Annotated in this window: 43 protein-coding genes and 5 pseudogenes (1 of these 48 cut by a window edge); 27 read left to right on the top strand and 21 right to left on the bottom strand. The window is 69.2% G+C overall.

Annotation, left to right across the window (positions count from 1 at the left end; translation table 11 throughout):
- Positions 1–1,142: 1,142 nt before the first annotated feature.
- The 6 genes and pseudogenes from F1734_RS25210 (at position 1,143) to F1734_RS25190 (ending at position 5,373) form a co-directional block, all read left to right on the top strand.
- Positions 1,143–1,589: pseudogene (locus tag F1734_RS25210) on the top strand (hypothetical protein).
- Positions 1,586–1,998 (top strand): annotated as a pseudogene (locus F1734_RS25205) (MaoC family dehydratase). The pseudogenes F1734_RS25210 and F1734_RS25205 overlap by 4 nt, the downstream one beginning before the upstream one ends.
- Positions 1,917–2,420: pseudogene (locus tag F1734_RS26605) on the top strand (SDR family NAD(P)-dependent oxidoreductase); the annotation flags it as partial. The pseudogenes F1734_RS25205 and F1734_RS26605, both read left to right, overlap by 82 nt.
- A 65-nt stretch (positions 2,421–2,485) precedes the next feature.
- Positions 2,486–2,857 (top strand): SDR family oxidoreductase, encoded by a 372-nt coding sequence (locus F1734_RS26600; protein WP_420803901.1) that lies wholly within the window; start codon positions 2,486–2,488, stop codon positions 2,855–2,857.
- Between the two features lie 11 nt (positions 2,858–2,868).
- Positions 2,869–3,383, top strand: a pseudogene (locus F1734_RS26505) (pyridoxamine 5'-phosphate oxidase family protein); the annotation flags it as partial.
- Between the two features lie 7 nt (positions 3,384–3,390).
- Positions 3,391–5,373, top strand: coding sequence for an oxidoreductase (locus F1734_RS25190; RefSeq protein WP_203011204.1), 1,983 nt, complete (start codon positions 3,391–3,393; stop codon positions 5,371–5,373).
- A gap of 227 nt (positions 5,374–5,600) precedes the next feature.
- On the opposite strand, the pseudogene F1734_RS25185 reads toward F1734_RS25190, so the two are convergent.
- Positions 5,601–7,225: pseudogene (locus tag F1734_RS25185) on the bottom strand (flavin-containing monooxygenase).
- A 289-nt stretch (positions 7,226–7,514) separates the two neighbouring features.
- Here F1734_RS25185 and F1734_RS25180 point away from each other — a divergent pair.
- The gene (locus F1734_RS25180) at positions 7,515–7,823 is read left to right on the top strand and encodes an EthD family reductase (RefSeq protein ID WP_003938431.1); all 309 of its coding nucleotides are present in this window, start codon (positions 7,515–7,517) and stop codon (positions 7,821–7,823) included.
- Between the two features lie 80 nt (positions 7,824–7,903).
- Here the strand turns inward: F1734_RS25180 and F1734_RS25175 are convergent, their stop codons facing one another.
- From F1734_RS25175 to F1734_RS25145, 7 genes are all read right to left on the bottom strand, one after another.
- The gene (locus F1734_RS25175; RefSeq protein ID WP_010594004.1) at positions 7,904–8,326 is read right to left on the bottom strand and encodes a nuclear transport factor 2 family protein; all 423 of its coding nucleotides are present in this window, start codon (positions 8,324–8,326) and stop codon (positions 7,904–7,906) included.
- A gap of 31 nt (positions 8,327–8,357) precedes the next feature.
- On the bottom strand, positions 8,358–10,154 hold the full coding sequence (locus F1734_RS25170; protein ID WP_059174527.1) for a flavin-containing monooxygenase: 1,797 nt from the start codon (positions 10,152–10,154) through the stop codon (positions 8,358–8,360).
- 25 nt (positions 10,155–10,179) lie between these two features.
- A complete protein-coding gene (locus tag F1734_RS25165) occupies positions 10,180–11,022 on the bottom strand; it encodes a mycofactocin-coupled SDR family oxidoreductase (RefSeq protein ID WP_203011203.1) in 843 nt (280 codons plus the stop codon).
- A 39-nt stretch (positions 11,023–11,061) separates the two neighbouring features.
- Entirely contained in the window at positions 11,062–11,607 is a 546-nt protein-coding gene (locus F1734_RS25160) for a nuclear transport factor 2 family protein (RefSeq protein ID WP_010594002.1), read from the bottom strand.
- A 106-nt stretch (positions 11,608–11,713) separates the two neighbouring features.
- Positions 11,714–12,835 (bottom strand): NDMA-dependent alcohol dehydrogenase, encoded by a 1,122-nt coding sequence (locus F1734_RS25155; protein WP_203011202.1) that lies wholly within the window; start codon positions 12,833–12,835, stop codon positions 11,714–11,716.
- 266 nt (positions 12,836–13,101) lie between these two features.
- On the bottom strand, positions 13,102–13,842 hold the full coding sequence (locus F1734_RS25150; RefSeq protein ID WP_203011971.1) for a FadR/GntR family transcriptional regulator: 741 nt from the start codon (positions 13,840–13,842) through the stop codon (positions 13,102–13,104).
- Between the two features lie 189 nt (positions 13,843–14,031).
- Complete coding sequence (locus tag F1734_RS25145; protein WP_010593999.1) at positions 14,032–14,817, bottom strand: enoyl-CoA hydratase/isomerase family protein; 786 nt, start codon at positions 14,815–14,817, stop codon at positions 14,032–14,034.
- A 231-nt stretch (positions 14,818–15,048) separates the two neighbouring features.
- Between F1734_RS25145 and F1734_RS25140 the strand changes: the two genes are divergently transcribed.
- Complete coding sequence (locus tag F1734_RS25140) at positions 15,049–15,756, top strand: FadR/GntR family transcriptional regulator (protein ID WP_010593998.1); 708 nt, start codon at positions 15,049–15,051, stop codon at positions 15,754–15,756.
- Between the two features lie 133 nt (positions 15,757–15,889).
- Here the strand turns inward: F1734_RS25140 and F1734_RS25135 are convergent, their stop codons facing one another.
- Entirely contained in the window at positions 15,890–16,087 is a 198-nt protein-coding gene (locus F1734_RS25135; protein ID WP_003938422.1) for a ferredoxin, read from the bottom strand.
- 151 nt (positions 16,088–16,238) lie between these two features.
- On the opposite strand from F1734_RS25135, the gene F1734_RS25130 reads away from it, so the two are divergent.
- From F1734_RS25130 to F1734_RS25115, 4 genes are all read left to right on the top strand, one after another.
- Complete coding sequence (locus tag F1734_RS25130; RefSeq protein ID WP_054374580.1) at positions 16,239–17,483, top strand: cytochrome P450; 1,245 nt, start codon at positions 16,239–16,241, stop codon at positions 17,481–17,483.
- A gap of 57 nt (positions 17,484–17,540) precedes the next feature.
- Positions 17,541–18,731 (top strand): NAD(P)/FAD-dependent oxidoreductase, encoded by a 1,191-nt coding sequence (locus tag F1734_RS25125; RefSeq protein ID WP_010593996.1) that lies wholly within the window; start codon positions 17,541–17,543, stop codon positions 18,729–18,731.
- Positions 18,732–18,794: 63 nt separating this feature from the next.
- Positions 18,795–20,249: an aldehyde dehydrogenase gene (locus tag F1734_RS25120; protein ID WP_203011201.1), complete on the top strand. Its 1,455-nt coding sequence runs from the start codon at positions 18,795–18,797 to the stop codon at positions 20,247–20,249.
- Between the two features lie 77 nt (positions 20,250–20,326).
- Positions 20,327–20,764: a nuclear transport factor 2 family protein gene (locus tag F1734_RS25115; protein WP_119700138.1), complete on the top strand. Its 438-nt coding sequence runs from the start codon at positions 20,327–20,329 to the stop codon at positions 20,762–20,764.
- Positions 20,765–20,826: 62 nt separating this feature from the next.
- On the opposite strand, the gene F1734_RS25110 is transcribed toward F1734_RS25115, so the two are convergent.
- On the bottom strand, positions 20,827–21,747 hold the full coding sequence (locus F1734_RS25110; RefSeq protein ID WP_010593993.1) for an SMP-30/gluconolactonase/LRE family protein: 921 nt from the start codon (positions 21,745–21,747) through the stop codon (positions 20,827–20,829).
- A 239-nt stretch (positions 21,748–21,986) separates the two neighbouring features.
- On the opposite strand from F1734_RS25110, the gene F1734_RS25105 reads away from it, so the two are divergent.
- The 6 genes from F1734_RS25105 (at position 21,987) to F1734_RS25080 (ending at position 27,076) form a co-directional block, all read left to right on the top strand.
- Entirely contained in the window at positions 21,987–22,934 is a 948-nt protein-coding gene (locus F1734_RS25105; protein WP_203011200.1) for an alpha/beta hydrolase, read from the top strand.
- Between the two features lie 14 nt (positions 22,935–22,948).
- Positions 22,949–24,559 (top strand): flavin-containing monooxygenase, encoded by a 1,611-nt coding sequence (locus tag F1734_RS25100; protein ID WP_010593991.1) that lies wholly within the window; start codon positions 22,949–22,951, stop codon positions 24,557–24,559.
- A 93-nt stretch (positions 24,560–24,652) separates the two neighbouring features.
- Positions 24,653–25,666, top strand: a complete 1,014-nt coding sequence (gene fgd / locus F1734_RS25095) for a glucose-6-phosphate dehydrogenase (coenzyme-F420) (RefSeq protein ID WP_026137550.1) — start codon at positions 24,653–24,655, stop codon at positions 25,664–25,666.
- A gap of 90 nt (positions 25,667–25,756) precedes the next feature.
- Positions 25,757–26,131 (top strand): WhiB family transcriptional regulator, encoded by a 375-nt coding sequence (locus F1734_RS25090; protein WP_017679785.1) that lies wholly within the window; start codon positions 25,757–25,759, stop codon positions 26,129–26,131.
- Positions 26,062–26,754, top strand: coding sequence for an AzlC family ABC transporter permease (locus tag F1734_RS25085; RefSeq protein ID WP_010596940.1), 693 nt, complete (start codon positions 26,062–26,064; stop codon positions 26,752–26,754). The genes F1734_RS25090 and F1734_RS25085 overlap by 70 nt, the downstream gene beginning before the upstream one ends.
- Positions 26,747–27,076: a branched-chain amino acid transporter permease gene (locus tag F1734_RS25080; protein WP_003934551.1), complete on the top strand. Its 330-nt coding sequence runs from the start codon at positions 26,747–26,749 to the stop codon at positions 27,074–27,076. The genes F1734_RS25085 and F1734_RS25080 overlap by 8 nt, the downstream gene beginning before the upstream one ends.
- Here the strand turns inward: F1734_RS25080 and F1734_RS25075 are convergent.
- Entirely contained in the window at positions 27,046–28,272 is a 1,227-nt protein-coding gene (locus tag F1734_RS25075; protein WP_010596941.1) for a glycosyltransferase 87 family protein, read from the bottom strand. The two genes, F1734_RS25080 and F1734_RS25075, sit on opposite strands and share 31 nt — an antisense overlap.
- Positions 28,273–28,509: 237 nt before the next feature.
- Between F1734_RS25075 and F1734_RS25070 the strand changes: the two genes are divergently transcribed.
- From F1734_RS25070 to F1734_RS25060, 3 genes are all read left to right on the top strand, one after another.
- Positions 28,510–28,917 (top strand): helix-turn-helix transcriptional regulator, encoded by a 408-nt coding sequence (locus F1734_RS25070; protein WP_040271032.1) that lies wholly within the window; start codon positions 28,510–28,512, stop codon positions 28,915–28,917.
- An 83-nt stretch (positions 28,918–29,000) separates the two neighbouring features.
- Positions 29,001–29,429 (top strand): VOC family protein, encoded by a 429-nt coding sequence (locus F1734_RS25065; protein ID WP_017679783.1) that lies wholly within the window; start codon positions 29,001–29,003, stop codon positions 29,427–29,429.
- A 145-nt stretch (positions 29,430–29,574) separates the two neighbouring features.
- Positions 29,575–31,005, top strand: coding sequence for a DUF4185 domain-containing protein (locus tag F1734_RS25060; RefSeq protein ID WP_203011199.1), 1,431 nt, complete (start codon positions 29,575–29,577; stop codon positions 31,003–31,005).
- Between the two features lie 77 nt (positions 31,006–31,082).
- On the opposite strand, the gene F1734_RS25055 is transcribed toward F1734_RS25060, so the two are convergent.
- Positions 31,083–31,526 carry a MarR family winged helix-turn-helix transcriptional regulator gene (locus F1734_RS25055; protein WP_017679781.1) on the bottom strand — a complete coding sequence of 148 codons (444 nt, stop codon included), beginning with the start codon at positions 31,524–31,526 and terminating at the stop codon, positions 31,083–31,085.
- Between the two features lie 154 nt (positions 31,527–31,680).
- On the opposite strand from F1734_RS25055, the gene F1734_RS25050 reads away from it, so the two are divergent.
- From F1734_RS25050 to F1734_RS25035, 4 genes are all read left to right on the top strand, one after another.
- On the top strand, positions 31,681–32,706 hold the full coding sequence (locus tag F1734_RS25050; RefSeq protein ID WP_048771466.1) for a substrate-binding domain-containing protein: 1,026 nt from the start codon (positions 31,681–31,683) through the stop codon (positions 32,704–32,706).
- 80 nt (positions 32,707–32,786) lie between these two features.
- Entirely contained in the window at positions 32,787–33,425 is a 639-nt protein-coding gene (locus tag F1734_RS25045; RefSeq protein WP_040271027.1) for an AmiS/UreI family transporter, read from the top strand.
- A 42-nt stretch (positions 33,426–33,467) separates the two neighbouring features.
- Complete coding sequence (locus F1734_RS25040) at positions 33,468–34,505, top strand: aliphatic amidase (RefSeq protein WP_017679779.1); 1,038 nt, start codon at positions 33,468–33,470, stop codon at positions 34,503–34,505.
- 21 nt (positions 34,506–34,526) lie between these two features.
- Positions 34,527–35,603, top strand: a complete 1,077-nt coding sequence (locus F1734_RS25035; protein ID WP_203011198.1) for an AAA family ATPase — start codon at positions 34,527–34,529, stop codon at positions 35,601–35,603.
- 69 nt (positions 35,604–35,672) lie between these two features.
- Here the strand turns inward: F1734_RS25035 and aztD are convergent, their stop codons facing one another.
- The gene (gene aztD / locus F1734_RS25030; protein ID WP_203011197.1) at positions 35,673–36,911 is read right to left on the bottom strand and encodes a zinc metallochaperone AztD; all 1,239 of its coding nucleotides are present in this window, start codon (positions 36,909–36,911) and stop codon (positions 35,673–35,675) included.
- 119 nt (positions 36,912–37,030) lie between these two features.
- On the opposite strand from aztD, the gene F1734_RS25025 reads away from it, so the two are divergent.
- On the top strand, positions 37,031–38,218 hold the full coding sequence (locus tag F1734_RS25025) for an AAA family ATPase (RefSeq protein ID WP_010596881.1): 1,188 nt from the start codon (positions 37,031–37,033) through the stop codon (positions 38,216–38,218).
- Here the strand turns inward: F1734_RS25025 and F1734_RS25020 are convergent.
- The 4 genes from F1734_RS25020 to F1734_RS25005 form a co-directional block, all read right to left on the bottom strand.
- Complete coding sequence (locus F1734_RS25020) at positions 38,172–38,756, bottom strand: sigma-70 family RNA polymerase sigma factor (RefSeq protein WP_203011196.1); 585 nt, start codon at positions 38,754–38,756, stop codon at positions 38,172–38,174. The two genes, F1734_RS25025 and F1734_RS25020, sit on opposite strands and share 47 nt — an antisense overlap.
- 81 nt (positions 38,757–38,837) lie before the next feature.
- Complete coding sequence (locus F1734_RS25015; protein WP_010596883.1) at positions 38,838–39,518, bottom strand: nitroreductase; 681 nt, start codon at positions 39,516–39,518, stop codon at positions 38,838–38,840.
- A gap of 37 nt (positions 39,519–39,555) precedes the next feature.
- Positions 39,556–40,983 (bottom strand): flavin-containing monooxygenase, encoded by a 1,428-nt coding sequence (locus F1734_RS25010; protein WP_010596884.1) that lies wholly within the window; start codon positions 40,981–40,983, stop codon positions 39,556–39,558.
- A gap of 90 nt (positions 40,984–41,073) precedes the next feature.
- Entirely contained in the window at positions 41,074–42,081 is a 1,008-nt protein-coding gene (locus F1734_RS25005; RefSeq protein WP_010596885.1) for an NAD(P)H-dependent glycerol-3-phosphate dehydrogenase, read from the bottom strand.
- Positions 42,082–42,277: 196 nt separating this feature from the next.
- Here F1734_RS25005 and F1734_RS25000 point away from each other — a divergent pair, with 196 nt between their 5' ends.
- Positions 42,278–42,448: a hypothetical protein gene (locus F1734_RS25000; protein WP_010596886.1), complete on the top strand. Its 171-nt coding sequence runs from the start codon at positions 42,278–42,280 to the stop codon at positions 42,446–42,448.
- Positions 42,449–42,481: 33 nt separating this feature from the next.
- On the opposite strand, the gene F1734_RS24995 is transcribed toward F1734_RS25000, so the two are convergent.
- From F1734_RS24995 to F1734_RS24980, 4 genes are all read right to left on the bottom strand, one after another.
- Positions 42,482–43,738, bottom strand: coding sequence for a benzoate/H(+) symporter BenE family transporter (locus F1734_RS24995; RefSeq protein WP_010596887.1), 1,257 nt, complete (start codon positions 43,736–43,738; stop codon positions 42,482–42,484).
- 8 nt (positions 43,739–43,746) lie between these two features.
- Positions 43,747–46,431, bottom strand: coding sequence for a helix-turn-helix transcriptional regulator (locus tag F1734_RS24990; RefSeq protein ID WP_203011970.1), 2,685 nt, complete (start codon positions 46,429–46,431; stop codon positions 43,747–43,749).
- Between the two features lie 11 nt (positions 46,432–46,442).
- Positions 46,443–47,789: an MFS transporter gene (locus tag F1734_RS24985; protein WP_010596889.1), complete on the bottom strand. Its 1,347-nt coding sequence runs from the start codon at positions 47,787–47,789 to the stop codon at positions 46,443–46,445.
- Positions 47,790–47,898: 109 nt separating this feature from the next.
- On the bottom strand, positions 47,899–48,371 hold the 3' portion of the coding sequence (locus tag F1734_RS24980) for a 1,6-dihydroxycyclohexa-2,4-diene-1-carboxylate dehydrogenase (RefSeq protein ID WP_040271018.1). 337 nt of this gene lie beyond the right edge of the window; only the last 473 of its 810 coding nucleotides appear in the window; the start codon falls outside the window, past its right edge — the gene reads right to left on this strand; the stop codon is at positions 47,899–47,901.

Genomic DNA, 48,371 nt, shown 5'->3' with positions numbered 1-48,371 from the left:
GAGTTCGGTCCGGGGGGTAACGGGACGTACGAGAGCTGCTCGCGAGTTCCAGCCCGGCCGAACCGATCTGGACGCCGAGCGTCGGGGAGACGACCCGTTCTTCATCCTCTACACCGCGGCACCACGGGAGAATCAAGGGTGCGCTGCACTCGCACACCAGCGCGGCCGCCGGCATGCTCAACCAGACCGTCGCCGAGCGGGTCGTGCCGACCGACGTCTACATGCTCACCGGCCAGATGTACCACATCCCGGTGGTCCTCTCGATGAACTACATGAAGCACGGATGTCCGGTCGTGCTGGTCAATTTCGAGGCCAAGCAGGCGCTCGAATCATCGAGTCGGAGCGGGTCTCGGCGTTCCTCGCATCACCACGATGCTGAACTGGATGATGGCCGTGAGAACTTCGACTCCTACGACCTGTCGAGCCTGCGCAACATCCAGTACGGCGGCGGCCCGATGCCGTCCGCGATCGTCCGAGCGCGCTCGAGGCGTTCCCCTGCACCCTCATCCAGGGGTACGGCCAGACCGAGGCACGACCATGTCGTTCCTGTCCCAGGAGGACCACCTCGACCGGTCAACGGCATCAACGAGCACCGGCTCAAGTCTGTGGCGGGAAGGCTTCGGCACCACCATCCGGGTCGTCGACTTCGACGGCAACGAGGTCCCCAAGGACGGCAAGACCCCCGGCGAGATCGGGTCCGCTCCGAAGCCAACATGCCGGCTACTGGAACAAGCCGGAACTGACCGCACAGACCCTGCGGGACGGCTGGATGTGGACCGGCGACGTCGCGGTCTGGGACGAGGACCACTACGTCTACATCGTGGACCGGCCAAGGACATGATCATCTCCGGCGGCGAGAACATCTACAGCATCCAGGTCGAGGACCATCGGCGCCCACCCCGCCGTCCTCGAATGCGCCGTCATCGCATCCCCGACGACGAGTGGCGAGGTCGTCAAGGCCGTCGTGTCCTCAAGCCCGGGCAGACCGCCACCGAACAGGAGATCATCGACACGCCAAGCGGAACCTGGCCTCCTACCAGAAGCCCCGTTCGGTGGACTTCGTCGACGCCCTGCCGAAGGCGCCGACCGGAAAGATCATGAAGCGGACCTGCGGGCCCCGTACCTCGAGACGACGGCGCCCGATGACCGTGGACACCGGACGCCGGGTGCCGACCGAAGCCGAGCTCGCCGACCTCGTCGGCACCCGCTTCCCGGCGGCAGGCCACGCTCGAGCCGTGGTGGGTGCACTCGTCCTCGACAGCATGCTCGCCGACCCCGCCGACGCGGCGCGCACCCGGTGCTGGTGTTCCTCGTCGCCACCGGCGCGATGGCTGGAGCGCGGACGAGTTGTTCGCCGTGTTCGGGCCACCGAGGCCGACGGACCGATGGCCGGCGAGACCGAGACGGTCGTGCACCGGCGCTGCGCCTACCGCGTCTCGGGCGAGATCGTCTCCGCGACGCGCAAGGGCCGGCGCACCGGCGTCTTCGACATCGTCGGCTACCGCCTCGACCTGCACGGTGAGGACGGGGCGCTGTGCGCCTCCACCACCAACTCGATCGTGTTCCCCCGCCGAGGAGAAATCTCATGAAACCGGCTGTCGGGCAGCAGATTCCGAACGTACCGTCGATGCGGTGGATCCGGCCCGGATGAAGACCCTCTCGGCGCTCATGCGCGACCCGAACCCGATCCATTTCGATCGGAACGCCGCGGCTGCGCTGGGCCTCGGGAGCGCACGGTCAATCAGGGCCGAGCAACATCGCCTACGTCGTGTCCATGCTCGGGTCCTGGGCCGGCGGCGTGGACCGGGTCACCGGATACCGGTTCCGATTCCTCGGCAACGTGTTCGAGGGGGACCGGCTGCGGCCGCAGGGGTGGTGACCGACGTCGAGGACACCGCCGACGGCCTCCTGGTGCGCTGCGATCTCACGCTCGACGTCCTGGGCGGCGCGCGCGTTCTCGAAGGCACCGGGACCGTCCTGGTCCCCGCCGATCACTAGACATCGTTTTCCACGAGAGGAGCGTCAACCATGGCAGGACGAGTAGAAGGCAAGTCGCGTTCATCACCGGGGCCGCCCGCGGCCAGGGCCGCAGCCACGCGCTGCGGCTCGCCGAGGAGGGCGCCGACATCATCGCGGTCGACATCTGCGAGAACATCGACACGGTGACCCCGTACTACCCGCTGGCCACCGAGGACGAGCTGAAGGAGACCGTCCGGCTCGTCGAGGCCCTCGACCGCCGGATCGTGGCCCACCGCGCCGACGTCCGGGACCGCGCGGCGCTGCAGCGCGCCTTCGACGACGGGGTGGCGCAGCTCGGCGGCGTCGACATCGTGGTCGCCAACGCCGGCATCGCCACCTACGGCCGTTCGTGGGAGCTCACCGCCGAGCAGTGGCGGGACATGATCGACGTCAACCTCACCGGCGTCTACAACACCGCCGTCGTCGCGATCCCCACGATGATCGAGCAGGGCCGCGGGGTTCGATCATGTTCACCAGTTCGATCGGCGGACTCAAGGGCATCCAGCAGGTCGCCCACTACGTCTCGGCCAAGCACGGCATCGTCGGACTCATGCGCACCATGGCGAACGAGCTGGGCCCCTACAGCATCCGGGTCAACACCATCCACCCGACGAACGTCGACACCATCATGATCCAGAACCCCGGACGTACGGGATGTTCTCGCCCGGGATCCGGAGCCGTCGCAGGAGAAGGCGATGCCGGGTTCATGTCGCTGAACACGCTGCCGGTGCCGTGGGTCGAATCGATCGACATCAGCAACGCGGTGCTGTTCCTCGGCAGCGACGAGGCGCGTACGTCACCGGAGTCACCTTCCCGGTCGACGCCGGCGCATACGTGAAGTGATGTGAGATGGCCGTCGGCATCGACGACAACGAGGACCTGCGCACGCTACGGGTCGACGAGGACGGCATCGCCGAACTCGTAGCGGCGCAGACCGAATGCACCTTCGCCTTCACCACCGCGGCCGGGTGGCCGGCCGGGGGGTGGTGATGAGCTACCTGCACCACGGCGACCGGTTCTGGCTCACCGCCGCGAAGGACCGCGCCCACGTCCGGGCAGCGACGCGCGAACCCCGCGTGACGCTGGTGGTCTCGAATGCCGGCACCGGACTGCCCGGCAGGAGGATGCTCGCGGTCCGCGGCCGTGTCACCGTCCACGCCGACGCGGAGACCAAACGCTGGTTCTACCCGGCGTTCGCGGCGCGCCATGCTCCGAACGATCCCGAAGCCTTCCAGCGCCTGCTGGACAGCCCGAACCGAGTCGTCCTGGAAGTCCGTCCCGTCCGAATCGCGGTCAGTCACGACTCGACCAGGATGCCGGGCGACGGACGCGGCGGCTCGCTCGGGCCCCGACCGAACAAGGGTGAACGAAATGACCGCGGATCCGGACTCCGCCTACGCCCATCTGCTCTCGCCGTTCCAGATCGGCCCGATGAAGCTGCGCAACCGCGTGGTGCTGCCGCCGCACGCGTCGGCGATCGGCAACATCTTCGGGTCCGAGGCCGACGCCGAACGCAACCTCGCCTACTACGTGTCCCGGGCCCGGGGCGGAGCCGCATGGTTCGACAGCCTCAGCGCGTGGGTGCCGAACACGGGGGTGATCCCGGGGTTCGAACCCACCGGCGTGGGTGCCACGGTCGAAGGCCACTACAGCCTGCCATTCTTCGTCGAACGGGTGCAGGCGTACTCCGATGCCCTGCACGCCGAGGGTGCGGTGGCGACGGGGCAGATGGTGCACCAGGGCGGTATGCCGCACGGCGCGTCGTCGGTCCTGAGCGCCCCGGTGATCAACAACGTTCCGCACAAGCTGAACCGGGACGAGATCGCCTACTTCGTCGGTCAGTACAAGTTCTGTGCAGAGCAGGCCCAGAAGGCACGTCTCGACGGCGTCGAACTCCACATGAACCACGACGATCTGCTGGAGTACTTCCTGTCGCCGCTGACCAACAAGCGTGACGACGAGTACGGGGGCTCGATCGAGAACCGTTGCCGGTTCCCGGTCGAGGTGCTGCGGGCCATCCGCGACGTGATCGGATCGTCCATGGTCATCGGCATCCGCCTGAACCTGCGCGAGGAGGTGCCGGGCGGATACGACATCCACGGCGCCGTCGAGATCGCGCAGTACCTCGAGAGCACCGGACTCGTCGACTACTTCCACGGCGTGGTGGGCAGCCCGTGGGGCAACCCGTCCTACATCCAGCCGCACTTCTACGAGGCCGGTCAGTGGAGCGACCTCGCCGGGCAGCTCAAGCGGGCGGTGTCGCTGCCCGTCGTGCACACGGGCCGGATCAATCACCCCGATGTCGCCGAACGGATCCTCGCGGCCGGCGACGCCGACGTCGTCGGCATGGCTCGTGCGCACATCGCCGAGCCGTCGATCGTCGAGAAGGTCCGCACCGGCCGCGTCGACGAGATCCGGCCCTGCGTCGGCGGCAACGAGTGCATCAGCCGCCGCTACGTCGAGGGGCTGCCGTTCGGCTGCGCGGTCAACCCCGTCACCAGCAACGAGGTCGACGGGCCGTGGCCCACCGTGACCGACCCCAGGCGCGTGCTCGTCGTCGGCGGTGGTCCGGCCGGCATGGAGTTCGCGGCCCTGGCCCGGGAGAAGGGCCACGACGTGGAGCTGTGGGAGGCGTCCGACGTGCTCGGCGGCCAACTGCGCACCGCGATCAACGCCCCCACGTACGACATGTTCGAAAAGTACATAGACTGGCAGCAGCGCCGGCTCGAGCGGGCGGGCGTGAAGGTCGCCTACCGGCACGCGGCGACGAAGGCGGAGATCGAGTCCGCGGGATTCGACGTGGTGGCGGTCGCCACCGGCTCCACCCGCCGGATCCCGGACATCCCGGGTGTCTACGGCGACAATGTCGCCGACATCCGCGACGTCCTCAACGGCGACGCCGTGGTCGGCAAGCGGGTCCTGATCGTCGCGCAGGACGACCACATGCCGCCGCTGTCGCTCGCCGACTTCCTCACCGATCGCGGGCACGACGTCACCGTCGTCTACGCGACCCAGGTCGCGGGGCAGCTGCTCGGCCGCTACATCGTGGGCGCGATCCTCGGGCGCCTCGACGAGAAGGGCGTGCAGTACCGGTTCATGGAGGACGTCGTCGAGATCACCCCGACCGGGGTCGTCACCCGCAACGTCTATTCGGGGCGCACCTACCAGGTGGACGGCTTCGACTCGGTGGTGCTCGCCTGCGGTGGCATCGGGGACGCCGACCTGTACGAGAGTCTCGAGGACGGCCCGGCGGCCGAGGGCGAGCGGGAGGTGCACATTCTCGGTGACGCATACGCGCCGCGGCGGCTGGTGTTCGCCACCCGTCAGGCGTACGCGCTCGCGAAGCTGATCTGACGGACACCGAGACGGGGGTGCGGGCTTCGGGCCTGCACCCCCGTTTCGGTGTCCGTCGGCGATGAGCGGGATGTTGCTGCGTCGAGCGGGAGGTTGTCGTCGTCGCGTCTCGCGTTTCGGCGCGAGATCCTCCCGCTCGGTGCGAGATCCACCCGCGCGATACGAGCGACGCAGCGAAAGGCGCCGGGCGATCGCTGGTCGCGATCGCCCGGCGCGAGGCCCCGACATCAGGCCAGGACGAATCCCTTGAAGTCCGCGTCGCGGACCTCGTTCCACGTCTGCTCGTAGAGCACGATGCCGCCGGCGTAGGGCATGAAGATCTGCGGCTTGCCGGGATGTTCTGCCCGCGGTACCAGGATCCGGACTCACCCTGCGGCCACAGGGTCATGTTCGCGATCTCCTCCACGGTCTCGACCCACTGGTTCTGCGCCTCCTCGGTGGCCTCGATCGTGGTCAGTCCGTGCTCGCGCATGTGATCCATGGTCTCGACCGTCCACTCGACGTGCTGCTCGATGGCGGTCACCATGTTCGACAGCACCGACGGGCTGCCGACGTTGGCGATGATGAACATGTTGGGGAAGCCCGCGGTGCCCAGGCCCAGGTGTGTCTTCGGGCCCTCCTGCCACGCCTCCCGCAACGGCAGACCGCCGCGGCCGCGGATGTCGATCTGCGTGAACGCGCCGGTGAAGGCGTCGAACCCGGTGGCGAGCACGACGGCGTCGAACTCGTACTCGGTGCCGTCGGCGAGATGCATGCCGTGCTCGGTGAAGCTGTCGAGGGGCTTCTTCCGCAGGTCGACCAGTTCGACGTTGTCGCGGTTGAACGTCTCGTACCAGTCCGTGCCGATGACGGGCCGCTTCGCGCCCATCGGGTAGCCGAACGGCTTGAGGCTGTCCGCGACGTCCGGATCGTCGACGATCTCGTCGACCTTGGCCCGGACGAAGTCGCACGCCGAGTCGTTGGCCCGTTGATCCACCATCAGGTCCGCGAACGCGCCGAGGAAGGCGATGCCGCCGCCCTGCCAGCGCTTCTCGTACTCGGCCCACCGCTCGTCGTCGCTGACGTCGTACGCGGCCTTCGGGTTGTCGTCGCGGATGCAGCCGGCGGCGGCGGTCCGGCAGGCCTGGCGCCGCGCGCGGTAGTTCGCCTTGACGTTCGCGACGAACTCCGGGTCGAGCTTGTGGTTGCGGGCGGGAATGACGAAGTTGGCGGTGCGCTGGAGGACGGTCAGCGTGCCGGCCTGCTTGGCGATCTCCGGGATGGCCTGCACCCCGGAGGAACCCGTACCGACCGCGGCGACCCGCAGACCGGTGAAGTCCACCCCCTCCTCCGGCCACGCGCTGGTGCGGTAGATCGGTCCCTGGAACTTGTCGAGGCCGGGGACGTCGACGTCCTTCGGTACCGACAGGCAGCCGACGGCCATGAGACAGAACCGAGCGACGTACTCGTCGCCCCGGTCGGTGCGGACGTGCCACTTCTGCTCGCCATCGTCGAATCGGGCTTCGGTGACGGCGGTTTCGAGCCGGATGTCGCGGCGCAGGTCGAACCGGTCGGCGACGTGCGAGAGGTACGCCTGCAGTTCGGGCTGCGACGGGTAACGCTCGCTCCACTCCCACTCCTGCTCGAGATCCTCGTCGAACCCGAAGGAGTAGTCGTGGCTGTCCACGTCGCAGCGGGCGCCGGGGTAGCGGTTCCAGTGCCAGGTGCCGCCGACCTCCTTGCCCTTGTCGAGGGCGACGGCGGTGTAACCGTGGCGGCGCAGCTTCCACAGCAGGTACAGGCCTGCGAAGCCCGCGCCGACGACGACGGCATCGACCTCGGTAGCGGCGGTGGGGGTGGGAGTTGCAGTCATCGGATGGCCTCTCTGACTGGGGATTCGATCGGATGTGCCGATGTTGCCGCCGGACTCGCGGATTCGGTGGGTCCGGCGGGAGCGTGATCCGCCCGGCTGATCGGCCGGCGCGGAAAAAAGTCTGTGACGGGTATCACTCTATCAATGCGAATGGATATAATCAAAGACGGAAAGCGAATATATGTGGCGGGCTTTCCTGCCTTCTTGCTGCGTGCGGGACCACTCCACCATCCCGCGTGCGGGTCCGCCGCCCGGAGAATGTCCGAACCCATCATCGAAAGAGGTCCACATGTACCGACTCGTCGCCGCCTACAACCACCCCGAGGATCCCGAGAAGTTCCTCGACCACTACCGCAACGTGCACTCCAAGCTCGCACTGAAGCAGCAGGGCATCCGGAACTACGAATGGGGTGTGTGCTCCACTCCCGACGGCAGCACCCCGCCGCACTTCCTGGTCGCGGTCTGCGACTGGGACAGCAAGGAAGCCATGCTCGCGGACATGGCGTCGCCGGAAGGACAGCAGGGCGCAGCCGACCTCGAGAACTTCGCGCAGGCCGGCGTCTCGTTCGACTTCTACGAGATCACCAAGGACATCTGATCGGGGAAACCCGACCGGGACACGCGACCGGGGTGGGGACTGCGAAGTCCCCACCCCGGCCGCGTATCTCGCCGTCGTGGTCAGGCGTCGAAGCCGTCCATCTGCGGCGTGGTGAGACCCGTGATGATCCGCTCGGCGATCTTCCAGCCGTCGGCGGTGCGGACGTAGCGGTCCTCGTTGAGTGCGATCGCCTTGATAGCGGCGCCGTTCTTCATCTCCGCTTCGGAGAAGACGTAATTCGTACCGGTGGCGTGGTCGTCGTCCTCGAAGTCGATCACGTGATTGGTGATGATGTGGAACTGCTTGTCCACCGCCTGTGCGTCCCGCTCGAAGAAGTCGAGGATCTGCTCGTGGCCCTCGTACCGGGTCAGGCCCACGGCGCTGGCGTCCCACACCCCGTCGGGTGCGAAGGCGGACAGGGCTTCCTTGGGGTCGAACCGGTCGAGACCCCGGGCGTAGAGGTGGGTGACGCGGATGATCTCGTTGATGTCGTCGGCGCGCATGTGTCGGTCTCCGTGTACTCGAGGGGATGGGTCAGGGAACGGACGGCAGGTCGATGCCGTCCAGGTCGGCTCTGATCTGCAGTGCGAGGTACTTGTTGTAGATCCGGGCGAACGTGAGATTGCCGCCGCTGAACCAGAACCGGTCGTGGCCGGAACGTCGCCACACCGACCGGATCTCGCCCTCGTCGTCGAGGCCCCAGACCGGTCCGCACCGGTCGGCGACCGCGTCGCCCAGGACGCGGCGGGCAGTGTCGAGAATGCCCCGGAATCCGGTGGCGAACACGACGGTGTCGGCGGGCAGGACGGTGCCGTCCGACATCATGACACCCTCGGGGACGAATCGTTCGACGGTCTTCCCGGCGACCAGCCCGATCGACCCGTCCGCGACGAGCCGCGAGGCGCCGACGTCGATGTAGTAGCCGCCGTTGCGGGTGAGGAAGAGGTTCATCGCTCCGGTCCCGCCGTCGCCCAGGTGATGGCGGAATCCCCGGGCGCTCAGGGCATCGAGCAGATCACGATCGATGTCGGCCATCGCCGCGACCGCGGTACGCAGACCGTCGACGAATCCCTCGTCCCGTCGCGCGAACGACGCCCCGACGAGGTCGGCGATCTCGGTGGGTGCGGTGTCCTCGCCGTAGGCCGGCTTCAGCATGACGTCGACCACGGTGGTGCCGCCGACGACGTAGGTCGGACCCCGCTGGACGAGGGTCACGTTCGCGCCGGTGTTGTAGAGGTCCTGCGCGATGTCGTGGCCGCTGTTCCCGGTGCCGATGACGACGACGTTCCGGCCGCTCCGTCGGGGGTCCGTCGCGTACCGGCCGGAATGGAGCAGTTCGCCCGCGAATTCTCCGGTCCCGGGGATGTCCGGGACGAGCGGCTCGGTGCCGCTCAGTCCGGTGGCCAGGACCACGTGCTGTGGATGCAGTACGCGCCGTTCGCCGCCGCGGTCGAGGAGCACCTCCCAGCGCCTCGTCGCCGGATCGTACGAGGCACTCACCAGTTCCGTGCGCGTCCACACGTTCAGTTCCAGGGCCCGGGCGTAGATGTCGAGCCAGTCACCCATCTTGTCCTTCGGGGTGAACACGGGCCAGGTGGGTGGGAACGGCATCATCGGCAGATGGTTCGACCACACGGGGTCGTGCAGCACCAGCGAGTCGTACCGGTTGCGCCAGTTGTCGCCCACGCGCTCGTTGCGTTCGACGACGAGCGTGTGCACGTTCATCGCGCCCAGGTAGGCGGCGAGTCCGAGGCCGGAATGCCCGGCACCGATCACGAGGACGTCCGGATCCCGGTCGGCGCACTCGTTCGCGAGACGGCGGCGGTCGCCCCAGTGGGCGGTGACGCGTTCCTCGGGTTCCGGGGCGCCGATCGGACGACGTTCTCCGACAGCCGGTTCGGCTCCGGCGAGACTGTCGAGGGCCGTCAGCACGGCGATCGCTCGCCAGCGGTCCGTCTCGTCCGGGGTCAGGCGCGCGACGCCACGGACCTGTCCGAAGCGGACGGTGAGGCGGAAGAGCAGCTGTATCACCGGCGGACCGTCGCCGGTGGGCAGCAGAACCGGCGGGGCGGCGGAATCGAGTGCCTCGTCGCGGACCTCGAGGTCCGCCGCGCCGGTGAGCAGCGGGCGGATCGCCGATTCGCCGTGCAGGCTGCGCAGATCACCGGTGAAGGCGAGCAGGTCGCGCCACCATGCGTCGGTGGCGAGAGCATCCGGATAGTCGCCGGTACCGCCCGACCGGAGTGCATCGGCGAAATCCGCGAGCCAGCGCTCGGCGACCTCGGCGGGGCGGGCGGGATCGAGACGCGGGGTGTCGAGTCTTGCGGTCATGAGGTCTCCCGTTCGTCCGGCCGGATCAGCGCAGGGTGTAGCCGGCGTCGACCTTGAGTTCGGTGCCGGTGACGTACCGGGCCTCGTCGGAGGCGAGGTAGAGCACCGCGTTGGAGATGTCGATCGGTTCGATCCACGGCACGGGCAGGACGTTGGTGGTGGCGAAGACCGGTGCGGCCTGTTCCTGCGTGGGATGTTCCACGTCCGGGAGGAACAGCCGGAAGCAGGATTCGTTCAGGATCATGTCCGTGGCGACGCCGGTGGGATGCACGGTGTTGACGCGGATGCCGTGCGGCCCCAATTCCAGTGCCAGCGTGCGCATCATGCCGACCACGGCGTGCTTGCTCGCGGTGTAGGGCGCCACGTTCGGCGTGCCCTTCAGGCCTGCGGTGGAGCTGGTGATGACGATCGAGCCACCGGTGCCCTGCTCGATCAGGTGCGGGGTGACGGCCTTGCAGGTGTGCCACACGCCCTTGAGGTTGATGTCGAGGACGTCGTCCCAGTCGCGTTCGGTGACGAGGTGCGTCTCGTCGCCGAAGAGGAAGATCCCCGCGTTGGCGGCGACGATGTCGATCCGGCCGAGTTCGGCGATGCCCTCGTCGACGACGGCCTTCACGGCGTCGAAGTTGCGGACGTCGGCCTTGCGGGCGATGATCCGGCGGTCGAGGGCCTCGACGGCGCGCACCGTCTCGGCCAGGTCCTCCTCGGTGGCGCCGGGGTAGAAGCGGGTGACGCTCTCGATCTCCTCGGCGACATCGAGAGCGACGATGTCGGCGCCCTCCTCGGCGAGGCGGATCGCGTGACTGCGTCCCTGGCCGCGGGCCGCCCCCGTGATGAACGCGACCTTACCTGCTACCCGTCCTGTCATAGCTGCTCCTTCGGGGCCGCCGACGGGCCCGATCCGCCGTCAGCGGTAGGTGTTCCAGGTGGGAGCCGACTCCGGATAGTCGGCTTCGGTGTATCGGGTCTGGGGCCACCGAATCCGTTTGGTGGTACGGAAACTCGAGCCCATCGACTCGAACGGTACCGCGTACATGAACGATACGGTGCGTCTTTCGAAAAGCCATGTGCTGTCCCGCCGCACGTACCGGTCCCGATAGCGGAAGGCGGTCATCATCAGCGTGTCGTGGACGGCCAGTTCGGCGTGGCCGGTCATGATTCCGCTTGCGTGCGAGTCGTCTTCGATCGTGACGAGGTGGATCTCGGGGGTGTGCAGCATGGTGTGGTAACGGTCCATGCTGGAGACGTAGAAGGGGCGGATCTGCTCACGACCGCACAGTTCGGTGCCGGCGACCTCGAAGACACCGTCCTCGGTGAACATCGACAGTACGGCGTCGATGTCGTGGTCGTCGACGGCCAGGGCGTAACACCCTGCGAGATCCCGGATCTCGTCCTTGGCGACGAGGCGGCTCAGGGCGGCGGAATCGAGGTCCGCGAGATTCGAGGCAGTCATCGGCTCTGTTCCTGTCGGAGGTACACGGACGGGCCGGGACGGAGTGTCGACTCCGTCCCGGCCCGGGTGCCGGGCGCGGATCACCCGCGCAGTCGCGCGTGCCGATCTAGTCGTCGTACATGATGACGCCGCGGATGTTCTTGCCGTCGCGGAGATCCTTGAACGCGGTGTTGATGTCCTCGAGCTTGTAGGTCTTGGTGACCAGCTCGTCCAGCTTGAACTCGCCGCGGCGGTACATGTCGGCGATGAGCGGGATGTCGCGGCGCGCCGTCGTGGTGCCGTACAGGGTGCCCTGCAGGCGCTTGCCCGACATCGCGAAGGTGAACAGGTCGAACGGCACGTCGCGCTGGGTGACCGGCGCCGCCGAGGTGAGCACCAGGGTGCCGCCGCGACGGGTCATCTCCTGGGCGGGGTTCAGCAGGTGCCCGTAGGCGATGTCGACCGTGATGATGACGACGTCGGCGCCCTGGCCGTCGGTGAGCTGATCGACGACCTCGCGGCACTGGTCGAAGTTCTCGGTGGTGTGGGTGGCACCGAAGATCTTCGCCTGGTCGCGCTTGAACTCGACCGGGTCGATCGTGACGATGTTCTTGGCGCCCTTGTGCCGGGCGCCCTGAACGGCGTTCATGCCCACACCGCCGGTGCCGATGACGACCACGGTGTCACCGAGCTGGATGTCGGCCGCGTAGACGGACGATCCCCAGCCGGTGGGCACGCCGCAGCCGATGAGTGCGGCCTTGTCGAGCGGGATGTCCTTGCCGATCTTCACGCACGAGTCGATGTTGACCACGACGTACGGCGAGAAGGTGCCGAGGTAGGAGAACGGGCCGACGCCCCGGCCGCGGGCGTGGACGCGGTGCGTGCCGTCGGGTGCGTAGCCCGCGAGCACGCCGGCACCCATCTCACACATGTTGGAACGGCCGATGGTGCACATCTTGCAGTGGCCGCAGGACGGCAGGAAGGACAGGACGACGTGGTCGCCGACCTCGAAACCGGTGACGTCCGGGCCGAGTTCCTCGATCACACCGGCGCCTTCGTGGCCACCGATGATCGGCGCCCAGTCGAGGGGGATGTCGCCGGTGTCGACGTGGTCGTCACTGTGGCAGATGCCGGAGGCGGCGAGCTTGACCCGCACCTCCCGGCTCTTCGGGGGATCGATCTCGATTTCCTCGACGCTCCAACCGGACCGGGTTCCCGGCTCCCACAGCAGCGCTCCGATGGTCTTCATGGCTTCTCCTCGTGACGGGGTGAAGGCGCGAGCGGCGGCCGGGGCAGGGCTCCGGCGCGGGCTCGACGGATGTGATCGCGATGTGTGCATGTGATCGCTATCACCATAACCATACGCATGGATATAAGCAATAGCGCGAGGGAAGCGGGGCGCGGGAGGCCGGGCGGGCGGCGGGACGGCCCGCAACGACGGCGGGCCCGCGCCGAGCCGGTGCTCGGTGCGGGCCCGCTGGGGTCCGTGTCGCCGGACGTCGCCGGCGGTCGTGGTCAGCCGCCGAGCGCCTGGTTCCAGGGCAGGACCTGGCTCAGGAGTTCGGGGAACTTGCGCTCGGCGTAGCGGACGTACTCGTTGATGTGGTCGCGCATCCGGTCCTCGGACAGGTCCGCGTCGTGCGAATTCAGCGCCTCGTAGATCTGCGTGTGCGCCTTGAGCGTCGTCTCCCGCAGCGGGGCGGGATGGTCGACGCCCATCACCGTGCCGCCGGTGATCCGGAGCAGCGCGTCCGTCAGGTAGCCGAAGAGCGCGTTGCCGGTGGACCAGGCGATGACGTCGTGGAACTGCTTGTTCGTCTTGAGGAACGTGTCGATGTCCGCGGTGTCGAACGACTGCTGCATCCGGTCGACGGACTGCTTCAGCTCCTGCAGGTTCTCGTCGCTGATCCGCTCGGCGGCCAGGCGGCAGATGACGGGCTCGAGGGCGGTGCGGGCCTCCACGATGGTGTTGAGGGAGGCGTTCTGGAGCTGCATCAGCAGGATGATGGTGCTCGCCAGGTGGGACGCGTCGGGGTCGAGGAGGACGGGACCGCCCTTGGGTCCCGGCTTGAGGGCGATCATGCCCTGGAACTCGAGCAGCCGCAGTCCCTCGCGCAGGGTCCCGCGGCCGATCTGGTACTCCTCGAGCATCGCCTTCTCCGGGGGCAGCAGGTCCCCGGGCTGCAGACCTTTTCGCGCCGTATCCCGGACGATCTGCTGGGCTACCACCAGCGACGTCTTCGGGCCTCTCGACATTGCAGCCACGAAAGCCTCCTCAGCCTCTCGGCCTCCTGACTTCCGGGAAGCGGAGGCTCTCACGGCGGAGCGGGTGCTCGCCGTGTCGGCGGATCGGCTGGGCTACGTCCCCGGTCGATCCGAAATGTGCACTGTACTCATTGTGCACGCGATTGTGCACATTGATGTGCACCATTATCGAACGTGTGTCTATTCGGCGGGCGGGAACTGCGGCTTGCGCTTCTCCAGGAATGCCTGCGCGCCCTCGACCATGTCGGCGCTGCCGATCGCCTGGACGAGCATGCCGAGGCCGTTGCTGAAGGAGTCCCGGGCGGAGTTCCACCAGATGTTCGAACTGACCTTCGTGATCTCGAGGTACCGCGGGCTCAGTGCCTCGAACTCGCGGCACAGCGAACGGACGGATTCCTCGAGGAGTTCGTCGTCGACCACCTCGTTCACCAGTCCCATCTCGTACGCGCGCTCGGCCGGGTAGCGCCGGCACAGCAGCGACAGTTCCTTGGCGCGCTTCTCGCCGATCTGAACGCCCATCACGTTCGTGGCGCCGCTGACCGGAGAACTACCGACGCGGGGGCCGGTCTGCCCGAAGGTCGCCGAGCGGGCGGCGACGGCGAGGTCGCAGGCCACCACCAGCTCGTTGCCGCCGCCCGCCGCGGCACCGTTGACGGCCGCGACGACCGGCCGGGGGCAGGTGCGGATCGCGTCGAACAGTTCGAGCGAGGACCGGTAGAGACCGCGCAGTTCCTTGACGGTCGGCTGACTGAGCTGTCCGAGCGACCCGCCGGCGCAGAAGCTTCCACCGGATCCGGTGATGACCACCGAGCGGTATTCGGTGGCGTTGTGGAGCGCGTCGACCATGACCGCGCACATCTCGGCGTCGAACGCGTTGCGGCGCTCGGGCCGGTTGAGCCGGATCCACAGGCTCGAGTCGACCGAGTCGAGAACGACGCTCGTGGTGGTGGAGGCGGGGCTGCTCATCGGAACTCCTTCGATCGAGGTTCACGGTTCGGCTGGGCCGGGTACCTGGGAGATGCGGCTCGCTCGGCGCATCTTTTCCGGCCCGACACACGAACTGTACGTTATAATCGTTAGCATTATTTTGGCTCGGCGGGAAGTGGGGAGTGTCCGCTCCGGACGGCGTTCCCGAGCCGGCGGGCGCTCCGGGGAGGAGAAGGCGCGATGATCACAGGACGGGCGCCCAAAGCGGCCATGGTGGTGGCGCAGCACATCATCAGGGACGCGACCAGGCAGAATCTGGCGGCGGGCGATCTGCTGCCGTCGGAGCGGATCATGCTCGAGAAGTACGAGATCGGTCGTGGCACACTGCGGGAAGCCCTGCGATTGCTGGAATTCCAGGGGGTCATCGCTCTCAAGCCGGGACCGAGAGGCGGGCCGGTGATGCTGGACCCCGACGCGTCCCATCTTGCGAGTTCGCTCATCCTCCTCATGCAGCTCAAGGACGCCCCGTTCAGCGTCATCATCGAGGCGCGCACCGCCCTCGAGCCGATGATCAGCCGGCTGGCCGCCCAGCGCATCAGCGGCGAGACGCTCGTCGATCTGAAGGAAACCATCGACCGGATGCACGGATCGCTCGGTGACCAGCACGAGTTCCTCGAGGCGAACAAGAGCTTCCACGACCTGATCGCCTGGTCCTCGGGCAATCCGCTGTTCGGGTACATGGTCGATTCCCTGCTCGGCATCATGGACGGCACGGCGGTCGGCATCGACTACCCACCGCACCGGCGCGAGGCGATCATCGTCGCGCACACCCGGATCTACGAGTCGCTCTCCCAGGGGGACGAGATCGGCTCCGAGGAACGCATGCGCGACCACATCAACGCCTACCGGCGGTATGCCCAGCGCAAGTACCCCGACCTGCTCGATCAGGTCATCCAGTGGGACCGCGCACTGGGCTGAGGCCCACCGCGGGCGCAGGGCTGACGCGCACCGCAGGCGCAAGGCTGAGGCCCACCGCAGGCGCAGGAAGGGGCCCCGGATACGTATCCGGGGCCCCTTCCTGCGTCGTGTGCCGGCCGATCGAAAGGCGTCGTCACTCGGTGACGACGGAGATCGCACGCTCGGGGCAGGACGCGGCTGCCTCGCGTGCGGCGTGCTCGTTGGCCGGGTCGTCGCCCCCGGGCAGGACGTACGCGTGGCCGTCCTCCTCGCGCAGCGCGAAGACCTGGGGGGAGGTCATGAAGCACAGCCCGTGGCCCTGGCAGTGGTTCTCGTCGACAACAACCTTCATCGGTCGCTCCTTCCGTCATCCGGATATCGAGGATGCCAGCTCGTTGAACATTTGATTTGATGGCCGGGCTGGCGGTGTGATCTACACTACTATATCATCTGTTATAACCATTAGCAGGAGATGCCCGATCCGACGCAGGAGGGTCCACGCGATGGACAGCCGCAATCGTTGCCCCGTCATCAACTTCGACCACAATTCGCAGGAGCACTCTGCCGATCCGGTCGCCTCGTACCGCAAGGTTCGCCAGAACGAGCGAGTCGCCTGGACGGAGGCGCACGGCGGGTACTGGGTGCTCAGCGACTACGACTCGGTCTTCGAGGCCGCCCGTGACGACGAGACGTTCTCGTCGGCTCGTAACGAATATGGGGGAGAAGGTCTTTCGGTCGTCATCCCGAAGACTCCGATGCACTTCCACATCCCCATCGAGCTCGATCCCCCGGAGTTCCGCAAGTACCGCAAGATCGTCAACCCGATCACCGCGCCCGCGGCCGTCGAGCGGATGAAGGCCCTCGTCGACCGCCACACCGCCGGGTTCATCGACAGCGTGATCGAGGACGGGCAATGCGACCTCACCTCGGTCATCGCTGTGCCGTCCATCGTGACGGTGGACTGGCTCGGTCTCGACCTGGCCGACTGGAAGCGCTACTCCCATGCGCACCACCAGGCACTCGCCGGCATTCCGGGAAGCGACGACTACCGCCATGCAATGGAGGTCGACTTCCCGTACCTGGGTGATCGCATGCGCGAGACCATCCGGGCGCGACGCGAGAACCCCACCGACGACATCATCAGCTACCTCGTGCAGCAGGAGGTCGACGGCCGTCCGCTCAACGACTTCGAGATGTACTCGATCGTCGATCTGCTGCTCGCCGGCGGTGTCGGAACCACCGCGTCCCTGGTGAGCCAGGCCCTCGTGTGGCTCGCGGAGCACCCGGCCGTGCGTCAGCGGTTGATCGACGACCCGAGTCTGATGGACCACGCCGTCGAGGAGTTCCTGCGGTACTTCTCGCCCACCCAGGCGCTCGCCCGGACCGTCACCAAGGACACCGACTTCCAGGGCTGCCCCATGAAGAAGGGCGACCGGGTGCTGCTGTCGTGGTCGTCGGCCAACCGCGACGAGAAGCTCTTCGAGAACCCGGACGAGATCGACATCGAACGGTGGCCGAACCGGCACACCGCCTTCGGGATCGGTGTACATCGTTGCGCCGGATCGCATCTCGGTCGATACATGTCCAAGACGCTCATCAGCCAGATTCTCGAGCGGATGCCCGACTACGAGGTGGACTTCTCCGCGCTCGAGCGGTACCCGCACCAGGGCACCAACATGGGCTGGCAGCGGATCCCGGCCACCTACACGCCGGGCCCGCGGGTGCTGTCGGACTACACCCTGTACTGAGGGGTGCCGAGCACGTCCACCGCATCATCCGATTCATCGACAGGACAGGGGAACGCCGTGTTCAACGGCCGAAGAATCGTCGTCGTCGGCGGCGGCCTCGCCGGGCTCCGCACGTGTGAGGCGCTGCGCGCCGAAGGCTTCGACGGTGAGCTCGAACTGCTCTGCGCCGAGCCCACCCCGCCGTACGACCGGCCGTCGCTGAGCAAGTCCGCACTCGCCGAGCCGCAGGACACCACGTTCGACGTCGACTACGCGGCGCTCGGTGTCGAACTGCGCCTCGGGGTCCGGGCCCGGTCGCTCGACACCGCCGCCCGGGTGGTGCGCACCGATGCCGGCGAGCACTCCTACGATGCGCTGGTCGTCGCGACCGGCGCGGCCCCGGTCACCCTGCCCGGGACCGGCCGGCAACTCGTGCTGCGCACCGCCGCGGACGCCGAGCGTCTTCGCGCCGAGCTACGCCCGGGAGCCCGTGTCGTCCTCGTCGGTGCCGGCTGGATCAACGCCGAGATCGCCACGACCGCACTGGCTCTGGGCTGCTCGGTGACCTGCGTGGAAGCCGGGCCCCGGCCGCTCGCGGGACCGCTGGGCGCGCAGGTGGCCGAGCGGCTGCACGCGTGGTGGGACGGGGTCGATCTGCGCTGCGGCACCGGCGTCGGCGAGATCACGCCCGGCGGACTGACGCTGGACGACGGCACCGCGCTCCCGGCGGACGTCGTCGTCACCGGTATCGGAGTGCGGCCCGACGTGGGCTGGCTGACCGGCTCCGGTCTCGAGATCGATCGCGGGGTCGTCGTCGACGAGTCGCTGCGTACCTCCGACCCGTCGGTGTTCGCCGTCGGCGACGTCGCGATGCGCTGGTCGCCCCGGTTCGGGACACGACTCGGTGGTGAGCACTGGGACGAGGCGCGCACCGGACCGGCGACGGTCGCCGGTGCACTCCTGAGGCCGCAGTCGCCGCCCGTCTTCGACCCGATCCCGTACTTCTGGAGCGACCAGTTCGGGCACAAGATCCAATTCGTCGGACACAGAAGCGAATCCGACGATATGGTGTTCCGTGAGGGTGCGGACGGCAAGTGGGGTGCGGCCTGGTTCGATGCCGCCGGGCAGCTCACCGCGCACCTGAGCGTCGATTCCCCCCGGCACATGGTGCAAGCCCGCATGGCGATCGATCGTCGTGCCGGCGTGGATCCGGACGCGATCCGGGATCTGTCGGCGCCCCTGCAGGCGCCGGCGCCGGCAGTGAAGTAGTACTCCCATCCCATCCAGCGAGTCGCCGTGGCGAGAGTCCGCGGTCGAGTGGAGGAACACAGCATGACCACAGCCACTCCCATCCAGTTGAAGAGCTACGACAAGCTGTTCATCGGCGGATCGTGGGTCGAGCCGTCCAGCGACGCGGTGATCGAGGTGATCTCCCCGATCAACGGTGAGGTCATCGCGACCGTGCCCGAAGCGCGCGAGGCCGACATGGACCGCGCCGTCGCGGCGGCGCGCAAGGCGTTCGACGAAGGCCCCTGGCCGCGGATGACGCCCGCCGAGCGCGCGGAGATCCTCGTGCGCGTCGGGAACGAGGTGAAGAAGCGGATCCCGGAGATGGCCGAGGCCTTCACCCTCGAATTGGGCGCTCCCGCAGCGGTGTCCACGCTGTTCCACCAGAACGCCGTCGACATGTGGGACGACGCGGCCACGTTCCACGAGCGTTTCGCGTTCGAGGAGGAGCGCACCTGGAAGGGCGGGCACGGCAAGATCGTGCGGGAGCCCATCGGCGTCGTCGCGGTCGTGGTCCCGTGGAACGGTCCCGTCGCGACCGGCTCGCTGAAGATCTCGCCTGCGCTCGCCGCGGGCTGCACGGTGGTGCTCAAGCCGGCCCCGGAGGGGCCCGTCACCATGATGATGCTGGCCGAGGCGCTCGACGCCGCGGGCCTGCCCGAGGGCGTCATCGGCGTCGTCCCGGCAGGACGGGAGGTGGGTGACTACCTCGTCAGCCACCCGGACGTCGACAAGATCAGTTTCACCGGCAGCACGGCGGCCGGTCGTGTGGTCATGAGCCGGGCCGCAGAGCGGATCAAGCGGGTCACCCTCGAACTCGGCGGCAAGTCGGCCGCGATCATCGCCGACGACATCGACCTCGATACCTTCCTGCCCGGCATGGTGTTCGGCGGCATCGGTCATTCGGGGCAGGTCTGCGCCGCCCTCACCCGCATCATCGTCCCGCGTGAGCGCCAGGAGGAGGTCGTCGAGGCGATCAAGGCGGTGATGGAGAGCGTGAAGGTCGGTGACCCGCGGGACGAGGACACGGTCCTCGGACCCCTCGCCGCCGAACGTCAGCAGACGCGGGTGCTCGACTACATCGAGGTCGGGAAGAAGGAAGGCGCCCGGCTGGTGACCGGCGGCGGCAAGCCGGCCCACCTCGACCGCGGCTGGTACGTCGAACCGACCCTGTTCGCGGACGTCTCCAACGACATGCGCATCGCGCAGGAGGAGATCTTCGGACCGGTGCTGGTGGTGATCCCGTTCGATTCGATCGACGAGGCCGTCGCCATCGCCAACGACTCGGACTACGGCCTGTCCGGCTCCGTCTACGCGAAGGACGAGGAGCTGGCCCAGAGCATCGCGCGACGGGTGCGCACCGGGCAGATCTCCGTCAACGGCTACGCGATGTGCGTCGTGCAGCCCTTCGGCGGCTACAAGCAGTCCGGTCTCGGCCGTGAGGGCGGCATCGAAGGGTTCGATGCGTTCTTCGAGACCAAGCTGATCCAGCTTCCCTGATCCACGACGGGTGCGGGGTGCGTCCGCGACGAGGGCGCACCCCGGTATCCGGCACCGACGAAAGCGAAGGACCCGACATGACTGCGGTATCCCCCGACCTCGCCCGCCGCGCGGAAGACCTGATGTACGCGTATGCATCCGCCGTGGACGAGGGTGACCTCGACGCCCTGCGCGCCCTGATCACGGACGACGTTTCGATCATCCAGAACGGCAAGGAGGATGTGGGGCCGGAGGAGTTCCTCGGGGTCTACCGCGCCTTCGCCGAGTCCGGCGCGGAGTTCTCCCGTCACGCGATCACCAACGTCCGCGTGTCCGGCGAGGGCGACGGCCGGGTGCGGGTCGACGCGTACTTCGAGGCGACGGTGGCCGGGCCCGAGGGCACGCAGCGGCTGTACGGTCGCTACGCCGACACGTTCGCCGAGCGCGACGGTGCGCTGCTCATCGAGCGCAAGGACATCACGGTGGACCGCGTGCTCGACCAGCCGGCCTCCGCGGCGGCGTACGCGCCCTACTGATCGAACGGGAAAGGGCGGCGATTCGTCGAATCGCCGCCCTTTCGCACGTCCTGAGGGCCGTCCTACGGGCGACCGCCGTGGGTGGCGCCGACGCGGGTGGCGAGCAGGCTCGCGTCGCGCGTATGACGACGGGCGGCCTCCGAGGAGTTCGGCGCCGCGCAGGCGTAGAGGGTGTTGCCTTCCGGCCCGCCGAGCATGCACGCGAACACCCCGGTCGGGAACACGACCTCGGCGGTGATCGTGCCACCTTCCTCGACGCGGATGACCCGCCGGTGGAGAGCGTCGGCGACCCACACCGCACCGTCGCTGTCGAGGCAGATGCCGTCCGGCGCGACGGCCGCGGCGCTCATCGCGGCCTTGACCGACTCGGTGGGCAGGTCCGGTCCGAACGCGGCCCAGGTGCGCTGCCCATCGAGCCGGCCGTCGGCCCCGATGTCGAAGGCGGTCAGCTTGTTGCCCATGCTCTCCGCGACGACCAGCGTGCCGGCGGGGGTGATCACCATGCCGTTGGGGAAGCGGAGGTCGGAGGCCTCGACGGTGAAGGAGCCGTCCGGCGCGACGCGGATCAGGTTGGCCGGCGCGATCGGGGTGTCGCGTTTGAATTCGAAGCCGAAGCTGCCCACGTAGGCGGTGCCGTCCTCGGCGACCACCATGTCGTTGAGCTTGCCGGTCGCGACCGAGGAGAGATCGGCGTGGACGACGATCTCGCCGTCGTGCTCGCGGCGCATGATCCGCCCGGACTCCATCGCGGTGATGAGCAGGCGCCCGTCGGGCAGCCAGCCGAGCCCGGACGGCTCGTCGCCGGGGAGGGTGGCCTCGACGGTGACCGCACCGTCGGAACCGATCGAGATCACCTCGTGCCGGTAGAGATCCGAGACCCACACCCGTCCGTCGTGCCAGCGCGGGCACTCGAGGAAGGCACGGTCGGAGACGACGGTGTCGATGGGGCTCTGCAGCGCGGTGTCCTGGTTTCCGGCAGTCATGGTCGGTGGCCTTCCGTAGTAGATGCGGGGAGACGGCAGATGCGGGGAGACGCCCCCCGGAACTCTCTTCCAAGCTAGCCCAATCATGCGCATAGATAAAGGGCTCTGCCGCGCGGTATTGCAAATAATCATGCGTATGGTTATGGTGATGTACATCACTCGCTGGGCGCCGACTCTGCGCATCCGATCGGGAGTTGTCGACGTCTGTCGAAACCCATGCCGCACACGAAGGAGATGCCATGGCCCTCGATTCCGCCACCACCGCGTTCCTCACCCAGATGGCCGAGGCAGGCGGCCCTCCGCTGCACGAGATGAGCCCGCAGGAGGCGCGCACGCTGAGCGACGGCTTCATCGAGCTGTGCGGCCCCGGACCGGAGATGGCCCGAGTCGACGACATCACCGTCCCCGGTGCCGACGGACACGAGGTGCCGGTTCGCGTGCTGGTCCCGACCGGCGACGCCCGCGGCGTGATCGTCTACCTGCACGGCGGCGGCTGGGTGGTCGGCAGCCTCGACGGCTACGACACGCTGGGACGGCAGCTCGCCGAACGCACCGGTTGCGCCGTCGCCCTCGTCGACTACCGCCTGGCCCCCGAGCATCTGTTCCCCGCCGCCGCCGACGACGCCTGGGCCGCGTTGCAGTGGCTCGCGGCGAACCGGGCCACCTACGCGGCCGCGGACGCCCCGCTGATCGTGGGCGGTGACAGCGCCGGCGGCAACCTCGCAGCGGTGGTCGCGCAGCGCGCCGTCCGGGAGAACGGTCCCGAACTCGCCCTGCAGTTCCTCGCCTACCCCGTCATCGACTGCGACTTCGACACACCCAGCTACCTCGATCCCGCGAACGAGCTCATGCTCACCCGCGACGCGATGGTGTGGTTCTGGGACCTGTACGTGCCCGAGGCGGAGGACCGCACCCGCTGGGAGGTCGCCCCGATCAACGCCGAATCGCTGACCGGTGTCGCGCCGGCCGCGGTGCTGCTCGCCGAGCACGACGTTCTGCACGACGAGGGCCGCAAGTACGCCGAGGCGCTCCGCTCGGCGGGGATCCCCGTGCGCGAGAAGGTGTTCACCGGACAGATGCACGGCTTCTTCCAGTTCGTGAACGTCCTGCCGGGCGCCAAGGACGGCATGGACTACGTCGTCGAAGCGGTCGAGGACGTGCTCTCCGGCGCGGACATCGCCCGATGAGGACGGAGGCCGGCATGGGATTCGAGAAGGCGGCAGAGGAATTCGACGCGATCGTGGTGGGTGCCGGATTCTCCGGCATCTACATGGTGCATCGGCTGCGGGAGATGGGACTGACGGTCCGCGCCTTCGAGGCGGCCGAGGGCGTCGGCGGCACCTGGTTCTGGAACCGGTACCCCGGGGCTCGATGCGACTGCATCAGCATGGAATACGCCTACACGTTCTCGCCCGAACTCATCGACGAGTGGGAGTGGACCGAGCGCTATCCCGCGCAGCCGGAGATCCTGCGCTACCTGAACTTCGCCGCGGACCGGCTGGATGTGAAGAAGCACTTCCGGTTCCGGACGCGGGTCGACTCGGCTCGGTTCGACGACCACACCGACCGGTGGACGATCACCACCGACTCCGGAGACGTCGCCGTCGCCAAGTACTTCGTCACCGCGGTCGGCTGTCTGTCCACGTCGCAGACGCCGGATTTCCCGGGCCTGGCGAACTTCCGCGGCGCGACGTACCACACGGCCGACTGGCCCAGTGAGGGCGTCGACTTCACCGGCAAGCGCGTCGGGGTGATCGGCACCGGTTCGTCCGGCGTCCAGGTGATCCCGCTCGTCGCCGAGCAGGCCGAGAAGCTGACCGTGTTCCAGCGGACGCCGGCGTTCAGCCTCGACTGTGGCAACCGTCCCCTCACCGAGGACGAGAAGCGGGAGTTCAAGGAGAACATCGAGACCTTCAAGGCGACCTCGAAGACCACACCGTCGGGCCAGTACACCGACACCCTCGAGGTCAGCGCGCTTGATCACTCCCCGGAGGAGCGGTGGGCGACCTACGAGGAGCGGTGGAACCGGCACCGGGCGATCGACCTCATCGCCGCCTACCCCGACCTGTTCACCAATCGGGAGGCCAACGAGACCATCGCGGAGTTCTTCCGCAGCAAGATCCGTGCTGTGGTGCAGGACCCCGAGCTCGCCGAACGCTTGTCGCCGCGGACCCATCCACTCGGCGCCAAGCGGATCACGCTGGACACCAACTACTTCCAGACCTACAACAGGGACAATGTCGAGCTCGTGTCGCTGCGCGAGGCGCCGCTCGAGGAGTTCACGGACAAGGGAATCCGGACCGGGGGCGTGGAGCACGAGCTCGACGCGGTGGTCCTCGCCACCGGGTTCGACGCGATCACCGGTCCGCTGCTGAAGATGGACATCTCCGGCGTGGGCGGGCAGACGCTGCAGGAGAAGTGGCAGGACGGCCCCGTCACGTACCTCGGAATCGCCGTCGACGGGTTCCCGAACATGTTCATGCTCACCGGCCCCGGCAGTCCGAACGTGCTCACCAACGTGGTGTGCGCGATCGAACAGCACGTGGAGTGGACCGCCGACTGCATCGAACGACTCGAGCAGCGCGGCGCCCGCCGCTTCGAGGCGCTCGAACCGTACACGCACGACTGGACCGACCTGAACAACGAACTGGCGAAGGGCACGCTCTACCCCGAGGGCAACTCGTGGTACACGGGCGCCAACGTGCCGGGCAAGCCGCAGGTGATCATGTCCTACGTCGGTGGGCTCAACACCTACCGTGACATCTGCGACGACGTCGCAGCCGACGGCTATCGCGGTTTCGCCATCAAGTAACGGGAAACGACAACGGCAGGACGTGTATTCGCGGCTGCACGCCGCGGCGCGTCCTGCCGCCGTTTCCGAGGTTCCGACGACGAGGAGTTCGTGGTGTCGCAGGGTCTGAAGTTGGGGTACAAGGCGTCGGCGGAGCAGTTCGGGCCGCGGGAGCTGGTGGAGCTGGCGGTGCTGGCGGAGGAGCGGGGGATGGATTCGGCGACGGTGTCGGATCATTTCCAGCCGTGGCGGCACAGCGGGGGGCATGCGCCGTTCTCGTTGGCGTGGATGACCGCGGTGGGCGAGCGCACGTCGCGGTTGCAGCTGGGCACGAGTGTGTTGACGCCGACGTTCCGGTACAACCCGGCGGTGATCGCGCAGGCGTTCGCGACGATGGGGTGTCTGTATCCGGGGCGGGTCATGCTGGGGGTGGGCACGGGGGAGGCGCTCAACGAGATCGCCACCGGGTACGAAGGCCAGTGGCCGGAGTTCAAGGAACGCTTCGCGCGGTTGCGCGAGTCGGTGCGGCTGATGCGGGCGTTGTGGACGGGGGAGCGGGTCGATTTCGAGGGCGAGTTCTACGCCGCGAAGGGGGCGTCGATCTACGACGTGCCCGAGGGCGGGGTTCCGGTGTACATCGCGGCGGGCGGTCCGGTGGTGGCGCGGTATGCGGGCCGGGCGGGGGACGGGTTCATCTGCACCTCGGGCAAGGGCATGGAGCTCTACACCGAGAAGCTGTTGCCGGCGGTGGCGGAGGGCGCCGCGAAGGCCGACCGGGACGTGGCGGGGATCGACAAGATGATCGAGATCAAGATTTCCTACGACACCGATCCGGAGCGGGCGTTGGAGAACTGCCGGTTCTGGGCGCCGCTCTCGCTCACGCCGGAGCAGAAGCATTCGATCGACGATCCGATCGAGATGGAGGCGGCGGCCGATGCGTTGCCGATCGAGCAGGTGGCCAGGCGGTGGATCGTGGCGTCGGATCCGGACGAGGCGGTCGAGCAGGTCGGGGCGTATGTGAAGGCCGGGCTCAATCATCTGGTGTTCCATGCGCCGGGGCACGATCAGCGGCGGTTTCTGGAGTTGTTCGAGCGTGATCTGGCGCCGCGCCTGCGTGCGTTGGCCTGACGCGGCTGACGCCGCCGGTGTGCCTTTTGGGCTGCCCTGACCGCCCAAAAGGCACACCGGCGGCGGAGCCGCCTGACGAAGGGAGAACCTATGCCCGCGCCCAAGCTGTTGACCCTGCCCCCGGCGATCACGGAGTCCTGGGACTGGCAGCTGCAGGCCGCCTGCCGGGACGCCGACGCCGCGACGTTCTTCCATCCGGAGAACGAGCGCGGGGAGGCACGCACCGACCGCGTCCGCGCCGCGAAGCGAATCTGCCAGTCCTGTCCCGTGCTGACCCAGTGTCTCCGGCACGCCCTCGAGGCCGGGGAGCGGCACGGCATCTGGGGCGGGATGTCGGAAGAGGAGCGCCGCATCCTGCTGCGCCGGGCGAGCAGGTCACCCCATAGCCTGGAGCCATGGCAGATGGCCGTCTCTCCGAGATCCGCACGGGTGTCCGCGACTCCTGGGCAGTCGGTCTCGGCCTGATCCCGCTCGGCCTCGCGTTCGGGGTCGTGCTCACGCAGGCAGGTTTCGACTGGTGGTGGGCGCCCGTCTTTTCGACGGTGATCTACGCGGGCTCGATGGAGTTCCTCGCCGTCGGCCTGATCGGTGCGGTGACCCCGGTGGCGTCGATCGCGGCGGCGACCCTGCTGGTGAACTTCCGGCACGTGTTCTACGGACTGTCCTTTCCGCTGGAGAAGATCCGCAGCCGGCTCGGGCGGGCGTACGGCGTCTACGCCCTCACGGACGAGACCTACGCCATCGTCGCCACCAAGCGTCGCGACGAGCTGACCGGCGCGCGGATGCTCGCGGTCGCGGCGACGTGCCAGTTGCTGTGGGTCGCGTCCGGGACCGCGGGCGCCCTGGTCGGTGCGGCGCTGCCCGCGGGATTGTCGGGTCTGGAGTTCGCCCTCACGGCGTTGTTCGCCGTGCTCGCGCTCGACGCATTCCGTCTCGGGCGCGACCTGCCGGCGTCGGCCGCCGCGCTGGTGTGCGGCCTCGTCGGGGTGACCGTGTCGAAGGACGGCATGCTGGTGATCTCGCTGGGCCTGTTCGTCGCGTATCTGCTGCTGCGGTTCGTCTACCGCAACAAGGTGGCCCGTGCCTGAGTCGGTACCGGGCGCCGGCTACGTCGTCGGTGCCCTGATCGCGATGTTCGTCGTCACCGTGGGTCTGCGGGCGGTCCCGTTCGCCGCGCTCGCCCGGCTGCGGGAGTCGGACGTGGTGGGCTACCTCGGCGGCGCGATGCCGGCCGGGGTGATGGTCATCCTGGTGATGTACACGCTGCGCGACGTCGGTCCGGCGACGTGGCTACCGGCGGTGCTGGGCCTCGCCGGAACCGTCGCGGTGCACCTGTGGCGGCGGAGCGCGGCGCTGAGCACCGTCGCCGGAACCGCGATCTACGTCCTGGCCGGGGCGTTCTGGAGCTGAGCGGCGCGAGCGCCGGCCGGTGCCGGAACCGTGCCGGGACGGCGGGACCGGGCCGCGACGGCCGCCGCGACGAGCACCACGAGTCCGGTGACGCACTGGGCGTTGCCGAGAGTCTGCTGGATGGCCGACTCGACCCAGCCGTGCGTGGAGGTGTCCTCGAGCAGGTAGTTGGGCCCGACGAGGAAGACCAGCGCGGCCGGCAGCAGCACGGGCCACCACGAGCGGTACCGCGGAGCCAGCGCGACCGCGACGAGCAGCACGCTGTAGGCCCAGTGATGCGTCACCGCGATGGGCGCCGCGAGCAGGGTCGCGAGCGCGATCACCCCGAGCGCGACGACGTGCTCGCCCGATCGGGTGAAGCGGTGGGCGGCCCACAGCGCCCCGAGGACGACGAGTGCGACGCCCGCGAGCCAGGCGGCGGTGTAGGCGTGCCCCTCGACGCCCAGCCGGGCAAGCAGGCCGCTGAGCGCCTGATTGCGGAAGAAGTCCTGGTCCCCGGCCCGGTCGGTGGCCCAGGCCTCGGTGGTCCAGAAGTACACGGAGGACTCCGGGCGGAGCCAGTACGCGAAGCCCGCCACGGCGAGGAACGCACCGAAGGCGCGCGCCGCCGACGGCATGTCCCGCCGGAGCAGGAACAGCACACCGAACGCGGCCGGGGTCACCTTGATCGCGGCGGCGAGGGCGATCCCGACGCCGCGGAACCGCTGCGGGATCACGCCGAGGACGTCGGCGACGACGAGGGCCATGAGGAGGATGTTGATCTGCCCGAACAGGAAGTTGGAGCGGATGGGCTCGAGCCAGAGCGCCACGCCCAGTCCGGCGGTCGCGACCAGGTTCGCGCGACGGACGTCCATGTGCTCGAGCGAGACCTTCAGCACCCACCACACCAGGCCGATCAGGCCTGCGGTCCACAGCACCTGCATCAATGTCGCGTTCAGCAGGGGCAGCGGGGCGAAGAGGAACGCCGCGAACGGCGGATAGATGAAGCGGAAGCCCGAACTGGTGTGGAAGCCCTCGGTGTAGAGGGGGGTGTGGTGCAGGAACGCCCACCCCGCGTCGCGGAAGACCGACAGGTCCATCAGGTATCCGGTGACAGCGTTCTCGAGGTGGATGCCTGCGACCACGGCCGACACGAGCAGCCCTGCCCCCACGAGCAGCGAGTACCCGGGCCGGGCTCGAACTTCGGACAGCAGCACGGACGATCACCTCCGCTTGTCGGGACAGGAACCTCCCGGATACGTTACACAATCGTTGCCTTCGGGGCCGGATACGCGGGTTGCCCGGTCTCCCAGCACGTTTCCGGCCGCTTTGTCCTGTTCGGGCAGTTTCGGCGTGTGTCGTGTATCACGACGTCGTGACGAAATCGCGGTCTCTACCCCGTCGCCTAGACAAGGACAGAAATTCCTGTCGTGGGGCGCTGCGACACTGGCCGCATGCCGCGCCGCGTGCCCGAGGAGCTCCTGCCGCATCTGCGCCGCGCCCGTGATCTCGCGGACCGGGAGTACGCGCGACCTCTCGACCTCACCGGGCTCGCCGCCGCCGCGGGGGTCTCGAAGTACCACTTCCTGCGTTGCTTCACCGCCGTGTACGGCAAGACGCCCGGCGTCCACCTCACCGAACGCCGCATCGAGCGGGCGCAGGACCTGCTGCGCGCGACGAATCTGACCGTGACGGAGATCTGTCACCTCGTCGGGTACAGCAGCCTCGGGTCGTTCAGCACCAGGTTCCGTCGGCTGGTCGGGGTCACCCCCAGCGAGTATCAGGCCGCCTTCGCCGAGTCCGGGGCGCCGCGCATCCCGGGCTGCTGGGTGTTCATGCACGGCCTGAGCGACCTCCGCTGAACTGCGCAATTTCGGAGAAGCTCGCACCGTGTCCGTCGCTCTACGGTCGAGACGTGCCACATCACCGATCCGGAGGACACGCCATGATCGCGAACATCTCCCTGGTGACCCTCTATGTCACCGATCAGGACGCGGCGAAGAAGTTCTACCTCGACACGCTGGGGTTCGTGGAAACCGCCGACGTGGCGATGGGTGAGGGCTTCCGCTGGGTGACCGTCGCGCACCCGGACCACCCGGAACTCGAGGTGACGCTGATGGTGCCCGGCCCACCCCTGAACCCGGAGATGGCCGGGGCCGTTCGTCGCGCGCTGGCCGACGGCACCATGGGCGGCTTCGGGCTCCGCACCACGGACTGCCGCGCAGCGTACGAGGAGCTCACGGCCAGGGGCGTCGAGTTCACCCAGCCGCCGTCCGAGCGTCCCTACGGGGTCGAGGCGGTGTTCCGGGACAACTCGGGCAACTGGCTCGTGCTGGTGGAACCCCGTGAGTACACGCCCGGCGACTTCCGTTGATTCGGAATTCTTCGCTTCTCTCGGGATTTTCCGAGACAGGGATATAAAGCCGCAGATCCGCGTGCGACGCCACCGCGCCGCGCCGGCGGTACCCTCCTGTGCGGCGCCGGTCCGTCCGGCGCCGTGACGCACGGGAGGGGAACCCATGAGGTGGCAGGCGTCGGCGATCGCCCTGCTCGTGGCGGTGCTGGCGGCGACGCCGGCCCGCGCCGACGAGCCCGCGACGGACGGGGTACCGGGGAGCGGACCGTGTGCCGGCGACACGTGGCGGCACGAGTCGCTGGTCCCGAAGGATCTCGACATTCCGGTGCCGTATCCGGTGATCACCACCGTGCCGTATCCGGCGCCGGAACCGGACCCGGTACGGATCGATCCACCGCCGTTGCCGGTCGATCCGTGCACCGATCCGTGCCCGGACCTGACCGACGAGCCGGCCCATCCGGATCCGGTCTTCCCCCGGATCGCCCTGAAGCCCAGCCCCTTCCACCTCGGCATTCCGGTGCCCGGGGAGGGTGCCGCGCCGCCGCCACCGCCGGCGCCCGAGACCCCGCCGATCGAGCCCGCCCCGCGGGTCCCCGCCCCTCCGGCTCCGCGCGTCGTCGAGGTCGCCACCGTGGCGAAGCAGACCGGTGCCGGGTCCGTCAACCGGACGGACAAGCGCTGGCAGGTGTACGGCACCGATCTCGGCCTCATGTGGGAGTCGGAGCCAGGCCGGATCGCCGTCGCGTTCGGCGACACCGTCGGCCGGGGCTTCCATCCGCCGGGCGGGCAGGGCGGCGACTGGCGCAGCAACGTGCTGGCCTTCTCCACCGACCGGGACCTGACGGACGGGATGAACTTCGACTCGATGATCCAGGACTCGCGATGCCACGCCGCGGAGATCCTCGGCAGCCGCAAGCTCGACAACGTCGAGATCACCACGATCCCGACGTCGGGATTCGCGATCGGCGGCCGCCAGTACCTGACGTACATGTCCATCCGGACGTGGAACAGCATCCCCGGCACGTGGTGGACCAACCACGGGGGCATCGCGTACTCGGACGACGGTGGTTCCACCTGGGTCGAGGATCCGCATGCGAAGTGGGACAACATCTTCGGCGTCACCAACTTTCAGGTGGCCGCGGCGGTGCCGGCGCACGGCTACGTGTACCTGTTCGGCACCCCCAACACCCGGCTCGGCGCGGTGGCGCTGGCCCGGGTGCCCGAGGACCGGGTGCTCGAGCCGCGCGCCTACCAGTACTGGCGCGACGGGAACTGGACCCCCGTCGGCGGATACACCGCGGCGACGCCCGTCGTGCACGGCCCCGCCGGGGAGTTGTCCGTGCGCTACGACGCCGTCGCGGACCGCTGGCAGATGACGTACCTCGACACCGCCGAGGCCGCGATCGTCGTGCGGGAGGCCGCGTCACCCCAGGGGGTGTGGTCGGAGAGCGCGCGGCTGGTCGGCGTGGAACAGCACCCCGAGCTGTACGGCGGGTTCATGCATCCGTGGTCGACGGACGAGGACCTGTACTTCATGCTCTCGACGTGGTCGGACTACAACACCTTCCTGCTGCGGGCGAGACTCGACCGTTGAACCACGCGCACATGCGCCCGGACCGAATGTCACACCGGTTCGATGACATCGAACCCATGTGACATTCGGCCACGAGGTTAGCGGCCGGCGGCCTCCTCCAACGCGGCGAGGACCGGGTGCACGTGATCGGGCAGGCCGTCGGGGAGCGGTCCCGGCCATGCCTGCTCGACGTCGCGAACGGACGCGGAGAGGCGGTCGAAGAGCTTCTTGCCCCGCACGCTCAGATAGACCCGGGTCTTCCGGCGATCGTGGGCATCGACCTCGCGGTATACCGCCGCAACGGAGACCAGGCGGTCGACGACCCGAGTGAGTGTCGGCGCCGGGGTCCGGGTCCGATCGCGCAGTTCGGCCATCGTCAGTCCCGGCCGGACCGCGAGTGCCTCGAGTACGAGGAAGTGGTCCATGTTGAGCTCGTCGGACGAGAGGACGGTCTCGATCGACTGTGCGGCGAGGCGTGCGGCGAGGACGAGCGCGGTCGTCGCAGATGCTTCCATCGAGGTGGCAACACCCTTGTCCGACATGACAGCCCCCGAGCTATTGCATAGTTCGCGCCTCGCCAATAATACTTCCAAGTGAAATGATAGCCTACGTGCGGGTCGTGGCCCGCGGTGCCGTGAGGGCATCGACGTGAGCGCGGTGCTCGATCGTGCACGCGCGTCACAGTGGCGCGTGGCCATGGTCGTGCCGCTGCAGGGGCCGGCCGGTCTGTTCGGCCCGTCCTGCGAAGCGGTGAGCGAGTTGGCGGCGCGCGACCTGAATTCGTCGGGCGGCGTCCTCGGTCGCGAGGTCTGTGTCCAGATCGTGGACGGAGGCGGCGACCCCCGGCGGATCGCCACCGAGATTCGTCGTCTCGTGTCCACTCGTGCGATCGATGCGGTCAGCGGCTGGCACATCTCGTCCGTGCGTCATGCCATCGCCCCGGTGGTGACCGGCCGCGTTCCGTACGCCTACACCTCCCTCTACGAGGGAGGTGAGAGCCGAGGCGGCGTCTACTGCTGCGGCGAAACCCCCGCGCAGCAGATCGCGCCTGCGCTGAAATGGCTGCGGGAGAACGTAGGGACGCGGCGCTGGTTCGTCGTCGGGGACGACTACGTATGGCCCCGCGGTTCCCTCGGCGCGATACGCATGTACGCGCACGAGTTCGACCTGCAGATCGTCGGCGAGTCGTTCGTCGACCTCGGGCGCGCCGACATGAGACATGTCGTGGACGCGGTCGCGGCTTCCCGGTGCGACGGGGTGGTGATGCTCCTCGTCGGCCAGGATGCCGTCGAGTTCAACCGGGCCTTCGCGCGGCGAGGACTCGCCGACCGGGTCGTCCGATTCAGCCCTCTCATGGAAGAGAACATGCTGCTTGCGAGTGGGCCGGCGGCGACGAAGAACCTCTACGTCGCCGCCGCCTACTTCCGTTCCCTGGTCGGCGCCGACTCGATGGATCTGCTCACCGGGTACGTAGCGATGCACGGGCCGCACGCGCCCGCGCTGAACAATGCCGCCGAGTCCTGCTACGAAGGCATGAACACCTTGGCCAGTCTCGTGGCCCGCGCCGGAACGGCGGATACGGCCGATCTCGACGACGTGGTGGACGGGACTGCGTTCGACGGACCGCGAGGCCCGGTCGAGTTCCGAAACGGAGTGGCTCGACAGAGGATTCACCTGTCCATCGCTGACGGCGTCGACTTCGAGATCCTCACGTCGTTCTGACGAACACTCGTTGACATGTGTGGCGCGGGCCACTACTTTCATTCGAAACAGTTTCATTTGGAAGTAAGGCGAGGTGTCCGGTGGGCAATGTCGGTTTGCTGTACGTGGGAGCGGTCCTCCTCGTCAACGGGTTGACGCTCCTCTCCGTCGTACCTGTCAGGTCGGCTGCAGTGTTGAACCTGTTCGTCGGCGCACTGCAGTGCGTCATACCTACCGCCCTGCTGATCCAGGCCCAGGGGGACACGGCGGACGTTCTGGCCGCATCCGGCCTGTACCTGTTCGGGTTCACCTATCTGTACGTGGGAATCGTGAACCTGGCCGGACTCGAGCCGCAGGGCATCGGATGGTTCTCCGGCTTCGTCGCGGTCGCCGCCCTCGTCTACTCGGCGTTGTCGTTCACCGTCGTCGGCGACCCCGTCTTCGGGGTCATCTGGCTCTCGTGGGCGTTCCTGTGGGCGTTGTTCTTCCTGGTCCTCGCTCTCGGGTTCGACGGACTCACCCGATTCACGGGATGGGTCGCGATCCTCCTCAGCCAGCCGACATGTACCGTCCCGGCGTTCCTCGCCTTGACCGGCAGCCTCCACGCCACCGCGTTCACCGCGGCCGGGTGGGCGTCGGTCCTCGCCGTCCTCGTGGGGATCGCCGCTGCGCTCGGCTTCCCTGCATCCGCTCGTCCCGACGAAAAGCCTTCCCCCCAATACGGTCCCGTCCACAACTGAGCCCGGCGACCGCGCCGGGCGAACTCGAAGAAGGAGCACGATATGCGACACGGGGACATCTCCTCCAGCAGCGACACCGTCGGCGTGGCGGTGGTCAACTACAAGATGCCGCGCCTGCACGACAAGGCCGGGGTGCTCGACAACGCACGACGCATCGCCGACATGATGATCGGGATGAAGTCGGGTCTGCCCGGACTCGACCTGGTGGTGTTCCCCGAGTACTCGACGCAAGGAATCATGTACGACGAGCAGGAGATGTACGCGACTGCAGCGACCATCCCCGGCGACGAAACGGCGATCTTCTCGGCGGCGTGCCGGGAGGCCGACACGTGGGGCGTCTTCTCGATCACCGGTGAGCAGCACGAAGACCACCCGGCCAAGCCGCCGTACAACACCCTGATCCTGGTGAACAATCGGGGCGACATCGTCCAGAAGTACCGCAAGATCCTGCCCTGGTGCCCGATCGAGGGCTGGTACCCGGGGGACACCACGCACGTCACCGACGGTCCCAAGGGACTGAAGATCTCCCTGATCATCTGCGACGACGGCAACTACCCGGAGATCTGGCGTGACTGCGCGATGAAGGGCGCCGAACTGATCGTGCGTTGCCAGGGCTACATGTACCCCGCGAAAGACCAGCAGGTGCTGATGTCGAAGGCGATGGCGTGGGCGAACAACTGCTACGTCGCCGTCGCGAACGCCGCCGGGTTCGACGGTGTCTACTCCTATTTCGGGCACTCGGCGATCATCGGATTCGACGGACGCACCCTCGGGGAGACCGGGGAAGAGGAGTACGGCATCCAGTATGCCCAGCTGTCGGTTTCGGCCATCCGCGACGCTCGCGAGAACGACCAGTCGCAGAACCACCTCTTCAAGCTGCTGCACCGCGGCTACTCCGGTGTCCACGCGGCCGGCGACGGAGACAAGGGGGTCGCGGACTGCCCGTTCGAGTTCTACAAGCTGTGGGTGACCGATGCTCGGAAGGCGCAGGAACGTGTCGAGGCCATCACGAGAGATACGGTGGGAGTGGCCGACTGCCGAGTCGGTTCGCTGCCCGTCGAAGAGACCGCCGAGGCGTAGCCGCGGATGCCGGGAGCCCAGATGCCCTATCTCACCGACATGTTCCACGACCAGAATCGCACCCGGGTGAAGGTCGCGGAACCGGCCGACGCCCCAGCGGACGAGGGGGATCCGACGATGCTGTCGCACAGGCTCAACGCCTGCATCGTCGGGCAACGGCCCGCGATCGACGCGGTCGTCCGCGCCGTGTCGCTGGCACGGGTCGGCGCGCACGACCCGACCCGTCCCCTCGCCAACATCCTCCTCGTCGGACCCACCGGCGTCGGCAAGACCGAACTCGTCCGTCGAGTCGCGGCGGAGCTGCGGTCCGGACCCGACGACATGTGCCGGATCGACATGAACACGCTCGCCCAAGAGCACTACGCCGCCTCATTCTCCGGAGCGCCACCCGGGTACGCAGGCAGCAAGGAGTCGTTCACGCTGTTCGACAGGAGCAGGATCGAAGGCGACCCGTACACCCCGGGAATCGTGCTCTTCGACGAGGTGGAGAAGGCGGATACCACCGTTCTGAGGGCGCTCCTGCAGATCCTCGACCACGGGGAACTGCGGCTCGCCAACGGCCAGCAGACGATCTCGTTCCGCAACAGCTACGTGTTCCTCACGTCGAACCTCGGATCCCGCGAGGTGGCACGAAGACGACGCGCCCCGTGGGCGCGGTTGGCTCGCCGCGCCGGATGGGGGCCACGGTCGGAGCGCAGCCGCGTCGTCGTTCGGAACGCGGTGGAACGGTTCTTCGATCCCGAGTTCTTCAACCGCCTCGACGACACGGTGGTGCTGAACGAGTTCGACGACCGGACGGCTGAGGAACTGACGCGCCGGGAGATCGAGATCGTCACACGCCGGCTCGCCCGCCGAGCGATCGCGGTCGACATCGGATCCGACGTCGTCGCCCTCGTCTGCGCCCGTGGATTCGACCCGGTCTACGGAGCACGAGGACTTCGGCGCACCATCCGAAACCTGGTGACCGAACCGATAGCAGCGGCGGTGCTCGAGCATCGGCCGCACGGTTCCACCCGACTGACCTTGTCGGTCACCGCCGGCGACGGCGGGATCTGGGTGACCCGCCGAGCCGCGCCCGGTCACCCTGAACCCTCCTGATTCCCGGACCGAATGTCACACCGGTTCGATGTCATCGAACCGGTGTGACATTCGGCCAGAGCCGCGAGGCTAGGTGCCGGTGATCTCGTCGGGGGTCTGCGGCAGGGACGCGGTCCGCACCTGGGCGGAGTCGAGATCGACCGCGTGCAGCGCGTTGCTCGCCGGGTCCGTGACGTAGGCGGTGTGACCCTGCACGTACAGGGCCGGGCGCGGCGACTGCCACTCGTCGGGTTCGGTCCACGGGGCGAGGACGTCGATGCGCCGGACCGCCGCGCCGCTGTTCTGGTCGATCACGTGCAGCGCGCCGTCGGTGCCCAGGACGAGTGCCTCACCGTGGGGGCCGCGCCCGAGCGAGCGGAACGTGTAGCTGGTGCCGAGATCGACGAGCCGCAGCTCGCCGGTGCGCGTATCGGTGAGCGAAATACGCTGGGGTCGTTCGAGTTCTGCGTCCGGATCGCTCTTGTAGTCGCCGAGAACGACGGGGGATTCCTCGGATCCGGCCTGGTTGCCGATCCGGCCGTACGGGTCCGGCGAGGTGACCTTGGTGATCGTGCCGTCACGGTAGACGAGCAGGCCGTCCTCGCAGCCCAGCACGACGGTCTCGTCGGCGGCGACGGCCTCGCCGTGCACGCCGGGGCACTGCTCGTTGCGGGTGACCTCCCGGCGTTCGGCGTCGAGCACGGCGATGCCGGTGCGGGACTCGCTGTCGCCGAGGGTGACGATCAGGCTGCCGTCGGCCAGCGCGACCGCCACGCCGTGGTGCGCTTCCGGAGTGGTGTACGTGTCGGTCCGGGGCTTGCCGTCGGCGAGCCCCGCGGGGTCGAGGATGTCGATGCGGCCGGTGCCGTCGTCGAAGAGCACGGTCCGGCCCGCGTGCCGGACGACGTGCCCGGGCTTGGTGGCGGCGAACTCGACGTCGGTGAGTGCCGGAGTGCCCGCGTAGTGGTGCGCGTGGTCGCCGTGGGGTTCGGACCAGCTGCCGGTGTCGAGGACGCGGAAGCCGCCGGCGGTGGAGACGAACACGTGCCGGCCGTCGCCGGCGGGATTGAGTCGGTTGAATCCGTCGAGCGGCAGATCGGCGACGACGTCGAGGTCGTTCGCGTCGAGGACGAGGACGCCCCCGTCGTAGGTGAGGGCGAGCCGGGGCTCGGCGGCGGCGACTTCGGCGGGCGCGGCCGAGGTGGGGGCGGGCGCGGCGGTGTCGTCGGCGGTGGAGGTGGCGCAGCCGGCCAGGAGCGCGGTGGCGCAGCCGGCCAGGAGCACGGTGGCCAGCCCTGCGGTGAGCGCGAGGCTTCGGGAGGACGTCATGCCGGAACATCTACGCCTTATTGCAAACGAATGTCAAAGTCTATTATGCGAATGCCTGCATCCGCGACACGCGGCGGCAGGAGGGAGGCGTCCGTACGCGACGCCGTTACCATCGACCGATGGACCCGGTCCGCAACCCGTACGCTCCCGGCGCGGGGCAGCGTCCGCCCGAGCTCGCCGGCCGGGCGAAGCAGCTCGACGCCTTCGACGTGGTGCTCGAACGGATCGCCCGCGGCCGACCCGAACGCAGCGTCGTGCTCACCGGGCTGCGCGGCGTCGGCAAGACGGTCCTGCTCAATCAGCTTCGCTCCGCGGCGATCTCGCGGAGCTGGGGCACCGGCAAGATCGAGGCCCGGCCCGATCAGGACCTGCGCAGGCCGCTGTCGTCGGCGCTGCACATGGCCGTGCGTGAGATCGCTCCGGCCCACCCGCACCCCGAATCGGTCGAGTACTTCCTCGGCGTGCTGAAGTCGTTCGCGTTGCGGGCGACCGCGGACAAGGGCATGCGCGAACGGTGGCAGCCCGGCATCGACGCCCCCGCCGTCAAGGGGCGCGCCGACACCGGGGACCTCGAGATCGATCTCGTCGAGCTGCTGATCGACGCCTCCGGGCTCGCCCGCGACGTGGGGGTGGGCATCGCGCTGTTCGTCGACGAGATGCAGGACCTCGGCGCGGGGGACATCTCCGCGATCTGCGGGGCGTGTCACGAACTGAGCCAGGACGCCGCGCCCCTCATCGTGGTCGGCGCCGGCCTGCCCCACCTCCCGGCGGTGCTGTCCGCGTCGAAGAGCTACTCGGAGCGGCTGTTCAGCTACCACCGGATCGACCGGCTCGACCGCGGCTCCGCCGACGTCGCGCTCCTCGCGCCGGCCGAGCGCGAGGGCGTGACCTTCACGGCCGAAGCGCTCGACGCGCTCTACGAGACCGCCGACGGATACCCCTACTTCGTCCAGGCCTACGGCAAGGCGACGTGGGACGTCGCGGCGACGACCCCCATCACTGCCGACGACGTGCGGGTCGGCGCGCCCGCCGCCGAGGAGGAACTGGCCGTCGGGTTCTTCGGCTCCCGGTACGAACGCGCCACGCCCGCCGAGCGCGAGTACATGCGCGCGATGGCCGACCTCTCCGGCGACGACGGTCCCGTCGCGACGTCCAAGATCGCAGCCGAACTCGGTCGCAAGCCGGCGTCGCTGTCGCCCGCGCGCGACGGACTCATCAAGAAGGGGCTCATCTATTCCGCCGAGCGGGGCTTCATCGGATTCACCGTGCCGCACTTCGGACGGTATCTGCGCGCTCAGCACGACTGAGCTGCAGTCGGATTCGCTGCAGGGCCCGGTGCTGGGCGATGCGGACCGCGCCGACCGACGTGCCGAGCAGCGCGGCGGTGCGTTCGGCGCTGTAGCCCTGCAGGATCCGCAGCTGCACCACGCGGCGCTGCTGCTCCGGCAGCAGTGCGAGTTGCCGGCGGACCGCGGACCGCAGTTCCTCGTCGAGGACGCCCTCCTCCGGTCCGGGGCCGGCGACGTCGTGCAGCGGTGTCACGGTGCGCGCGGCCTTGCGCCGGACGTCCGCGACCTTGTGCGTGGCGATGCCGAAGGCGAAGCGCAGCAGCGACGCACCGCGATCCTGGTAGCGCGGGAGCGCCCGGGTCAGGGCGAGGCACACCTCCTGGGCGACGTCCTCGGCGGGGGTGTGCGCGCGGGTCCCCTCGTCCATGCGTGCGGCGCAGAAGTTCAGCACATGGGGGCGAACGGAACTCACCACCACGCCGACGGCGTGCGGTTCACCGGCGACGGCGCGCGGTACCCATCGGCGGAGCAGTTTCTCGGTTTCGATGCGGTGCACGGGGTGTCCTCTCGGGCGGTGGAAGGTGGGGAGTTCCACCATCCGTCGCCCGGGCGCCCCGGGCCAGGACCCCTGGGGTGGTTACTCCTCCACCCACCGCACGGTGTCGTCCAGGCTCGCCCGGTCGGTGCGGCAGGTGTTGGCGGGGTGGCTCTCGTCGGCGTATCCGAAGGAGATCGCGCACACGATGTCGCGCTCGGTGGAAATGCCGAGTTCGCGGCGGACGGCGCCGGCGGTCATCGCGACGGCGGCCTGCGGGACGGCGGCGATGCCGAGGGCCTGCGCGGCGAGGAGCAGGGTGGCGACGTACCCACCGCAGTCGACCGCGCCGTAGGTGCCGAGGGCCTTGTCGGTCGTGACGATCGCGACGTGCGGGGCTCCGAAGAAGCGGTAGTTCTCGAGCATCTGCTCGGTGCGGCGGGCGTAGTCGTCGCGGGCGATGCCGAGGCTGTTGTAGAGGGCGTAACCGGCGCCGCGGCGACGCTCGGCGTACACCCCGCGGTACTCGGCGGGGCCGGGGATGTCCGGGTCGAGCCGACCGGAGGCCGCCTGCTCGTACACCGCGCTCCGTAGCCGCTCGACGGCGTCCCCGCCGACCAGGACGACCTCCCACGGCTGGGAGTTGCACCAGGACGGGGTGCGCTGCGCCATGCGCAGCATCGTCTCGATGTCCTCGCGGGGTACCGGTTTGGACAGGAACGCCCGGCAGGAATAGCGGGTGTCGAGCAGTGCCGAGAGCGAGGCGCCGTGGTCGATCGTCATGTGACCAGGGTCGCACAGGCACCTGTATAGCGCTCGTTCAGGCCCGTCGTGCGGGACCGGCGGTGAGGTAGTTCTCCCGGTCGAACCGCCGGGTCCGGAGCCGGTATCCCCAGGACGAGGCCGGCCACAGCGACCGGTTGACCTCGCCGCGGTCCAGGTACCAGCTCCGGCACCCGCTGGTCCACACGGTGCCCGACGAGCGTCGGCGCATCTCGTCGGCGAACTCCCGCTGCGCGGCGGCCCGCACCTCGAGAGCGGCGCCCTCCCGGTCGGCGGCGTCCATCGCGGCGGCGACGTAGCGGAGCTGGCTCTCGATCATGAACAGCAGCGAGGTGTGGCCGATCCCGGTGTTGGGACCGCCGAGCAGGAACGCGTTGGGGAACCCGGCCACGGTCGTGCCCAGGTGCGCCGACGCGCCGTCGCGGCCCCACCGCTCGAGCAGGGTGCGGCCGTCGCGACCGACCACCGGCAGGCCCGCGAGGGCGGCGGAGACCCGGAATCCGGTCGCGTACACCAGGACGTCGACCGCGTGGTCCCGGCCGTCGGCGGTGCGCACGCCGTGCGGGCGCAGTTCCGCGATCGGGCTGGTGACCACCGTGCTGGAGTCCCGGGCGAGTGCGGGATAGTAGCTGTCGGAGAACAGGATTCGCTTGCAGCCGATCCGGTGCCGCGGGGTCAGGACGCGACGCAGGTCCGGGTCGGGCACCTGCCGGTGCAGGTGCCGCAGCGCCCGGGACTCGAGGCGGGTGAGCCGACGGCCGGACCCGGTGAGCGCGGGGACGAGCGCTTCGCCGCGCCAGTACTCGACCGTCCGGCGCGCCCGGTGCGGCAGCGGCAGGCGCTGTTCGCGGCGCGGCAGCACCCAGGCGGGCGTGCGCTGGAACAGGGTGAGGTGGTCGGCGACGTCCGCGAGATGCGGAATCACCTGGGCGGCGCTCGCGCCGGTCCCGATCACGCCCACGCGCCGCCCGGGGAGGTGGGCGTCGTGGTCCCACCGGGCGGTGTGGAAGGCGGGGCCGCCGAAGGAGCCGTCGAGGCGGGGGACCTGCGGGACGTTCAGGGCGCCGGTGGCCAGGACGAGGAATCGGGCCGCGTAGTCCGGGCCGCGGTCGGTGCGCACGTGCCAGCGGCCCGTCGTCTCGTCCCACCGGCATCCGACGGCGGCCGTGCGGTACACGATCCGGTCGGCGAGTCCGTTCTCTGCGGCGAACGCGTGCAGGTGCGCGAGGATCTCGGGCTGGGTCGCGCGGCCGCGGGCCCAGGCGGCCTGGGGTGCGGACGAGTACGAGTACAGGGCGGGATGGATGTCGCACTCGCACCCCGGGTAGGTGTTGTCGCGCCACGTCCCGCCGAGGGCGCCGTCGCGTTCGAGGACGAGGACGTCGCGTCCGCGTTGCCGCAGGTGTGCGGCGGCACCGAGCCCGGCGAAGCCGGCTCCGACCACGAGTGCTTCGGCTTCGATCACTTGAACAGTGTGCAAGTTGCGGGTTCACCAGGCAAATCGGGAAGTATTTCGCCTTCTTGCTCGTGTCCGAGAGTGCCGGATATTTCCCGATCAGACCACGTCCTCCTCGTTGCCCGGGGTGACGCGGCGCAGTCCCCGGTACGCGTCGGCGGGGGAGCGGCGGCCGGCCACGACGGCCTCGACCTCGGCGGCGATGGGCATCTCCACGTCGTACTCGCGCGCGAGTTCCATCACCGTCGGGGCGGTCTTCACGCCCTCCGCGACCTGGCCCAGCCGGGCCACCGCCTCGTCGAGGGTGAGTCCGCTCGCGAGGGCCTCGCCGATCCGGCGGTTGCGCGACGCGGGGCTCGTGCACGTCGCGATCAGGTCGCCCATCCCGGTCAGGCCTGCGAACGTCCGCGGGTTGGCTCCCATCACCTCGCCGAGCCGGGTCATCTCGGCGAGCCCCCGGGTGAGCACCATCGCCCGGGTGTTGTCGCCGACCCGCAGCCCCTCGGCCATGCCTGCCGCGATCGCGACGATGTTCTTGAGGACCCCGCCCAGTTCGCAGCCGAGGACGTCGGTGTTGCGGTACACGCGGAAGACCTTCGAGGCGAACAGCGGTTGCAGGGCCGCCGCGACGCGTTCGTCCGCGGTGGCCACCACGGCGGCCGCCGCCATCCCGTCGGCAACCTCTCCGGCGATGTTCGGCCCGGCCAGCAGTCCCACCGGGTGACCGGGCAGGCATTCGCCGATCACCTCGGTCGGTCGCAGGCGGGTGCCCGGTTCGAGTCCCTTCGCCAGCGAGAGGATCGGCACCCAGGCCCGCACCTCGTTCGAGATCTCGGCGAGGGTGGTGCGGACGGCGTGGGACGGCACCCCGACCACCAGCACGTCGGCCTCGTGCGCGGCCTCGAGGAGGTCCGAGGTGGCGCGAAGGTTGGCCGGCAGGGTTCGCTCGCCGAGGTACCGGGTGTTGCGGTGCTCCTCGTCGATCTCCCGGGCGGTGTCCGGGTTGCGGGACCAGAGCAGGGTCGGGGTGTTGCGAGCCGACAGTCCTGCGACGGTGGTACCCCACGAACCGGAACCGAGGACGACGACGCGAACCGGACGTGCCATGGGTTGTGGATCCTGTCTGCGCGGAGGGACGGTACGGCCTCAGGGTGTCAGTTCGCCCGTCCCGGCGCCGGATTTTCGCGGTTTGCCCGTCCTCTGTCGCCGTCGTCCCGCATGTGCGCATGCGCACACTGGCATGATTCATACCCCAGGGGGTATATTGACGGCAGATTCCGATCATCCCCCGAGGAGGACGCCCATGTGTTACCCCGTCACCTGCTCCAAGTGCGGAAAGACCGGCTGGGGCGGCTGCGGCCAGCACGTCGACAGCGTGATGAAGTCCGTACCGGTCACCGAGCGGTGCACCTGCGACCAGGACTCCGCTCCCGAGGCGAAGTCCGGCTTCTTCTCCTCGCTGTTCGGTCGCTGACGGCCGGCGGGTGCGTTCGCGTACCCGCCGGTGTCACCGGGTCCAGTCGTCCCGCTCGAGCAGCCGCGACACGAGCACCCCGGCCACCAGCCCCCAGAACGCCGCACCGATGTTCCAGAACGTCACGTTCGCGGCCGTGACGACGAACGCCACCAGCGCCCCCATCGTGTACCTCGAGGCGAACGCCGTCACGAACGCGCCCTGCAACGCCCGCAGCATCGCCAGACCCCCGAGGGTCGCGACGAACGCTGCCGGCGCGGCCGTCATCCACCGCACGAACAGCGGCGCGAACAACCCGAACACGATCGAGTACAGCCCGAAGCACACGGCCGCCGTGTACTGGCGGCTCCGCTCCCCGGACGCGGTGAGCAGCGCGTTCGTCGGGCCGGTCAGGCACGTCGACACCGCACCCACGCAGGCCGCGCCCAGCGACCACACCCCGCACGCGATCGTGGTGACGTTGATCGGAGGCCGGTGCCCGGCCGCCGTGAGCACGGCGATGCCCTGCCCGTTCTGCACCACCAGCACGGTGATCGCCAGGGGAATCACCAACTCCAGCAACGCCGTCCAGGTGAACACCGGTGCGGTGAAGACCGGCGACGCGAAGATGCCCGATCCGCCCGGGGCGGGCGAGAAGCGCCCCGACGCGGACACCGCCACCGCCCCGGCGATCAGCGCCCCCAGGATCGGTGGCAACCACCGGCCGATCCGCCCGAACGCGCTCAACGCCAGGAACGTCAGCACCATGGGCGCCGCGATCGCGACGTCCGCGCCGAGCGCGGCCACCAGGTCCACGCCGAACTTCAGGAAGACGCCCGCCACCATCGCCATGACGATCGGCATCGGCAGCGCCTCCATCACCCGTCGCACCAGTCCGGACGCCCCCAGCACCAGCACCAGCAGGCCGGTGACCAGGAACGCGCCGATCACCTCCGGCCAGGACAGGTGCCCCAGCGATCCGCCGACGAGGATCGTGCCCGGAATCGTCCAGGCGAAGCCGAGAGGCTGCCGGTAGGCGACGCTCATTGCGATCGTCAGCACCCCGTTGAGAACGAAGATCCCGAAGATCCACGACGCGAGTTCGGCCGCGCCGAGCCCACCGGCCGCTCCCGCCGCGAGGACGACCGCGACCGGGCCCGTCGACGAGAACACCAGGCCGATCACGCCGTTCGCCGCGTACTCGACGCCGAGATCCCGCAGCACCCGGCGCGGCCGGGTGAGGGGCCGGGCAGGCCGCTCGAGCAGATCGGTATCGCCGGGGGCAGTGGTCTTCTCGTCGACTGCTGTCATTCGCTTCCTCACTCCTCCTCACGGAACCGGGCGGCGAGCTCGCTGCGCGAACGGATGCCGAGCTTCGCGTAGACCCGGGTCAGGTGGTACTGCACCGTCTTCACCGACAGGAACAGCTCACCCGCCACGTCCTTGTTGGTGTTGCCCGCGGCCACCAGCGCGGCGACCGCCTTCTCCTGCGGCGTCAACGCCGCCAGATCCATGTGCGACCGGCGCGTACCGTCGCCGCTCGCCTTCAACCCACCGGCCTTGAGCTCGCGGTCGCAGCGCTGCACGTACGACGTCGCGCCGAGCGTCGCATACAGTTCCCGGGCGGTGCGCATCACCGCGTCCGCCTCCCGTCGCCGCCCGGCCCGCCGCAGCGTCTGGCCGTACGCGAAGTTCACCCGTGCCCGGTCGTACGGCAACGACAACGTCGCCAGGTTCTCGAGCGCCGCTTCGAAGGTCTCGCGTGCGGCGTCGATGTCCCCGCGCGCCCCGTGGATCCGTCCGCGCACGTATCCGAGCCGCGCCCGGGCGGACAGGTGCCCCCGCGAGCCGGCCAGGTCCTCGAACGGACGGAGGAACTCGTCGGCCTCGTCGACGCGTCCGGTCATCACGAGGGCATTCGCATACAGGTCCGGCCACGGCCAGAAACCCGGCTCCACCAACGCCTGTCGTCGATGCGCGGTGAGCGGCGCGAGGTGCCGCAGGACGCCGTCGTAGTCGGCGGCGACCTCGGCGCACTGGGCGGCCGCGAGGCAGGCCGGGACTACCATGACGGCGTAGTCGGTGGCGCCCGCGCGGCCACGTCGCAGGTGCTCGCGGGCCAGAGTCCAGTCGCCCCGCAGGGCATGCACCTGGGCACCCGTCCAATGCACCAGTGGCCGAAGCAGATCCAGGCCCGCGGTGTCGAGCTGTGCGGCGGCGCGGTCGACCGTGCGGACGGCGTCGTCCCAGGCGCCGAGCGCGAACTCGGTGCGGGCCAGCCACGCCTGCGCCCACAGCGAGATCCGGATCGATCCCCCGCGGAAGACCGTCGGTTCCGCACTCTCCAGTTCCGCTCGGGCCCGCTCCGGCTCGTCGAGCGCCAGCGCCAGCCAGCCCTCCGCCATGCGGATGCGCTGGCCCTGGGCGCCCAGCCGCACGCTCTCCGGCAGCGCGGCGTACGAGGTGCGGGCCTCGTCGACGTGTCCGGTCATGGCCAGGCCGAGCCCCCGGATCGCGGCCGACTCGACGGCGGCGGGCGTGTCCGCGGCGACGAGGGACGACGCACGGTCGGCCCATTCGACGAGGCCTGCCCCGTCGAGCCGGGCCAGCGAGTGCAGCACCATGCGCTGGCAGATCATCGCCCCCAGGTCCGGGTCCCGGGCCGGGTCCGGGAGCAGTTGCCATGCGCGGCCGAGGAGTTGGGCGGCCTCGTCCTGCCGCCCACGCTGAATGGCGAGATAGCCGAGCACCACGTCGCGCATGGAACCGTCGGGCGCGGTCTCGACGGCCGGAACGAACGTCAGCGCCTGAGGCAGGTCCGCCGCGCCGGTGAGCGCGTCGACACCGCGGATCAGCCGCTGCGCGCGCTGGTCGCGGTCGGGGCTGATGCCGCTCGCGACGATCAGCGCCTCGGCGGCATCCGACCAGGCGCCGACGGCGGCGCGGCGCCGGCCGTACCGGTCGAGGCGGTCTGCCAGGTCCGCGTCGGCGGTGGCGGTGGCGGACACCAGGTGGGTGAGCGCGGCCCCCTCGTCGTCGACCAGTTCGGCGGCGCGGGCGTTGAGGTCGCGCCAGCGGGCGGGGCCGATGTCGTCGGCGACGGCGGCGCGGGTCATCGGATCCGGGAAGACGAGGGTGACCGTGCCGCGCTGTTCGCGCCGGCGCAGCACTCCGGCGGTGTGTGCGGCGTCGAGCGCCGCGGTCGGGTCCGCCAGCCCGGCCAGTGCCGCCGCCTGGGTCAGGGTGCATTCCGGGCCGAGGACGGCCGCCGCCTCCACGAGGGCCCGGGTCTCGGCGGGGCAGCAGTCCAGCGTGCGGCGCACGGCACCCGCTCGTTCCTGCGGGGCCGGGAACCGGGCCTGCCAGTGCTGCCACTGGTCGCGGGGGATCTCGTCGAGCAACTGCAGAACCGGACGGGGGGTGCCGTGGGTGTGCTCGAACAGCCGCCGCGCGGTCCACGCCGACAGGTCCACCCCGATGCGGGTGAGGGCGAGCTGGGCGATGTCCTGCGGCCCGAGCGGTCCCACGTGCACGGAGACGGCACGGTGATGGTCGAGCACCTGCCGGGTGCTGTCCGGGATCGTGTCCGGCAGCGGGTCCACGATCACCAGCAGGACGAGCAACTGCCTGCCGTGCGCCCGGCGGACGGCCGACGACAGGGCTTGCAGGGACTCGGAATCGGACCAGTGGGCGTCGTCGACGACGAGGACGGTGGGATCGTCCACCAGGGACAACAACTCGTGCGCCACCTCCACCGGATCACGTCCGGTGGCGGGGGCCTGCAGCAGTTGCTCGACGGTGCTCCACGCGCGCCGCGCCTCCCACGGGACACCCGCGGACGTGCGCACCTGCCAGTCGTCGAGCAGCTCGGTGAATCGTTGCACCAGAGCGGACTTGCCGATACCCGGCGGACCCTCGACGAGGGCGAGCACGGGTGAACCGGCTCGCGCCTCGCCGAGGTGACGGTCGAGCTCGGAGAGCTCCCGGGTACGTCCGACCAACATGGTGGGTTGAGTCACACTTCCACGGTAGTGGGGCTCGCCGCCGCGGCCTCCGGGGTTCTGGCAACGTACTGCGCACCCTGCCGGACGGGGACGAACACCGTCACCAGGGCGCCGGCCACGGCGATGCCGGCGAAGATGTAGAAGCTCACGTCGTTGCTCAGCCCGGCGCCGATGAGCAGGCCGCCGATGATGGGACCGAAGATGCCGCCGAGCCGGCCGAATCCGGCGCACCAGGCGACGCCGGCACCGCGCGCGGCCGTCTCGTAGTAGTTGGAGACGAACCCGTAGATGAGCACCTGGGTGCCGATCGTGCCGACCCCGGCGATCGCCACCGCGGTCAGCAGGACCGGCAGCGGGAACCCGAAGGTGAGCAGGATCAGTGCCAGTCCGGCGAGACCGAACGTGGTGGCGATGACCGGCTGGGGGCCGCGGCCGTCGGCGATCCGGGAGGCCAGGAGGCCACCGATGATCGCGCCGCCGTTGAGGACCAGCAGGAATGCGAGCGAACCCTTCGCGTCGTAGCCGGCGTCGGCCATGATCTTCGGCAGCCACGTGTTCAGCCCGTAGGTCAGCAGCAGCCCGGCGAAGCTCATCAGTCCGAGCAGGGTCGTGCCCCACGCGTAGCGGCGGGTGGCCAGGGCGGCGAAGCCGACCTTCTCGGCCGGGGCCGGAGCGGCCGTGGGCCGCGGGAGGCCGAACTTGTCGCAGACCGCGGCGGCCTCGTCCGTCCGTCCGCGCGCCTGCAGCCACATCGGGGATTCGGGGAGCTTGACCAGGGCCAGGGGCAGCAGGATCACCAGGGGCAGTGCGCCGATCCAGAACAGGCCCCGCCAGCCGATGGCGTCGCGCAGCACGATGGCGAGCAGGGAGGCGAGGACGCCACCGGCGGGGACGCCGCTGTAGACGATCGCGTTGAACAGGTTCCGCTTTCCGGGCGGGGCGAACTCGGCCACCACGGCGCCCGCGGTGGCGACGAGACCGCCGACGCCGATGCCGGTGAAGAAGCGCAGGATGCCGAAGGAGGTGATGCTGGTGGCCATCGCGGTAGCGCCCATGCCGACGGAGAACCAGACGATGTTGATCAGCATCATCTTCCGCCGCCCGATCCGGTCGCCGAACGCGCCGCTGAGCAGGGCGCCGACCATGACGCCGATGAGGGCGTACGAGCCGAGCGCGCCGCCCTGCTGCGCGGAGATCGCGCCGATCTGGGTGGGGTCGGCCATCAGTGTGGGCAGGATCGTCCCGTAGACGACGAGGTCGTAGCCGTCGAAGATGATCGCCAGCGTGGCGAGGGCGACGACCCAGATGACGCTGTTGCGGTGCCGGGGACTCGCCCAGGCGGTTGTGTTGTCGGCCATGTCGGCTCCGGTCTGTGAGTGCGGTCACAAGGAAAACGGGGCAGAAAGAGGGCCTCACCAGCAGGGGATCCCTGGCCTGCCGGTGAGGCCTGTGGCGGAGCTGGGGTGGCTACCCCGGATCGCCGCCGGCGACGGGAAGGACCGTGCCGGTGATGTAGGAGGCCTCGTCCGAGGCCAGGAAGGTGATCGCGGCGGCCTGCTCGTCGAGCGTGCCGTACCGCTTGAGCAGTGACGAGTCGACGGTCTGGTCCACGATCTGCTGGTACCAGACCTTCTCCTGCTCGCTCTGCGCGGCGGGGCCGCGCGCCACCCGGCGGGCGGGGGCGTCGGTGCCGCCGGGGGCGGTGGCGACGACCCGGATCCCGTGCGGGGCGGCCTCGAGGGCGAGCGCGGAGGTGATCGCGTTGACCCCGCCCTTGGCCGCGGCGTACGGGACACGGTTGACGCCGCGGGTCGCGACGGAGGACACGTTGACGATCGTGCCCGACCGTTGCTCGATCAGATGCGGCAGCACCGCGCGGCACGTCCACAGCGTCGGGAACAGCGACCGCTGCACCTCCGCCTGGATCTGCTCCGGCGTGT

This window comes from Rhodococcus ruber (genome assembly GCF_016804345.1).
GTDB lineage: Bacteria > Actinomycetota > Actinomycetes > Mycobacteriales > Mycobacteriaceae > Rhodococcus > Rhodococcus ruber.
Note: the sequence above shows the minus strand (reverse complement) of the source record. Positions and strands in the feature narration are given on the sequence as shown.

Bases quoted from the DNA above. Each gene is read 5' to 3' on its own strand.
- F1734_RS26600 (WP_420803901.1), top strand. From the start codon at position 2,486: ATGTTCACCAGTTCGATCGGCGGACTCAAGGGCATCCAGCAGGTCGCC.
- F1734_RS25190 (WP_203011204.1), top strand. From the start codon at position 3,391: ATGACCGCGGATCCGGACTCCGCCTACGCCCATCTGCTCTCGCCGTTC.
- F1734_RS25180 (WP_003938431.1), top strand. From the start codon at position 7,515: ATGTACCGACTCGTCGCCGCCTACAACCACCCCGAGGATCCCGAGAAG.
- F1734_RS25175 (WP_010594004.1), bottom strand. From the start codon at position 8,326: ATGCGCGCCGACGACATCAACGAGATCATCCGCGTCACCCACCTCTAC.
- F1734_RS25170 (WP_059174527.1), bottom strand. From the start codon at position 10,154: ATGACCGCAAGACTCGACACCCCGCGTCTCGATCCCGCCCGCCCCGCC.
- F1734_RS25165 (WP_203011203.1), bottom strand. From the start codon at position 11,022: ATGACAGGACGGGTAGCAGGTAAGGTCGCGTTCATCACGGGGGCGGCC.
- F1734_RS25160 (WP_010594002.1), bottom strand. From the start codon at position 11,607: ATGACTGCCTCGAATCTCGCGGACCTCGATTCCGCCGCCCTGAGCCGC.
- F1734_RS25155 (WP_203011202.1), bottom strand. From the start codon at position 12,835: ATGAAGACCATCGGAGCGCTGCTGTGGGAGCCGGGAACCCGGTCCGGT.
- F1734_RS25150 (WP_203011971.1), bottom strand. From the start codon at position 13,842: ATGTCGAGAGGCCCGAAGACGTCGCTGGTGGTAGCCCAGCAGATCGTC.
- F1734_RS25145 (WP_010593999.1), bottom strand. From the start codon at position 14,817: ATGAGCAGCCCCGCCTCCACCACCACGAGCGTCGTTCTCGACTCGGTC.
- F1734_RS25140 (WP_010593998.1), top strand. From the start codon at position 15,049: ATGGTGGTGGCGCAGCACATCATCAGGGACGCGACCAGGCAGAATCTG.
- F1734_RS25135 (WP_003938422.1), bottom strand. From the start codon at position 16,087: ATGAAGGTTGTTGTCGACGAGAACCACTGCCAGGGCCACGGGCTGTGC.
- F1734_RS25130 (WP_054374580.1), top strand. From the start codon at position 16,239: ATGGACAGCCGCAATCGTTGCCCCGTCATCAACTTCGACCACAATTCG.
- F1734_RS25120 (WP_203011201.1), top strand. From the start codon at position 18,795: ATGACCACAGCCACTCCCATCCAGTTGAAGAGCTACGACAAGCTGTTC.
- F1734_RS25115 (WP_119700138.1), top strand. From the start codon at position 20,327: ATGACTGCGGTATCCCCCGACCTCGCCCGCCGCGCGGAAGACCTGATG.
- F1734_RS25110 (WP_010593993.1), bottom strand. From the start codon at position 21,747: ATGACTGCCGGAAACCAGGACACCGCGCTGCAGAGCCCCATCGACACC.
- F1734_RS25105 (WP_203011200.1), top strand. From the start codon at position 21,987: ATGGCCCTCGATTCCGCCACCACCGCGTTCCTCACCCAGATGGCCGAG.
- F1734_RS25100 (WP_010593991.1), top strand. From the start codon at position 22,949: ATGGGATTCGAGAAGGCGGCAGAGGAATTCGACGCGATCGTGGTGGGT.
- F1734_RS25090 (WP_017679785.1), top strand. From the start codon at position 25,757: ATGCCCGCGCCCAAGCTGTTGACCCTGCCCCCGGCGATCACGGAGTCC.
- F1734_RS25085 (WP_010596940.1), top strand. From the start codon at position 26,062: ATGGCAGATGGCCGTCTCTCCGAGATCCGCACGGGTGTCCGCGACTCC.
- F1734_RS25070 (WP_040271032.1), top strand. From the start codon at position 28,510: ATGCCGCGCCGCGTGCCCGAGGAGCTCCTGCCGCATCTGCGCCGCGCC.
- F1734_RS25065 (WP_017679783.1), top strand. From the start codon at position 29,001: ATGATCGCGAACATCTCCCTGGTGACCCTCTATGTCACCGATCAGGAC.
- F1734_RS25060 (WP_203011199.1), top strand. From the start codon at position 29,575: ATGAGGTGGCAGGCGTCGGCGATCGCCCTGCTCGTGGCGGTGCTGGCG.
- F1734_RS25055 (WP_017679781.1), bottom strand. From the start codon at position 31,526: ATGTCGGACAAGGGTGTTGCCACCTCGATGGAAGCATCTGCGACGACC.
- F1734_RS25050 (WP_048771466.1), top strand. From the start codon at position 31,681: ATGGTCGTGCCGCTGCAGGGGCCGGCCGGTCTGTTCGGCCCGTCCTGC.
- F1734_RS25040 (WP_017679779.1), top strand. From the start codon at position 33,468: ATGCGACACGGGGACATCTCCTCCAGCAGCGACACCGTCGGCGTGGCG.
- F1734_RS25035 (WP_203011198.1), top strand. From the start codon at position 34,527: ATGCCCTATCTCACCGACATGTTCCACGACCAGAATCGCACCCGGGTG.
- aztD (WP_203011197.1), bottom strand. From the start codon at position 36,911: ATGACGTCCTCCCGAAGCCTCGCGCTCACCGCAGGGCTGGCCACCGTG.
- F1734_RS25025 (WP_010596881.1), top strand. From the start codon at position 37,031: ATGGACCCGGTCCGCAACCCGTACGCTCCCGGCGCGGGGCAGCGTCCG.
- F1734_RS25015 (WP_010596883.1), bottom strand. From the start codon at position 39,518: ATGACGATCGACCACGGCGCCTCGCTCTCGGCACTGCTCGACACCCGC.
- F1734_RS25005 (WP_010596885.1), bottom strand. From the start codon at position 42,081: ATGGCACGTCCGGTTCGCGTCGTCGTCCTCGGTTCCGGTTCGTGGGGT.
- F1734_RS25000 (WP_010596886.1), top strand. From the start codon at position 42,278: ATGTGTTACCCCGTCACCTGCTCCAAGTGCGGAAAGACCGGCTGGGGC.
- F1734_RS24995 (WP_010596887.1), bottom strand. From the start codon at position 43,738: ATGACAGCAGTCGACGAGAAGACCACTGCCCCCGGCGATACCGATCTG.
- F1734_RS24990 (WP_203011970.1), bottom strand. From the start codon at position 46,431: ATGTTGGTCGGACGTACCCGGGAGCTCTCCGAGCTCGACCGTCACCTC.
- F1734_RS24985 (WP_010596889.1), bottom strand. From the start codon at position 47,789: ATGGCCGACAACACAACCGCCTGGGCGAGTCCCCGGCACCGCAACAGC.